The following is a 56,757-nucleotide window of genomic DNA, read 5'->3' on the forward strand; positions in this document are numbered from 1 at the left end:
GGGCAGCACCGAGATGGGCGATCTGATGTCGCTGGAGCAGACCGGCGTCCTCGGCTGGAGCGACGGTCTGACCGGCTCGATGGAGATCACCTACACCGGTGGTTCGATGGCCCGGTCCATGCAGGCGTCCGGCGTGAGCGGCCCGATGCAGGCGCGGTACTTCAAGGACGGCTACGCGGTGAACATGGGGGAGGCGGCCGCCCGCCGGCTCGCCGGCAAGAGCTGGATCAGCTACTCGTACGACGACCTGGCGAAGCTGGCGGGCCCGGCCGGCAGCGTGCTGAAGGACCAGCTCCAGAACAGCACCCCGCAGCAGGCGGTCAAGGCGCTGCTCGCCTCGGGAGATGTGCGGAAGGTCGGCCAGGAGAAGATACGCGGCGTCCAGGCCACGCACTACTCGGGCACGGTGGACGTGGCCGAGCTGTCCGCGGCCAACAGCAAGCTGGACGCGGCCCAGCTGGAGGCGTTCAGGAAGCAGCTCGACGCCGCCGGGATCACCGCCCAGCAGGTCGACGTCTGGATCGACAAGGACAGCCTTCCGGTGAAGAAGGTGGAGAGCGGCGAGATGAAGAACGGCCGCTTCGACAGCACGGTCTACTACAGCGACTACGGGGCGAAGGTCTCGGCGGAGCGGCCGCCGGCGTCACAGACGGTGGACTTCCGGGAGCTGGCGGGCCGCGCCGGCTCCTGACCGCGCCGGATGCGACGGATGCTATCGGCGCAAGGAGGGCGGCGGGGACGGCACGGGCGTCCCTGTGCCGTCCCGGTCCCGGTCCCGGACTCTCGGATCCTGAACTCGCCATACTGCTGCACCCGGTGCGTCCACGGGCCGCCCGCCCGGCCCTGGGTACGGTGGTGGGCGCGGCCGGTCGGGTCCACGGCCGGCAGGTCGATCCGGTCGCCGGGTCAGGGGCCCTGGGTCCGCGCGCGTTCCGGGGTGCCGTGCTGCTCGGGCGGGTCGAGGCGGTCGGCGCAGCGCTGGGCCGTGCTCAGGCCCCAGCGGCCGGTGGTCGCGATGCCCACCAGCAGGATCACCAGACCGGCGCCCGCGATGATCCACCATGCCTCGCGGCTGGCGTCCACGAAGGCCGCCGCGTAGCCGGGGCCGTGCGCGCCGATGGTGACGCCCGCCGCGAGGACCGTGCCGATCACGGCGACGCCCAGGGTCTGGCCGATCTGGCGGCTGGTGGAGGCGACGGCCGCCGCCACTCCGGCCTGGGCGCGGGGCATGCCGGAGACCGCCGTATTGGTGATCGGGGTGTTCACCAGGCCGAAGCCGATCCCGAAGAGCACATAGCCGAGGAAGAGCAGTGGATCGGAGGTCTCCGCCTCGAACGCGGCGAAGAGCACCCCGCACGCGCCCATCGTCACCCCGGCGATCACCAGGGGCAGCCGGGGCCCCCGACTGCCCACCAGCCGGCCCGAGAGCGGTGAGCAGACCAGGGTGAGGCCGGCCATGGGGAGCATGTAGAGCCCGGCGTGCAGGGCCGAGTAGCCCCGGACGTCCTGGAGGTAGAGGGTGTTGAGGAAGAGGAACCCGGCCAGTGACGCGAAGGCGCAGATCGCGGTGATGGTGGCGCCGCTGAACGGAGCGCTGCGGAAGAAGCGCAGGTCGATCAGGGGCTCGCGGCGCCGGGGCTCGTACAGGAGCACCCCCGCCAGGGCCAGCGCCGCGACGACGGCGAAGACCGGGTCCGTCTCGATGATCGCGTAGGTGAGGGAGCCCAGCAGGACGATGATCAGCAGCTGTCCCACGGGGTCCGCGCGCCGGGGCCTGGGGGCGCGGGACTCGGGCACGTACCGCAGGGTCAGCAGCAGCGCCGCGATGCCCACCGGCAGATTGACCCAGAAGATGGAGCGCCAGCCGACGGTGTCCACGAGGAGACCGCCGACCAGCGGTCCCGCGGCCATGGAGATGCCCACGACACCGCCCCAGACGCCGATGGCGCGGGCGCGCTCGGCCGGGTCCGTGAAGGTGTTGGTGATGATCGACATGGCGACGGGGTTGAGCATCGAGCCGCCCACCGCCTGGATCATGCGGAAGACGACCAGGGACTCCAGGGTGGGGGCGAGGGAGCAGAGCAGCGAGCCGAGGGTGAAGAGGACGAGACCGGCGGTGAAGACCTTGCGGCGGCCGATCCGGTCGGCGGTCGACCCGGCGAGCATCAGCAGCGAGGCGAGGACCAGGGTGTAGGCGTCGATCGTCCACTGGAGGCCGGAGACCGAGGCGCCCAGCTCCCTGCCGATCGAGGGGAGCGCCACATTGAGGATGGTGTTGTCGAGGCTGACGATCAGCAGGCTCATGCAGCAGATCGCCAGGACCAGCAGCCTCCGTCGCGGAGTCAGCTCCTGCATGTCATGGATAGTACGGCTAACTAATCAACCGTGCGCCGTGGTGATGCGCCATACGGGACAATGGACGGATGACCACGCTCGCCCCCGTCCCGCCGCCCGTCCCGCAGGCCGGTGCGCCGACCGCTCCGCAGCAGGCCGACCCGGCCGCCGGGGCGGCCGCTCCGGCGCTGGCCATCGGGCCGCACGTCGTCCAGCCCCCGGTGGTGCTCGCGCCCATGGCCGGGATCACCAACGCGCCCTTCAGGACCCTGTGCCGGGAGTTCGCGGAGGGCGTCCGGGGCTTCGGCGACCGTGCGGACCGTGCGGACCGGGCCCCGGCGACTTCGACGGACGCGGTGGGCGCGGCGGGGACGTTCAGCAAGGGCCTGTTCGTCAGCGAGATGATCACCACGCGCGCCCTGGTCGAGCGCAACGAGAAGACCATGCAGCTGATCCACTTCGACGCGGGCGAGACGCCCCGGTCGATCCAGCTGTACGGGGTCGACCCGGTCACCGTCGGCAAGGCGGTCCGGATGATCGTGGACGAGGGCCTGGCCGACCACATCGATCTGAACTTCGGCTGCCCGGTCCCCAAGGTCACCCGCAAGGGCGGCGGCTCCGCCCTGCCCTACAAGCGGCCGCTGCTGCGGGCGATCCTCCACGAGGCCGTCTCCAACGCCGGCGCGCTGCCGGTCACGATGAAGATGCGCAAGGGCATCGACGACGACCACCTCACCTATCTCGACGCGGGCCGGATCGCCGTGGACGAGGGCGTCACCGCGATCGCCCTGCACGGGCGCACCGCGGCCCAGCACTACGGCGGCACGGCGGACTGGGAGGCGATCGCCCGGCTGAAGGAGCACGTCCCCGAGATCCCCGTCCTGGGCAACGGCGACATCTGGTCCGCCGGGGACGCCCTGCGGATGATGCGCGAGACGGGCTGCGACGGCGTGGTCGTCGGGCGCGGCTGCCTGGGGCGGCCCTGGCTGTTCAGCGATCTGGTGGCGGCTTTCGAGGGCGGGGGTGAGGGCGAGGGAGAAGGCGGCGGCGCGGCGGCCGCCCCGGGCCTCGCGGAGGTCGCCGCCGTGATGCGGCGCCACGCGGAGCTGCTGGGGGAGTGGATCGGCGACGAGACGCGCGGAGTGATCGACTTCCGTAAGCACGTGGCCTGGTATCTGAAGGGCTTCTCGGTCGGCTCCGAGATGCGCAAGCGGCTGGCGATCACCTCGTCCCTCGCCGAGCTGGACGAGCAGCTGGCCCTGCTCGATCTGGACCAGCCCTGGCCGCTGGGGGCGGACGGCCCGCGCGGCCGGACCTCCGGCAACAACCGGGTGGTCCTGCCGGACGGCTGGCTGAAGGACCCCTACGACTGCTCGGCCGTCAGCGCCGACGCGGAGCTGGACACCTCGGGCGGCTGAGGTACGGCCGGAGCCGGTCCCCGCGGTCTCCGGCAGGCGTGATTCTCGCCACCCTTGATAGGGGTGCCGCTCAGATGAGCGATTCTTTGGCGACTGCATCTTTCGGAAGAGTGGCACTGGGTGCCACTCTTCTTGGCTTCACCCCTCCGCCCAACCGGCACTCTGTGTCAGCTCTACGCGGGCGGTGGGTCGCCTTCCGTATGGATGCCTTCAAGGCTTGAAGACAGGCCCCCGGCCTTCTTGATCCGAGGGTGACTTTCGATCCCCTGGCGGACGAGTGGTTACGGCCGTATGACGACCAAGTGGACGTACCAAGGCGCCTTCGATCTGGGTATGTTCCTCGCCGTCAGGGCAGCCACCGAGCCTCGAAAGGTCGAGAGCCGTGTCGGAAAGCACAGAACACTCGGGTCAGAAGTTCGTTTATGACTTCACCGAAGGCAACCGGGACCTGAAGGACCTGCTCGGCGGCAAGGGCGCCAACCTCGCCGAGATGACCAACCTCCGGCTGCCCGTACCGCCGGGCTTCACCATCACCACGGAGGCGTGCAGGGTCTATCTCGACAGCGGCTCCGAGCCCCCCGCCCTCCGCGACGAGGTGAGTGCGCACCTCGACGCCCTGGAGCGGCACATGGGCAAGAAGCTGGGCCAGGCGGACGACCCCCTCCTCGTCTCCGTCCGCTCCGGCGCCAAGTTCTCCATGCCCGGCATGATGGACACCGTCCTCAACATCGGCCTCTCCGACGCCTCGGTCGCCGGCCTCGCCCAGCAGGCGGGCGACGAGCGCTTCGCCTGGGACTCGTACCGCCGGCTCGTCCAGATGTTCGGCAAGACCGTCCTCGGCGTCGACGGCGAACTCTTTGAAGAGGCCCTGGACGAGGCGAAGGCCGCCAAGGGCGTCACCGACGACACCGATCTGGACGCCGGTGATCTGCGCGCGCTGGTCAAGGCGTTCAAGGGGATCGTCACGGAGCGGACCGGCCGGGAGTTCCCGCAGGACCCCCGCGAGCAGATGGACCTCGCGGTCCGTGCCGTCTTCGACTCCTGGAACGGCGACCGCGCCCGGCTCTACCGCCGCCAGGAACGCATCCCGGGCGACCTCGGCACCGCCGTCAACATCTGCTCCATGGTCTTCGGCAACCTCGGCCCCGACTCCGGCACCGGCGTCGCCTTCACCCGCGACCCGGCCAGCGGCCAGCAGGGCGTCTACGGCGACTACCTCCAGAACGCGCAGGGCGAGGACGTCGTCGCGGGCATCCGCAACACCGTCCCCCTCGCCGATCTGGAGACCATCGACAAGGCGTCCTACGACCGCCTGATGGAGATCATGGAGACGCTGGAGAACCACTACAAGGACCTCTGCGACATCGAGTTCACCATCGAGCGCGGCCGGCTGTGGATGCTCCAGACCCGGGTCGGCAAGCGGACCGCGGGCGCGGCCTTCCGCATCGCCACCCAACTCGTCGACCAGGGCCTGATCGACGAGGCCGAGGCGCTGAAGCGGGTCAACGGCGCCCAGCTCGCGCAGCTGATGTTCCCCCGCTTCGACGAGAACGCGACCGTCGAACTCCTGGGCCGGGGCATCGCCGCGTCCCCGGGCGCGGCCGTCGGCAAGGCCGTCTTCGACTCGTACACCGCCGTCAAGTGGTCCCGCTCCGGTGAGCGGGTGATCCTGATCCGCCGCGAGACCAACCCCGACGACCTGGACGGGATGATCGCCGCCGAGGGCATCCTCACCTCGCGCGGCGGCAAGACCTCGCACGCCGCCGTCGTCGCCCGGGGCATGGGCAAGACCTGTGTCTGCGGCGCGGAGGACCTGGACGTCGACACCAAGCGGCGCCGGATGACCGTGGGCGGCACGGTCGTGGAGGAGGGCGACGTCGTCTCCGTCGACGGTTCCACCGGCAAGGTCTACCTCGGTGAGGTGCCCGTCGTCCCGTCCCCGGTGGTCGAGTACTTCGAGGGCCGGATGCACGCCGGCGCCGACGACGCCGACGAACTCGTCGTCGCCGTCCACCGGATGATGGCGTACGCGGACCGGGTGCGCCGGCTGCGGGTGCGGGCCAACGCCGACAACGCCGAGGACGCCCTGCGCGCCCGGCGCTTCGGGGCCCAGGGCATCGGCCTGTGCCGCACCGAGCACATGTTCCTCGGCGAGCGCCGCGAGATGGTGGAGCGGCTGATCCTCGCGGACACCGACGAGGAGCGCACCACGGCCCTGGAGCAGCTGCTCCCGCTCCAGCGGCAGGACTTCGTGGAGCTGTTCGAGGCGATGGACGGCCTGCCGGTGACGGTGCGGCTGCTCGACCCGCCGCTGCACGAGTTCCTGCCGGACATCACCGAACTGTCGGTACGGGTGGCCCTGGCCGAGGCCCGCGAGGACCACAACGAGAACGATCTGCGGCTGCTCCAGGCGGTGCACCGGCTGCACGAGCAGAACCCGATGCTGGGGCTGCGCGGGGTACGGCTGGGACTGGTCATCCCCGGGCTCTTCACCATGCAGGTGCGGGCCATCGCCGAGGCGGCGGCCGCCCGGAAGAACGCCAAGGGCGACCCCCGCGCCGAGATCATGATCCCGCTGGTGGGCACCGTCCAGGAGCTGGAGATCGTCCGGGACGAGGCCGAGCAGGTCATGGCGGAGGTGGCGGCCGCCACCGGGGTGGCGCTGCGGCTGGCCCTGGGCACGATGATCGAGCTGCCGCGCGCCGCGCTGACGGCGGGGCAGATCGCGGAGGCCGCCGAGTTCTTCAGCTTCGGCACCAACGACCTCACCCAGACGGTGTGGGGCTTCTCCCGGGACGACGTCGAGGCCAGCTTCTTCACCGCGTACCTGGAGAAGGGGATCTTCGGGGTCTCGCCGTTCGAGACGATCGACCGGGACGGGGTGGGGGCGCTGGTGCGCAGCGCGGCGGCGGCCGGGCGGGCCACCCGGCCCGATCTCAAGCTGGGCGTGTGCGGGGAGCACGGCGGGGACCCGGAGTCGGTCCACTTCTTCCACGGGGTGGGCCTGGACTACGTCTCCTGCTCACCGTTCCGGATCCCGGTGGCACGGCTGGAGGCGGGCCGGGCGGCGGTGCTCTCCCGGCACGGGGCCGACTCCGGGCGCTGAGACGGAGACCGCCCGCCGGGGGTCCATCGTGGTCGCCGCCGTGGTCGCCGCCGGGGGTCGCCGACGGGTCCGACGGGGTCCGACGGTGTCCGACGGGGTCTGCCGGTGCGGGCCCCGGGGCCGGTGGTTCCCCGGGACGTACGGGACGGGCGGGACGCACAGAACACACGGGGGAATTGAGGTTCCCCGGGGCACTTCCTGTAAAGGGTCTGTCGATTTATCGGCTTCCCCGGATGTGGTGCCGTTGTCGTCCCGTTGTGTTGTCGTCCCGATGTCGGGAAGTCGTCCGGGCGATGTGATACCGAACACATCCCGGGCCCGGCGCGGATCATGAGTAACCCAATTCCCGCCGCCGGACGGTGGGAAAACAGGGCGGTGCGCGGCCGCGGATCCCCATCCACGGCCGCGCTCCATTACCCCAGCCGGACAGGGAGCCGCACCCTCTGTCACCCGCCGCCGGATGTGCGAAGCCCCCCACGGTCTTCGTGCATCCATCGGAGACAGAAGGAACCTGCCCGACGCCGTACAGCCTTTCGGTTCGCACCCGACCCGGGCGAGACATTTCAACTCTGGCTGAAACCCCGTGGTAACCGGCTGTGATGGCGTGCATACTCAGTGATCGGGGGCAATTGCGGGTGCAACAGTGGGGGTTCGGTGCTTCGTATCCATTTCACCGGCGACGACCTTGCCCAGGTGCGAATGGCCGTCAAGCCTGACGCGTTGTGGGAAACGATTCTCAGTTTTCATCGATTGAGAGAGCGGCGGCGCGCTCAGATGTTCGGCGAATGGCGATCGGAAGCGCGGTCACGGTTGAATGGTGAAACAAGCCTGCTGTCCGCTCTGGTCCCGCCCCGGGGCTATTTCCCGGACTTTCTCACTCCGCCCGACTGCGGGGGCGGTCTCGACGCCGGACTGGAGGCGATCCGCGCCACCGCGCCGGAGCGGCTGCATGGTGAACTGACCCTGGTTTCGGCCGGCCGGGGGCCGCAGGAGAAGTCCCCCGAGCGCTCCGGCGACCGGGGCGCGGAGCGGGCCGCCGAGCGCGCCGGCCGCCTCGCCGGGCTCGGCGAGGGCCGCCCGGGCGCGCTGAACCGGCTGATCTCCGTCCTGCGCGGCTACCACCGCGCGGCCATCGAGCCGTACTGGGGCCACATCCGGGCCCGGGTGGAGGCCGACCGCGCCATCCGGGGCCGGGCGCTCCTCGACGGCGGCGCCGCCGAACTGCTGGCCACCCTCCCGCCGGTGCTCCGCTGGCGCGCCCCCGTCCTGGAGGCCGACTACCCCGTCGACCGCGAACTCCACCTGGACGGCCGGGGGCTGCTGCTCCAGCCCTCGCTCTTCTGCCGGGGCACCCCGGTCGTCTACCGGGACGCCACCCTGCCGCCGGTCCTGGTCTACCCGGTCGCCCACACCCCGGACCCGGCCTTCGGCGACTGCGCGGGCGCCCTCGGGCCCTCGCTGGGACGGCTCGTGGGCCACACCCGCTCCGCCGTCCTCCAGGCCATCCGCTACGGCTGCACCACCAGCGAACTCGCCCGCAGGGCCGGGGTCTCCCTCGCCTCGGCCAGCCAGCACGCGGCCGTGCTCCGGGACGCCGGCCTGGTGCTGACGCTGCGCCACGGCAACTCGGTCCTGCACACCCTGACCCCGCTGGGCGCCGCCCTGCTGCGGGGCGGCGCACCGGCGGAGGCGGCAGGCTGACCGGCCCGACCGGTCAGCCGCGCGCGGACGGACTCAGTGCCGGAAGGGGCCCGTCACCTCGTAGGTGATCCCGCCCGACGACGAACCGCTCGTCCCGCGCTGGCTGGAGAAGTAGAGCCGGGACCCGTCCGGGGAGAAGGCCGGTCCGGTGATCTCCGACGACGACTGGCCCTGGAGCCGCAGGAAGGGCGCCACCTCGCCCTCCGGGGTGATCACACAGATGTCCATGGAGCCGCCGTCCTCCGCGACGAACAGATCACCCGACGCGCTCCCCGTCACGTTGTCGACCCCGGTCAGCGGCGCGCCGGAGTCGATCAGGGAGTCGTCGTAGGCGAGTTCGTAGGTGCTCGGACCCAGATTCAGCCGCCACACCCGGTTGTCACCCTTGGTCGTGAACCACACCGTGTCGTCGGCGTAGTGGCAGCCCTCGCCGCCGCTGAACCGCTTCGCGCCCGCGACCTGGGAGCGGGTCGCCGTCGGCGAGCCGTCCGGGTCCGGTACGTCCGCCCAGGCGAAGGAGCCCGAGGTGCCGCTGCCCGCCGTCAGGACCTGGAGCCGCCCGGCGGAGAGGTCCCCCCACGTGGTCGGCAGGAAGCGGTACAGGCAGCCGTTGGACTCGTCCTCCGTCAGATAGACCGCCTGCCGCACCGGGTCGGCGGCCGCCGCCTCGTGCTTGAAGCGGCCCAGGGCGTCCCGCCGTACGGCCGCCCTGATCCCGTACGGGTCCGTCTCGTACACGTACCCCCGGCCGACCTCCTCGCAGGAGAGCCAGGTGTGCCAGGGCGTCGCGCCGCCCGCGCAGTTCTGCCGGGTCCCCGACAGGATCCGGTAGGCGCCCGTGACCGTGCCCGAGGAGTCGAAACGGACGGCTCCGGCGCCGCCCGACGGGTCGATCTCCGAGTTGGAGACGTAGATCCAGCCGCCGCCGTCGGGGAAGCACGCCCCGCCGTCCGGCGCGTGGTGCCAGGTGTACGAGGAGTTCGGGACCCGCTGTCCGGAGCGGGCGACCACCCGGCCGGTGAAGCCGCGCGGCAGCGAGAGACCGTCCGCGTCGGCCGGGCCGAGCGCGCCGTAGGGGCCGGGGCCCGGCCGGGCGGGTCCGGCGTGGGCCGCGCCGCGCCAGAGGGAGCCGCCGAACGCGGCGGCCGACGCGCCGATGACGGCCGTACGGAGAAGTCCGCGCCGGCCGGGGCCGGGGCGCTGAAGGGGATCCATGCGTCGCTCCAGGGGAACTGGTGACCGCTCGCGCCGCCGGGCGGCGGCACGAGGTCGCGCGACGAGGGAACCTAGAACCGGAAGCTTGACGGAGCGTCAACAACGGGTGACGTCCGCCGGTCGGTCCCGGGGAGGTTCCGGGGTGCCCCAGGCCGGTGCGGGGCCGTCGGATCAGCTCCGGGGCGGCCGGGGGATCGACGCGCCCCCAGTATCGGCCCCGGACCGGCCCGGAGTGGAACCGGAACTTCCGGAACCGGCCCCCGGACGGCCGGTGTCACCCGCCCGGGCCCCGGACGCCCCCGGCCGGCCGGCGCCGCCTTCGAACGCCCCCGCACCCGGCCCCCGCCGGAGCTGCGGCCCCCGCCCGGACTGTGCCTCCGGCGCCCGCCGGGAATGCGCCTGCGGCCCCAGCCGGAACCGCAGCCGGCAGATCGCCGCCTGCGTGTCCCGGCGCACCGCGTGCGCCAGCACCGCCCCCCGCTGGTTCTGGAGCAGCCGCTGCCACAGCCGGTCCGGCTCCACCTCCGGGATCAGCACCGTCACCCGGGTGTTGGGGTGGTACCGGTAGATCCGGCGGACGTACTCCGACACCGGCCGCCCTATCGTCCGGTGCTCCGAACTCAGCTCCACCCCCGGACTCCACCGCTCCCAGTCCCGGCGCAGCTCCCGCGACGCCTCCTGGTCCTCCGGGTCCTGCCGGTGGGTGACGGTCACCGCCCGCACCTCGTCCCCCATCGACACGGCGGCGTTCAGCGCCTCGCTCGTCAGCCGCGACAGATGCGACACGGGCACGATGACCAGGGAGCGCTCCCGGTGCGGCGCCTCCGGCAGCCGGCCCAGGGCGATCCGCTCGTCGATGTGCCCGTACGCCCGGTGCACCCGCTCGAAGAGCACCACCAGCGCGGGCAGCGCCAGCACGATCAGCCACGCCCCCTCCGTGAACTTGGTCGCGGTCACCACGATCGTGCTCACCCCCGTCAGCAGCGCGCCGAAACCGCTCAGGAACGCCCGCGTCCGCCACCCGGGCGACCGCCGGGACCGCCAGTGGACCACCATGCCCGCCTGGCAGATGGTGAAGCCGACGAACACGCCGATCGCGAAGAGCGGCACCAGCGTGTTGGTGTCGCCCCCGGAGAACAGCAGCAGCAGCGTCGCGACCCCGGCCAGCGCCAGCACCCCGTGCCGGTGCACCTCGCGGTCCGCCTTCAGCCGGAAGACGTGCGGCAGGAAGTTGTCCCGGGCCAGCAGGGACATCAGCACCGGCAGCCCGCCGAAGGACGTGTTCGCGGCGAGCGCCAGCAGCACGACCGTGGCGAACTGGACCACGTAGAAACCCCAGCCGTGCCCCAGCGACGCGTCCGCCAGCTGCGCGAGGACCGTGACCCCCTCCACCGGCTGGATCCTGAAGCGCGCGATCAGGATCGACAGACCGATCAGCATCACCCCGAGCAGCGCCCCGAGCGCGACCTCCGTCCGCTGCGCCCGCCGCGCGGCCGGGGCCTTGAACGACGGTACGGCGTTGGCGACCGCCTCCACCCCGGTCAGCGCCGAACAGCCGGACGCGAACGCCTTGATCAGCAGCAGCGCCCCGACCGTGGTGGCGTTCTCCGCGAGCACCGGGGCATGGCCCGCCGCCGTCTCGGTGGACACCGGCCCGTCCCGGAAGAGCCCCACGGCGATCAGGGTCAGGATCGACCCCACGAAGACCGCCGTGGGCACGATGAACGCCCGCGCCGAGTCGACGATCCCGCGCAGGTTCACCACCGTCACCAGCGCCAGCACCCCCAGGCACAGCCAGAGCCGGTCCGGGTAGAGGGAGGGGAAGGCGGAGGTGAGCGCGGCCACGCCCGCCGTCACCGACACGGCCACATTGAGGACGTAGTCCAGGACCAGGGACGCGGCGGCGGTCAGCCCGGCCCGCCGCCCCAGATGGGCGCGCGCGACCGCGTACGCCCCGCCGCCGTCCGGGAAGGCGGCGATGACCTGCCGGTACGAGGCCACCAGCACGGCCAGCAGGACCGCGATGGCGAGCGTGACCGGCAGGGTGTAGCCGAGGCCGACCCCGCCCGCCGTGGCGAGGACGAGAACGATGGCCTCGGGGCCGTACGCCACGGACGCCATCGCGTCGAGGGAGAGCGCGGCGAGACCCTGGAGCGAGGTGAGCCGGTGCCGCTCGCCCGGACGGACCGGGGAAGCCGGGTCTGACGGCACCGGGGCCACCGGGTGACCGGAGGGGCCGGAAGGAAGAGAGCGAAGGGTCATCGTGCGCGTGGCCTCCGGTGGTGAAACCCCCGGGAACGCGGCACGGCGCTCCCGGGGCGGGCAGCCCCAGCGTGCGGGCGCGCCTCCCGGTCGGCGGGCTCTCTTGTCGGGTCCCTTGCACCCAGGGGGCCCGTCTTCACACGACGTTGACGCGGGGTGGAGAAATCCCGTCAGTAACCGCCGGTGTCGCGGACAGCGCGGGGGCCGGGGGCCTACCGTTCCCGCCTATGGAGAGCGAGAGAAGAGACAGCGGCGGCGAGCGGGGACACGGGCGGGACGGGTCGGGGCACGGGCCCGGACACCCGCCGGCGGGCGGCGGCGGGCCGGTGCTCGCCGAGGACCGGCGCTGGGTCCACGACCTGTGGGCCGCCGCGTTCTGCGCACTGAACCTCTTCGTCCTCCTCCATGTCGTCGACCTCTGCGCGGGCGATCTCGGAGCGGCGCGCTCCGCGCTGTGGACCGCGCTCGCGCTGCTCCTGTTCGTGGTCCTCTTCCCGCCCCGGGTGACGGCCGGCCGGCACTGGCTCTCGGTCCGGGGGCTGCTGCGCGAACACCGCGTCAGCACCGACCAGCTCACCCAGGTGGCCCGCCGCGACGGGGTCGCCCAGCGGATCGTGCTCCGGGACGCGCGGGGCGGACGGGTCGAGGTGGACCCGGCCACCCTCACCGGCAATCCGCTGCTCTGGCACGAACTCGACCTCGGGGCCCGCAGGGCGCGCGAGAACGGACTGCTCACCACCGGGTCGGCGGTGCTCCAGCGGCTCGCGGACCGGATCGCCCGGATGGAATCGGACACCGCCCGCGCGCTGTTCGAGGCGTCGGACCTGCGCTGAGCGGGGGCCCGGTCCGGTGGTTCCGTACCTGGCTAGGAGGCCCGTACGACGGCGTACGCGCGGGAACGGCCGGACGGTACGCGCGAGAACCGGCCAGGTACCAGGGGCCCGCCCGGCGTGGTCCCGCGGCCGCCCCCGGAAGCCGCCGGTAGGGTGTCCGCCCGCGCCCCTGGGCCGCCCGGGAAGGGGGTACGCCCCGCCGTGGCGGGCCGGGCCCGGAGCGTCCTTCGGTCCCTCCGGAAGGTCCCCCATGTCCCTCCCGCCCCGCCGTGCCGTCGTCACGGCCCTCCGCGCCGCCGGCTGTGTCTTCGCCGAGGAGGAGGCCCAACTGCTGCTCGCGGCGGCCGGCCCCGCCGCACCCGCCCACCTCGCCGCGCTCCTCCACCGGCGGATCTCCGGCGAGCCGCTGGAACACGTCCTCGGCTGGGCCGAGTTCCGGGGCGTGCGGTACGCGGTCGACCGGGGCGTCTTCGTCCCCCGCCGCCGTACCGCCTTCCTGGTGGAGCGCGCCGCGGCCCTCGCGCCCCCGGCCGGCCCGGCCGCCCCGGTCGTGGTCGACCTCTGCTGCGGTACGGGAGCACTGGGCGCGGCGCTCACGGCGGAGCTGGGCGGCGCCGAACTCCACTGCGTGGACATCGACCCGGCGGCCGTCGGCTGCGCCCGCCGCAATGTGCGGCCGGTCGGCGGGACGGCCCACGAGGGCGATCTGTACGGTCCGCTGCCGGCGCGGCTGCGCGGCCGGGTCCAGCTGCTCCTGGCCAATGTGCCCTATGTGCCCACCGGCGAGATCGCGCTGCTGCCCGCCGAGGCCCGGCTGCACGAGGCCCGTATCGCGCTCGACGGCGGCCCGGACGGCTTCGACGTCCTGCGGCGGGTGGCGGCCGGCGCGGGGGAGTGGCTGCGGCCCGGCGGCTCCCTGCTCTTCGAGACGAGCGAACGGCAGTCGGCGGGGGCGGTACGGATCACGGAGCGGGCCGGCCTGCTGCCCGGGGTCGCCCGGTCGGGGGAGCTGCACGCGACGGTGGTGACCGGGACCCGGCGGGTGTGACCGGAACCCGGCGGGTGTGACCCGGCGCTGTGATCCGGCGGCTGTGATCCGTACCCCCTTGGAGATCGTTGGACGGCCCGACCTCTTGATCCTTAGGGTCACCAGGTGCCCGACATATCGCTGACCACACTGTTTCTGCTCGCCGTCGCCGCCGCGGCGGCCGGCTGGATCGACGCCGTGGTGGGCGGCGGAGGACTGCTGTTCCTGCCCGCGCTGCTCCTCGGACTGCCCCAGGCCCCGGCCGCCCAGGTGCTCGGCACCAACAAGGCGGTGGCCATCGTCGGGACGACGGGGGCGGCCGTCACCTATCTGCGCGCGACCCCGGTCCCGGTGCGCACGGCCGTCCGGATCGGGCTGGCGGCGCTCGCCGGATCCATGGCCGGCGCCTTCTTCGCGGCCGGGATCAGCAGCGCGGTGCTCCGGCCCGTGATCATGGTGGTACTGCTCGCCGTGGCCGCGTTCGTGCTGCTGCGCCCCCGGTTCGGCACGGTCCCCGAGGAGCGGCGGCGGGAGGTGACCCGGGCCCGGACGGTCGCCGCGATCGTCCTGGTCGGCGGCGGTATCGGCTTCTACGACGGGCTGTTCGGGCCGGGCACCGGCACCTTCCTGGTGCTGGCGCTGACCGCCGTGCTCCAGCTGGACCTGGTGACGGCCTCGGCCACCGCGAAGATCGTCAACGTCTGCACCAACGCCGGGGCGCTGGCGATGTTCGCCTGGCAGGGGGCGGTGCTGTGGCAGCTCGCCCTGGTGCTGGCGGTCTTCAACCTGCTGGGCGCGATGGCCGGCGCGCGGATGGCGCTGCGGAAGGGGACCGGTTTCGTGCGGGGGGTGCTGCTCACGGTGGTGCTCGCGCTGGTGGCCAAGCTCGCCTTCGACCAGTGGATGGCCTGACCCGCCCTCGTACCGGCGGCGCCGAAGTGAAGTCACTGAAAGGCCAGGACGGCGACACCTCTTGGCACGGGCCGTGCCCATCTGCTACCGGCGGGACCCGATGAGGTGCGCGTAGGCGACCACGTTGCCCCGGTAGCCGGTCTTCCGGCTGAAGCCGCCGCCGCAGGTGATGAGGCGCAGCTCGGCGCGGCCCCGGGAGCCGTACACGCGGGCGTCGGGGAAGTCGTCCGCCGGATGGACCTCGACGGCGTCCACGGCGAACACGGCGGTGGTGCCGTCCGCGCGGGAGACCTCGATCCGGTTCCCCTTGCGCAGCACGCCGAGGCCGTGGAAGACGGCGGGTCCGCGGGCGTTGTCGACATGACCGGCGACGACGGCGGTGCCCAGGGCGCCGGGGGCCGCGCCGCCCCGGTACCAGCCGGCCAGGTCGCGCCGGTCGGCGGGCGGCACCTCCAGAGCGCCGTCCCGGTCCAGGCCGAGGCCCATGAGCGGGGTGTCGACGTCGATGTACGGGATGCGCAGCCGGTGCGGCGGGGAGGCGGGAAGCGGGTCCGCGCTGACGCCGCTCCAGGCGTGCGGGCCCGAGGCGAGGGCCTGGGCGGCGGACGGGGCCGGCGGGGTGTGGTCCCGCGAGCCGTCCCGTACCAGCCAGAGGCCGGTGCAGACGGCGACGGCGACGCACCAGGCGGTCACCTTGTCGCTCATCGCCTCTCGCTCCTCGGTCGGCTGCCGGTCGTGGGCGGTACCGCGTTCTCCGTACGGTGGGCCCTCGCGCGGAGGTCCCCCGTTCCCCGGCGGTCTGGATCCCGCGGGGAACGGGGGACGGGCGGGCACGGAGGCGCGGCCCTGGGGCCGCGTCCGTCAGCCGCTCTGCGGGCCGCTCGCCCGGCGCCGCAGCAGCAGGGTCCCGCCGGCGGCGGCAGCGGCCAGAACGGCCACCCCCGCCGCGACCTGACCGGTGTCGGGGCCGACACTGCCCCCGACGCCGGTCCGTACATGGCCGCTGGGCTGCTGGTAGTGCTGCTGCCCCTGGCCCTGGCTCTCGCCCTGGCCCTCACGCCCCGAGCCCTCGCCCTCGCCCTCGCTGTGACGGGTGCCCGAGTCGGTCTCGTTCTTGTTGCTGTACGGGTCCGGGACATCCCTGAACTGTCCCGGCGCCACGGCCGTATGCGCCCCCGGGGCTGCCTGTGCTCCGGGGGCACCGAGTCCTATGGCGGCGACCGCCAATACGGCCGAGGACAGTAGGCGGACGGTGGTGCGCATGTGCATCCCTCCGGAGACACGGTGGTGGTCACGACTCCTCAGAGGTAAGGCGCACCGCACCACCCACGCCTGCTGATGCCCCATCAGTTTTCGCCCCCTTGATCGGCGTGTCGCGCTGGACGCTTGCTGTCGTCGCAGGTCAGACCGGGTGACGGGGAATCAGGCGCGGTCCGCCCCGATCGGGTGACCCGATCCGCCGATCAGCGCCGACGCCCGGGCCCCCAGCCGGCCCGGCCGGTGAGGGTTGACCTCCACCATGGTTGAGGTAGGAGCCTCGTGGACATGGACCTCCATGCGCGGGAGAACCCGCAGCCGAAGACCCCCGCCTCCCCCCTCGGGCTCGTGGTGATCATCGCCAGCAACCGCGAGGGGAGACTCGCCCCCGTCATCGCGGACTGGTTCCTCGAACACGCCCGTGCCCACGGCGGCTACGACGTGGACGTGGTCGACCTGGCCCACGCCGACCTCCCCGTCGCCCTCAGCAACGACCCGGGACCGGCCGGCACCGAGGCACTGGAACGGGTCACGCCCCGGCTCGCCGCGGCCGACGCCTTCGTCGTGGTGACCCCCGAGTACAACCACTCCTTCCCCGCCGGCCTCAAGAACCTCATCGACTGGCACTTCACCGAGTGGCGGGCCAAGCCCGTCGCCTTTGTGGCGTACGGCGGGATGTCCAGCGGACTGCGGGCCGTCGAACAGCTGCGGCAGGTCTTCGCCGAAATGCACGCGGTGACCATCCGGGACACCGTCGCCTTCCACAACGTCCACACCCGGTTCGACGAGGAGGGGCGGCCCAGGGACCCGGCCGGGTCCGACACCGCGGCGAAGGCCATGCTCGACCAGCTGGCCTGGTGGGGGGAGACCCTGCGGGAGGCCAAGGCGGTCCGCCCGTACGACGGGTGAGACGGCGGGCCAGGGAAGGCGCGGGCCAGGGACGGCGGCGGCCCGGCAAGGCGCGGGTCCGGCAAGGCGCGGGTCCGGGAAGGCGGCGGTGCGCGCGCCGGCCGTCGCCCCGTACCGTGGCCCTGCCCACCGACCACCCAGACGGAGGAACCGACGTGGCCCCCAGCCCCGAACCGGCCGCACACCCCGACCACAGCACCGGCACCACGGCCGCGCTGACCGTCCTGACCACCACCGACAGCCCCGAGGGCGCCCAGGAACTGGCCCGGGCCGCGGTGGCGGCACGACTGGCCGCCTGCGCCCAGATCAGCGCCCCCGTCACCTCCGTCTACCGCTGGCGCGGCGAGATCCGGACCGACGAGGAATGGCAGATCCTCTTCAAGACCACCCACGAGCGCTACCCGGAACTGGAATCCCTGCTGCTCGCCGAGCACCCCTACGCCACCCCCGAGATCATCGCCACCGACGTGGTCCGCGGCAGCGCCGCCTACCTGGACTGGATCGTCGCCGAGACCCGCGAGACCCGCGAGACCCCCGGCGACCAGGAGCCCGACACCCCATGAACAACCCCGCCGAGCTGCCCTTCTTCGTCTACGGCACCCTCCGCCCCGGCGAGATCAACCACACCCGCCGACTGCGCGGCCGCACCGCCGCCGAGGAACCCGCGCACTGGGCGCACGCGCTGCTGTACGAAGGACCCGGCTACCCCTACGCCGTGGAAGGCACCCCGGACGAGCCCGGCCCGGGCGTCACCGGCGCGCTGATCACCGCCGCCCCCGGGAACTACCGCGCCCTCCTCGCCGACCTCGACGAGCTGGAGGAGTACACCGCCCCCGGCCACCCGGGCAACCTCTACGAACGGGTCCCCCGCGAGATCACCCGCGCCGACGGGACCCCGGTCCGCGCCTGGGTGTACCTCACCCCGCCCGGCCCCGCCGCCGCGCTCCGCCGCGAGGGCATACCGATACCCGGCGGCGACTGGTGCGCCCACCCGGTCGCCTGACCCTCCCCGGACTCAGGCCCGGCGACCCAGCAGCGCCAGCAGCCGGGCCTGGTGACTGTCCCCGCTCGGCGGCTCCACCGGCGGGGCGAACAGCCCGGTCCCCGACAGCCCCGCCGCATACGGAGTGACCTCCTCCAGCGCGAACGCGACCAGCGCGTCCGGCAGCCGCTCCTGCGCGCCGATCGCCCGCGACAGATCCCACGCGTGCACCACCGCGTCCATCGTCATCTGCGCGCAGTAGGCCACGGCCGGGGTCTGCCCGTACGACAGCCACACCGTCCGCTCCAGCGCACCCGGCGCCGCGAACGCCTTCCGCGCGGCACGGGCGGCGGCGTCCCACACGGTCCGGGGCCGCGAGCCGAGGACATCGCCGTCATAGGCGTCACCGACCTCCGCGACGGTGGAGCCCTCCGTCACCAGATCCGGCACCCACAGCTGCTCGGCCGTGAGGTGATTGACGAGATCGCGCACCGACCACTCCGTGCAGGGCGTGGGCTCGTCCCACTGATCGGCCCGTACGGCGTGCACGCGCTCGCCGAAGAGAGCGAGGGCCTCGGTGTGGCGGGCGAGCAGGTCGTTGTTTCCCATCCCTCCACTCTGTCCCGTAGCGGTGCCGTGTGCACGATGACGGCCTTGCGCAGTCCGCCGGCGTGGGTACGTGTGCGGGGCGCTCGCCCTCCCCCGCCTGGGGTTCCGGTGGCGCGCCCGTGTCGGTACGGGGTCCCGTACGTGGACGGGTCCGGCCTTGCGCAGTCCGCCGGCGTGGGTACGTGTGCGGGGCGCTCGCCCTCCCCCGCCCGGGGTCCCGGTGGCCCGCCCGTGTCGGTACGGGGTCCCGCACCCTTCTTTTCCCCCGGCTCGGGGTACCGGTCGCCTTGGCTGGCTTCGTGGGTGGGGGGTGCAGGGTCGCCCCCGCAGGGGATCGGCGGTAAGTCCTGCTTGCGCTGACGGTAGGCCTTCGGTCCGCCGACCCCGAGGAGGTGAGCCCGGAGGCCACCACCAACCCGCACCACACGGTGCGCCGGGACCACCCGAACAAATCCAGCCTGGCGGGGGGTGGGGGGGGGGGGGCGGGGGGGGGGGCCCCCCCACGACGACCCGAGCAAATCCAGCCGGTCCGGCGATTGAGGACGGACCAGCACCCTGCCCCGCCGCACAGGCGAAACTGCGGCCTCTCGTCGGGGACCAGTCCCCGAACCCCTGCGCCTCAATCGCCGGCGGGGCTGATTTTTGCCGGGTGATCGTCGGCGCGGCTGGATTTTGTGCGGGCTCATCGCGGGCCAGGCTGTTTTTTCTGGTTGCCGCAGGGGCGGACAGGCCCCCGGGCACACGGTGTGTGCGGGCCACTGTTGAGGGCCAGCCCCCGAGCCCCCGCGCCTCAATCTCCCCCAGACTCCGTCCGGGGGGACCCCCAAGAGGCTGGTTTTTGCTCGGGTCGACGGCGAGGCGGGATTTGTGCGGGTCGACGGCGAGGCGGGTTGTGTGCGGGTCAACGTTGACGGGGCGGGTTTGTGCGGCCTGTCCCGGGCCCGGGTAGTGGTGCGGGTTGGCGGGGGCCTCCGGGCTCACCTCCTCGGGGTCGGCGAGCCCACTCACCAGGTCCGGTGCGGGTCGGCCTCCGCCGATCCCCTGCGGGGGCGACCCTGCACCCCCGCCCACGGACCACGCGAAGGTGGCCGGTACCCCCGCCGGGGGGAAGAAGGGTGCGGGACCCCGTACCGACGCGGGCCGGGCGGCCCGGGCCCCGGACGAGCGCACCGCACACGTACCGACGCGGGTCGGACAGCGCGGGCCCCAGGACGAGCACACCCCACTCGCATCGACGCGGGCCCCGCAGCGCGAGGCCGGTATCGCGGGTCGTAGGGCGCGGGCCCTACCGCAGGCGCGCGCCGTCGGGGGACAGGGCCTCCGATACGCCGCGCTCGCGTTCGCCGAGGTAGCGCGGATCCGGCCGCACCACCGCGTCCAGCACCGCCTTCCCCGCCGCCCCCAGCTCCCGCACCCCGCCGTAGACCCAGGTCGAGTCGAACGGCTCGTCGACCCCGACCCCGTACGCCTCGATCCCCGCGGACCGGCAGAGCGCGATCGCCCGCCGGATATGGAACCCCTGGCTCACCAGGACCGCCCGGTCCACGCCGAAGATCTTCTTGGCCCGGACGCAGGAGTCCCAGCTGTCGAAGCCCGCGTAGTCGCTGACGATCCGCCGGTCGGGCACCCCCCGCTCGGTGAGGTAGGCCCGCATGGCGTCCGGTTCGTCGTACTCCTCGCGGCTGTTGTCCCCGGTCACCAGGATGGCCCGGACCTTGCCCCGCCGGAACAGGTCCACGGCGGTGTCGAGCCGGTGTGCCAGATAGGGCGTGGGTCTGCCGTCCCACAGTCCCGCGCCGAAGACCAGGGCGATGTCCTGCGCGGGCACCTCGGCCGCCGTGTGGACGTGCCGGTCGGCGACCCGGTGGGTCCAGGTCGCGGGGAGCAGGGCCAGGACACAGACGAACATGACCCCCCGTACCAGCCACCGCCGCCCGCGCGGGGTGCGCGGCAGCCGGGGCCGGGGGAAGGGGCGGCGGGCCGAAGCGGGAGGTTTCATACCTGGTCAGACGCACGGTGGCGGGGTTTTGGTTCGCCGGGGGCGGCCCATCGCACCCGTCGGCCGGTTACGGTCGGAGCATGTCAGGCACCACCGGTACCACCCAGGACCCCTCCCGCCCCGGCGGAAACACCGGCGACCCGCACGACCCGTACGACTCGCACGCCACCGACCGCTGGGCCCCCGAGCCCGACAAACGCCCCGGCCGCACCGCGTTCCAGCGGGACCGCGCCCGGGTGCTGCACTCGTCGGCGCTGCGCCGCCTCGCGGGGAAGACGCAGGTCGTGACCCCCGGCACCCGCCACCCCGCGTGGGATGCCAGCCCGCGCACCCGGCTCACCCACTCCCTGGAGTGCGCCCAGGTGGGCCGGGAGCTGGGCGCGGCCCTCGGCTGCGACCCCGATCTGGTCGAGGCCGCGTGTCTCTCCCACGACATGGGCCATCCGCCCTTCGGCCACAACGGTGAGACGGTCCTCGACGAGGTGGCGCGGGACATCGGGGGCTTCGAGGGCAACGCGCAGTCGCTGCGGCTGCTCACCCGGATCGAGCCCAAGAGCTTTCTGACCACCCCCGAGGGCGACACCGTCAGCGTCGGACTCAATCTCACGCGTGCCGCGCTGGACGCGGCCACCAAATACCCGTGGCCGCGCGGCGGCAATCCCGCCGACGGCGTCGCCGGACCGGCCAAATTCGGGGTGTACGAGGACGACCTGCCGGTGTTCGCCTGGGTCCGCGAGGGCGCCCCGGCCCACCGCACCTGTTTCGAGGCGCAGGTCATGGACTGGTCCGACGACGTCGCCTACTCGGTCCACGACCTGGAGGACGCGCTGCACGCGGGGCACGTCGATCCCCGGCTGCTGCTCGCGGAGCCCGAGCGCGCCGCGATCGCCCAGGTGGCGATCGGCCGCTACGTCCCCGCCGGCACCGACCCGCAGGAGCTGTCCGAGGCCCTGGACCGGCTGCTCGCCCAGGAGTGGTGGCCGCACCACTACGACGGCTCCGCGCTGGCGCAGGCCCGGCTGAAGGACGCCACCAGCCAGCTCATCGGACGGTTCTGTCTCGCCGCCGAGCACGCCACCCGGCAGGCGTACGGGACGGGGCGGCTCACCCGGTACGCGGCCGAGCTGGTCGTCCCCCGCGCCGCCCGGCACGAGTGCGCGGTCCTCAAGGCGGTCGCCGACCTGTATGTGATGCGCCGCGCCGACCAGGAGGCCCTGCGTGCCGATCAGCGGGTGATCCTCACCGAGCTGGCGGACGCGCTGGCCGCCCGTGCCCCGCACGGCCTCGAACCCCAGTTCCGCGCCCTGTTCACGGCCGCGGGCGACGACCGCGCGCGCGGCCGGGTGATCGTGGATCAGCTGGCCGCGCTCACCGACGCCTCGGCCCGTACCCTGCACGCCCAGCTCACGGCCCGGCGCTGAGGGGCGCGCGCACCCCGGCGCGGGGGCGCCCGTGAGACACGCCGGACGACTCCCTCTTCCGCCATCCCCCCGGGTGCGGGACGCTCGCTGGGAGGCCGATCAGCACAGCAGTCACAACGAGGAGGCATCAAGTGGTCGACGGACACCGGACCTTCGTCATCGTGGGCGGGGGTCTCGCCGGGGCCAAGGCCGCCGAGACCCTCCGCGCCGAGGGGTTCACCGGGCGGGTGATCCTCATCGGTGACGAACGCGACCATCCGTACGAGCGACCGCCCCTGTCCAAGGGCTATCTCCTCGGTAAGGAGGAACGGGACAACGCGCTGGTCCACGAGCCCGGCTGGTACGCCCAGGCCGATGTGGAGCTGCATCTCGGCCAGGCCGCCGTGGCCGTCGACCGCGCGGAGAAGACGGTCCGCCTCGGCGACGGCACCGTCCTCCACTACGACAAGCTGCTGCTGGCCACCGGCGCCGAGCCGCGCCGGCTCGACATCCCCGGCACCGGCCTGGCCGGGGTCCACCATCTGCGCCGCTTCCCGCACGCCGAACGCCTCCGCCAGGTGCTGCGCACCCTCGGCCGGGACAACGGCCATCTGGTGATCGCGGGCGCCGGGTGGATCGGTCTGGAGGTCGCGGCGGCCGCCCGGACCTACGGCGCGGAGGTGACGGTCGTCGAGCCGGAGTCCACCCCGCTGCACCAGGTCATCGGCCCCGAGCTGGGCCAGCTCTTCACCGATCTGCACGCGGAGCACGGCGTCCGCTTCCACTTCGGCGCCCGGCTCACCGAGATCACCGGGCAGGACGGCATGGTGCTGGGCGTGCGGACCGACGACGGCGAGGAGCACCCCGCCCACGATGTCCTGGCCGCGATCGGGGCCGCCCCGCGCACCTCCCTCGCCGAGGCCGCCGGGCTGGCCGTCGTGGACCGCGCCGACGGCGGCGGCATCGTCGTGGACGCCTCGCTGCGCACCTCGGACCCCGACATCTACGCGGCGGGCGACGTGGCCGCCGCCGAGCATCCGCTGCTGGGCGCCCGGCTGCGGGTCGAGCACTGGGCGAACGCCCTCAACGGCGGACCGGCCGCCGCGCGGGCCATGCTCGGCCGGGAGGTGTCGTACGACCGGGTGCCCTACTTCTTCTCCGACCAGTACGACGTGGGCCTGGAGTACTCGGGCTTCGCCCCGGCCGGCTCCTACGACCAGGTGGTGGTGCGCGGGGACACGGGGAAGCGGGAGTTCATCGCGTTCTGGCTGCGGGAGGGCCGGGTGCTGGCCGGGATGAATGTGAATGTGTGGGACGTCACCGCGCCGATCCAGGAGCTGATCCGTTCGCACGCCGAGGTCGACGCGGGGGCGCTGGCGGACACCTCCACGCCCCTGACCTCCCTTGTCCCGCCGGCCGGGGCGGGTCCCGAGGGCGGCTGACCCCGTCCGGGGCCGCCGGCGGACGGGTGCCGCCGGCGGCCGGGCCGGGGATGTCGGCGGGCCACCGTAGAATTCACGCGTGGCAGGCAGGATCAACGATGACGACATCAAGGCGGTCCGGGACGCGGTCCCGATCGACGCCGTCGTGTCCGAGTATCTCCAGCTGCGCAATGCCGGAGGCGGCAATCTGAAGGGGCTGTGCCCCTTCCACGACGAGAAGTCGCCCTCCTTCCAGGTCAGTCCGGGCAAGGGGCTCTTCCACTGCTTCGGGTGCCAGGAGGGCGGCGACACGATCGCCTTCGTGATGAAGATCGACCACCTGACCTTCTCGGAGGCGGTCGAGCGGCTGGCGGCCGGCGCCGGCATCACCCTGCGGTACGAGGAGGGCGGGTACAACCCCAGCCATCAGCGGGGCGAGCGGATCCGCCTGGTCGAGGCCCACAAGGCCGCCGCCCAGTACTACGTCGAGCAGCTGGAGAGCGCCCCCGACGCCCAGACCGCCCGCGCCTTCCTCGCGGACCGTGGCTTCGACCAGGGGGCCGCCCAGCACTTCGGCGTCGGCTACAGCCCCCAGGGCTGGGACCACCTCACCCGCCATCTGCGCGGCAAGGGCTTCAGCGACAAGGAGCTGGTCCTCTCCGGCCTCTCCCAGGAGGGCCGCCGGGGCCCCATCGACCGCTTCCGGGGCCGGCTGATGTGGCCGATCCGCGACATCTCCGGCGATGTCGTCGGCTTCGGCGCCCGCAAGCTCCACGACAGCGACAACGGCCCCAAGTACCTCAACACCCCCGAGACCGGCATCTACAAGAAGTCCCAGGTGCTCTACGGGATCGACCTCGCGAAGAAGGAGATCGCCCGGACCAGCCGGGCCGTCGTGGTCGAGGGATACACGGATGTGATGGCCTGCCATCTGGCCGGCGTCACCACCGCCATCGCCACCTGCGGCACGGCCTTCGGCGGCGACCACATCAAGATCCTCCGCCGGCTCCTCATGGACCACGCCACCGCCGAGGTGATCTTCACCTTCGACGGTGACGCCGCCGGGCAGAAGGCCGCGCTGCGGGCCTTCGAGGACGACCAGAAGTTCGCGGCCGAGACCTCGATCGCGATCACCCCCGGCGGGATGGACCCGTGCGACCTGCGGATCTCCGAGGGCGACGACGCGGTGCGGGAGCTGGTCACCAGCCGGACGCCGCTCTTCGAGTTCGCCATCCGCCAGCTGGTCAAGCGGCACAATCTGGAGACCCCCGCCGGGCGGGCCGCCGCGCTGGACGAGGCGGCCCCCATCGTCGCCGCGATCAAGAACGTGGCGATCCAGCACGAGTCGGCCGTCCAACTCGCCGGGATGGTCGGCATCCTCGACACCCAGTTCGTCGTCAAGCGGGTCGCCCAGCTCGCCCGCTGGGCGAGGGACCGGGGCGGCCGGGGCCCCGCGCCCACCGGCCGGCAGCAGCGGCAGCAGAGCGACGGCGGGGCCGCCGCCCCCCGGACCGCCGCCCCGGGAGGGCCCGCGCTCCATCTGCGCAGCCCCGTCCACCGCACCGAGCGCGAGCTGCTGAAGCTGGCCCTCCAGCGCCCCGAGCTGGTCTCCCCGGCCTTCGACGCCTACGGGATGGACGAGTTCACCGCCCCGCCCTACGCCGCCGTCCGGCAGATCGTCGCCGACGCGGGCGGCGCCGAGCAGGGCATGACCGACGCCCCCGGCTATCTGGCCCGGGTGCGGGACGCCGCGCCCAACGACACCCTCCGGGCGCTCGTCACCGAGCTGGCCGTCGAGGCGATCCACTGCCGGACCGTGGACGAGGTCTACGCGGGGACGCAGCTCGTCCAGGTCCGGCTGCGGGCCGTCGACCGCCGGGTGGCGGAGGTCCAGGGCACCCTGGCCCGCCTCGGCGCGAGCGCCGACCCCGAGCGGCTCTCCGCCGTACAGAACGAGCTGTGGGTGCTCCAGCAGTACGCCCAGTCCCTCCGCACCCACGGCGCCGCCGCCCTCTGACGGCCGCCGCCCCGGCCGACGACCGGCGGCCGTCGCGCCCGTTCACCTCCCCTCCACCCGGAATCGGCCGGTCGGTAACCGGCCGGTCACAGCCAGGACTCAAAAAGTCACCGCACGCCCCTCGTGGCGGCTGTGTGTCGTACCCCACACTGGGAACGGTGCCTGAGCCTCGGAGCGCGGCCGGTCCACCCCTGGTGGGCCTCGCACCCCCGTGGATCCGTCTCATCCTGTACGGGACGGGCGGCCCGGCCGCTCCGTCCCGCTGCCGCACGCCCCCGACCCGGCAGCGATTCACCCTGGAGGTCGCCCCCGTGCAGACCCGGACCCCGACCGAGACCCTGGCGGAACGTTCGGCCCGGCCGGAGCCGCTCGCGGCCGTCCCGGCGCAGAGCCTGCCGCCGCAGCACCCCGACGCATGGCCCGGGGCCGCCCCCGAGGGCGAGGGGAGCACCCGGCGGCGGCCGTCCCGTGCCACCCGGACCGAGACCGGCGGCCCCTCCTCCGACCTCTTCCGGCAGTATCTGCGGGAGATCGGCAGGATTCCCCTCCTCACCGCCGCCGAAGAGGTCGACCTCGCCCGCCGGGTCGAGGCCGGGCTCTTCGCCGAGGAGAAGCTGGGCACCACCCCCGACCTCAACAGCTCCCGCCTCGCCGTCGACCTCGACCGGCTCGTCGTCATGGGCCGCATGGCCAAGCGCCGGCTGATCGAAGCCAATCTGCGGCTCGTGGTCTCCGTCGCCAAACGCTATGTCGGGCGCGGGCTGACCATGCTGGACCTCGTCCAGGAGGGCAATCTCGGACTGATCCGCGCGGTCGAGAAGTTCGACTACACCCGCGGCTACAAGTTCTCCACGTACGCCACCTGGTGGATCCGCCAGGCCATGTCCCGCGCCCTCGCCGACCAGGCGCGCACCATCCGGGTCCCGGTCCATGTGGTGGAGCTGATCAACCGGGTGGTCCGGGTGCAGCGCCGGATGCTCCAGGAGCACGGCAGCGAACCCACCCCCGAGGAGGTCGCCGTCCAGCTCGACCTGCCCCCGGAGCGGGTCAGCGAGGTCCTGCGGCTCGCCCAGGAGCCCGTCTCCCTGCACGCCCCGGTCGGCGAGGAGGACGACGTCGCCCTCGGTGATCTCATCGAGGACGGCGATGCCGCCTCACCCGTCGAGTCCGCCGCCTTCCTGCTGCTGCGCGAGCATCTGGAAGCCGTGCTCTCCACCCTCGGCGAGCGCGAGCGCAAGGTGGTGCAGCTGCGCTACGGGCTGGTCGACGGCAGGCCGCGCACCCTGGAGGAGATAGGACGGATCTTCGGCGTGACCCGTGAACGGATCCGCCAGATCGAGTCCAAGACCCTCAACAAGCTGCGCGACCACGCCTTCGCCGACCAGCTGCGCGGCTATCTCGACTAGGACTTCTCCGTACCGGAGGCTCAGTCGACCTCCGCCACCGCGTCCGCGAACTGGGCCGAGTACAGCCGGGCATAGGCCCCCCGGGCGGCCAGCAACTCGTCATGCGTGCCCTGCTCCACGATCGCGCCGTCCTCCATCACCAGGATCACGTCCGCGTCCCGGATGGTGGAGAGCCGGTGGGCGATCACAAAGCTGGTACGCCCGTGGGCGAGCCGCGCCATGGCCTTCTGGATCAGCACCTCGGTACGGGTGTCCACCGAGCTGGTCGCCTCGTCGAGCACCAGGATCACCGGGTCGGACAGGAACGCCCGCGCGATCGTGATCAGCTGCTTCTCGCCCGCGCTGACCCCGGAGCCCTCGGCTCCGTCGTCGCTGATCACTGTGTCGTACCCGCTGGGCAGGGTCCGGATGAACCGGTCCGCGTGCGCGGCCCGCGCCGCCTCCTCGACCTCGGCCCGGGTGACCTCCCGGCTCCCCGCCGCGCCGTAGGCGATGTTCTCCGCGATCGTGCCGCCGAAGAGCCAGGTGTCCTGGAGGACCATGCCGATCGACGAACGCAGCTCGTCCCGCGAGAGCTTCGCGATGTCGGTGCCGTCCAGGCTGATCCGGCCGCCGGTGATCTCGTAGAACCGCATCAGCAGATTCACCAGCGTGGTCTTGCCCGCGCCCGTCGGCCCCACGATCGCGACCGTCTGCCCCGGCTCCACCCGCAGCGACAGATCCTCGATCAGGGGCTTGTCCAGGTCGTACCGGAAGGAGACCCCCTCCAGCGACACCTGCCCGGCGGGCCGCCCGGAGCGCTCCACCGGCTCCCCGTCGGCCTCCTGCTCCTCGGCGTCCAGCAGCTCGAAGACCCGCTCGGCCGAGGCCACGCCCGACTGCACCAGATTGGCCATCGACGCCACCTGGGTCAGCGGCATGGAGAACTGCCGGGAGTACTGGATGAACGCCTGCACCTCGCCGATCGTCAGCGACCCCGAGGCCACCCGGAGCCCGCCGACCACCGCGACCAGCACATAGTTCAGATTGGAGATGAAGAACATCAGCGGCTGCATGACCCCGCTGTGGAACTGGGCCCGGAAACCGGCCTCGTACAGCGCCTCGTTCTGCTCGGCGAACTCCCGCGCCGACTCCTGCTGCCGGCCGAAGACCTTCACCAGCGAATGGCCCGTGTACATCTCCTCGACATGCGCGTTGACCTTGCCGGTCGCCCGCTGCTGCTGCACGAAGTGCGGCTGGGAACGCTTGCCGACCCGGGCCGCCACCACCACCGACAACGGCACCGTGACCAGTGCCACCAGCGCCAGCAGCGGGGAGAGCCAGAACATCATCCCCAGCACGCCCACGATCGTCAGCAGCGAGTTGACCAGCTGGCCCATGGTCTGCTGAAGGGTCTGCGAGACATTGTCGATGTCGTTGGTGACCCGGCTCAGCACCTCGCCGCGCTTGGAGCGGTCGAAGTAGGACAGCGGCAGCCGGGAGAGCTTGGCCTGCACCTCCCCGCGCATCCGGTGCATACCCCGGTTGATCACCTTGATCGACAGCCGGGAGGTGACCAGCGCCAGCAGCCCCGAGGCCACGAAGAGCGCCAGCGCCAGCAGCAGCACCTCGGCCACGGCACCGAAGTCGATGCCCCGGCCGGGGACGAAGTCCACCCCCGAGAGCATGTCGGCGAGACCGTCGTCGCCGTCGGCGCGCAGCCCCTCGACCGTCTCCTCCTTGGTGGTGCCGTCGGGCAGGTCCCGGCCGACGACCCCGGCGAAGACCCGGTCCGTCGCCCAGCCCAGCACCATCGGCCCGGCCACCGAGAGACCGACGCTGATCACCGCCGCCGCGAGTCCCACCCACAGCAGCGCCCGGTCCGGGGCGAACTGCCGCAGCAGCCGTTTCCCGGACACCTTGAAATCCATGGACCGCTCGGCCGAGCCGCCCATCATCATGCGCGGCCCGCTCATGCGGCCTCAGCCTCCGTCAGCTGCGAGAGCACGATCTCGCGGTAGGTCCCGTTCCCGGCCATCAGCTCGCGGTGGGTGCCGGCGCCGACGACCCGCCCCTCGTCCAGCACCACGATGCGGTCCGCCTCCCGGATGGTCGACACCCGCTGCGCCACGATCACCACGGTCGCCTCGGCGGTCTCTGCCGCCAGCGCACCCCGCAGCGCCGCGTCCGTCGCGTAGTCCAGCGCCGAGAACGAGTCGTCGAAGAGATAGATCTCGGGCCGCTGCACCAGCGTCCGCGCGATCGCGAGACGCTGGCGCTGACCGCCGGAGACATTCGTCCCGCCCTGCGCGATCGGCGCCTGGAGGCCGTGCTCAAGCTCCCGGACGAAGTCCGCAGCCTGCGCCACCTCCAGCGCCTGCCACAGCTCCTCGTCGGTGGCGTCCGGCCGGCCGTACCGCAGGTTCGAGGCCACCGTGCCGGAGAAGAGGAACGGCTTCTGCGGTACGAGACCCACGGTCCGCGCCAGCAGCGCCGGATCGAGGTCGCGCACATCGACTCCGTCGACCAGCACCGCGCCGCCGGTGGCGTCGTACAGCCGGGCCACCAGACCCAGCAGCGTCGACTTCCCGCTGCCGGTGGAACCGATGATCGCCGTGGTCTCCCCGGGGCGGGCCGTCAGCGCGATGTCGCGCAGCACCGGCTCCTCGGCGCCGGGATAGCTGAACGCGGCCGCCCGGATCTCCAGATGCCCGTGCCGGGACAGCTCCCGCACCGGCGACACCGGCGGCACCACGCTGGAGGAGGTGCCGAGCACCTCCTCGATCCGCTCGGCGCAGACCTCGGCCCGCGGCACCATCATGAACATGAAGGTGGCCATCATCACGGCCATCACGATCTGCATCAGATAGGCGAGGAACGCGGTCAGCTGGCCGATCTCGATCGCGCCGGTGTCCACGCGGTGCGCCCCGAACCAGACCACGGCCACGGAGGAGATGTTGACCACCGTCAGCACGACGGGGAACATCAGCGCCGTGAGCCGCCCGGTGCCGAGGGCCACCTCGGTCAGGCCGGTGTTGGCCTCGCCGAAGCGCCGCTGCTCGTAACCGTCGCGGACGAAGGCCCGGATCACCCGGTTGCCGGTGATCTGCTCCCGCAGGACCCGGTTCACCGTGTCGAGACGTTCCTGCATGCTCCGGAAGAGCGGGCGCATCTTCACCACGATCACCGACACCGAGATGCCCAGGACCGGCACCACGGCCAGCAGCACGGTGGACAGGGCCACGTCCTGCCCGAGCGCCATCACGATGCCGCCCACGCACATGATCGGCGCGGAGACCATCAGGGTGAACGCCATCAGCACCAGCATCTGCACCTGGAGCACGTCATTGGTGCTCCGGGTGATCAGCGACGGGGCACCGAAGCGGCCCAGCTCCCGGGCGGAGAAGCTCTGCACCCGGTCGAAGACGGCGGCCCGCACGTCCCGGCCGAGGGCGGCCGCGGTACGGGCGCCGTAGTGGACGGCACCGATGTTGCACACCACCTGCACCAGGCTGATGGCGAGCATGACCCCGCCCAGCCGGACTATCTCGCCCGTGTCGCCCCGGACCACGCCCTTGTCGATGATGTCGGCGTTGAGGTTGGGGAGGTAGAGGGTCGCACTGGTCTGGAGCAGTTGGAGGATCACCAACAGGGTGATCGGTCGTTTGTACGGCGACAGATGCCGCCGCAGGAGTTGTATCAGCACACGCGGTCTCTCGGGCTCGGCGAAGTGGGGGGTGTGTGAGTCGGGGGACACCCCATCTTGCGTCACCCGGGGCCGAGATCCCCATGGTTTTGTTACAAGCGCTGGTCAAGACGCCCCGGGGCCCGGGACCGGCGGTTTCGGGTACCGGGGTCCGGGGCCGGCGCTTTCGGGGAGACCGGCGTTTTCGGGGAGGCCGGCGGGATCAGTGGCCGAAGGCGTTCGGGTGCAGCTGGTCCCGGGTCGCCGTGTACTGCTGGCGCACCGCCTGCCCCACGGCCGGCTCGTCCCCGGGCTCCAGCACCTGGACCACCGGCTCCGGCCACAGCGGCGGCGCCGCGAGCGAGTGCGTGCCCTGCGCGACCCCGAGCGCCCACGCCGCCTGGCGGGCCGCGCCGAGCGCCGCGTAGTCGGCGGGCTGCGGCACCACGACCCGTACCCCGAAGATCCCGGGGGCGGCGGCCTGCACGGCGGGCAGCCCGGCGCTCGCGCCCAGCAGGAAGACCCGCTCCACCTCGACCCCGCGCCCGCGCATCACGTCCAGCGCGTCCGCGAGCGAGCAGAGCATCCCCTCGACGGCGGCGCGCGCCAGGTGCTCCGGCTTCATCGACTCCCGGCGCAGCCCGCTGAGCGTGCCCGCCGTGTGCGGCAGCCGGGGGGTGCGCTCGCCCTCCAGATACGGCAGCAGCACCAGCCCCGAGGCGCCCGGGGTGGACTTCATCGCCAGGTCGGAGAGGGCGTCGAGATCGTCCAGGCCGAGCATCTCGGCGGTGCCGCGCAGCACCCGTACGGCGTTGAGCGTGTGCACCACCGGCAGATGCAGCCCGGTGGCGTCGGCGTACGAGGTGATCAGACCGCTGGGGTCGGCCAGGGCCTCGTGGTGGACGGCCATCGCGGAGCCGGAGGCCCCGAGCGAGATCACCGCGTCCCCGGGCCGCATGCCGAGCCCCAGGGCCGCCGCCATCGTCTCGCCGGTCCCGGCGGAGATCAGCAGCCCCTCGGGGGTGGTGCCCGCGGCGTCGGCGGGCCCCAGCACGTCCGGCAGCGCGCACGGGTGGCCGAGGGCCAGCTCGACCAGATCGGACCGGTACATTCCGCTCCCCGCCGACCAGTAGCCGGTGGCGGAGGCGCTGCCGCGGTCCGTGGTCATCCGGGCGGGCCGGCCCAGCAGCTGCCACACCAGCCAGTCGTGCGGCTGGAGCACGGCCGCGATCCGCTGGGCCGCCTGCGGCTCGGTCCGGGCGAGCCAGCGCAGCTTGGCCACCGGATGGCCGGCCTGCGGCACCGAGCCCACGGCCTGCGCCCACGCCTCGCGCCCGCCCAGCGACTCGATCAGATCGGCGGCGGCGGCCTGCGCCCGCCGGTCGTTGCCGACCAGCGCGTCCCGGACCGGCGTGCCCTGCTGATCCAGCGCGACCAGCCCGTGCTGCTGCGCGGCGACCCCGATGGCCTGCACTCCTTCGAGGAGCCCCCCGGTGGCGGCGTCGCCCAGCGACAGCAGCCACGCCTGCGGGTCCGCATCGGCGGCCTTCGGGTCGACGGGGTGCGGGGCATAGCCCTGCCGCAGTACGGCGCCCGTATCGGCGTCACAGACGACGATCTGGGTGTACGCAGATGAACTGTCCAAGCCGGCGACTATCCCCATGGACGGAGATTCTGCCCCACGGCGGGGCCTTTGGTGTCAGGTGTTGCTGGTTCCCCAGTCGTCCTCGCCGTTCGCGGCCCGCTCCCGCAGCGAACGGACCCGCTCCGCGACGGACTCCGGCACCCGGTCCCCCACCCGCTCGCTCACCGCGTGGTAGGCCCGGCCCGCGAGCTGCCTGCCCCCCAGCGCGGCGGACTCGGCCGCGTTGCGCACCGCCGGGTTCTGCGAGAACTCCCGGACGCTCTTCCTCAGCTGCTCGTACCGTTCCCGTCCGGCCCGTGTCCCGAGCACGTACCCCAGGGCGAGTCCGGCGACGAACGAGAGCCTGTACCGCATGGCACTGCCACCCTTCGGTTGCGTCAGCGGGTGCCCGCCCGCCTGTCCCGGACGGCCCGTGATCGTCCAGGACCCTACCGATTGGCGGAGCACCCCCCTGCTTGCGCTAATGTATGTGTCGCAGCGAGCGCACGCCCTCCGGGAGCATCCCAGGGAGGTACGTTCGATGCACGCGAGGCAATCCCCTGTAGCTCAATTGGCAGAGCAGCCGGCTGTTAACCGGCAGGTTACTGGTTCGAGTCCAGTCGGGGGAGCGCGATCCCCTGTAGCTCAATTGGCAGAGCATTCGGCTGTTAACCGGAGGGTTGCTGGTTCGAGTCCAGCCGGGGGAGCGATACGGAGAGGACCCCTAGTGGGTCCTTTTTCGTATGTTCTGCACGAGTTCGGGAACCGGGCGGACCTCCGCGCGGTCTACCCAGGTGAGCGTTGCCGACCATCCGGAGCAGGAGATCGTATGAGCGGCTATGCTGCGGCAGACGGCGCGCACACATGTGCGCGACGCGCCGTTAGGGGCGGTAGCTCAGCCGGTTAGAGCAGCGGACTCATAATCCGTCGGCCGTGGGTTCGAGTCCCACCCGCCCCACCTGTGCGCCCCGTGTGCGGAATCGTTCTGAGCAGGAACGGTGGTTCCGCCCGGGGCGCTCGTGCGTCCTGGCTCCCGCCGTGGTCCCGCCGCGCGGCACGGCTCCGCCGCCGGCCCCGGGCCACAGTGATCACAGCACGCCCGCCGAAGATCCGCACACGGACACGCGCGGCCGGGGCGGGGAAGTCGCCGGGATGGACGATCGGTGGCGGGCCGCTCCCGGAGGGGGGCCGAGCGGAGCCCGCCACCCGGTCCCGTCACGGCCTGCCGCGGCTCGGCGGACTGTGCCGGGACCTCTGGGGTCCGGAGCGGACGGGGGACGCACGGCGCTCGGGAGTCCGGCGCGCGGGGGAGCGCGGGGTGTCGGACCGGGTGGCCGCCACGGTCCCACGGGCCGCCGCCCGGGTCCCCACGGGCTCGCCCGCCGGTTCGCCGCCCCGGGGCGGCGACGGCCACGGGACGACGGGACTGTGCCGCCCGATGACGGCCCGGGAGCCCCAGCCGGGCGGCTGGGCGGCGTGTTCGACGCGGGCGCTGACCCAGGTCGCGTACGTGCCCGGACGGACGGGCGCGGGGGCCGTGAACGGTCCGCAGGTCGTGATCCCGTCGTCGCGGGTGGGGGCGAGCCGGCAGTGCCGCAGCCCCGCCGCCCCGGCGGGCGCGTCGTCGTCCATGCGCATCAGCCAGATCCAGACCGTCGCCCCGCCGGGGATGCCGTCGGCCGTCATGGGCCGGACCCGCGCGGAGAGCGCCAGCCCGCCGGACCGCCGCTCGATGCAGGGCAGGACGTACAGCGACGCGGCCGTCATCCGCTTCCACCGGTTCTTGCACTGGGCACCGGACCCGGCGGCGGGTGGCAGCAGCAGCGGCGCCGACGGCTGTTCCGGGCCGGGGGCGAGGGGCTGGTCGCGGAGGGTGGAGAGCCAGCCGGCGACCGAGGTCACGATCAGGAGCAGGGCCGCGGGGACGACCTTGACCAGGGACCAGCGGCGGGCGCGGCCCGGCGGGCGGGGCTCCGTGGCGGGCCGGCCGACGAGGACGGCGGGGGCGTCGGGGCCGGTGGGCGGCGGCGCGTTCTCCGTCGTGTCCGGTACGGGCGCTTCGGACGCAGGGTGGCTCCCGGTGCTTCCGGTGCTTCCGGTGTTGCGGCGTTTCGCGGCCGAGGCCGCGGCCGCCCTGCTCAGGGCCAGGGCCGGGGCCAGTTCCTCCGGGGGCGCGCCCAGCCGGTCGTGGAGGAGTTCGATCACATGCGGCGGCGCGGTCGACGCGTGGCGGGGATTCAGATACCGGGACAGGGTCGCCTGGTCGCAGGCGATCCGTAACGCCAGCGCCTGCTGCGTCGGTTTGCCGCGGTCGCTTCGACCGGCCCGCTCCCACCACCACCGCAGGAGCTTCGCGAGCGCCACGTCCGGTGGCTCCCCGTCCTGACCGGCCTGTCTCTCCCGTCTCTCCTGCCCGTCCCGCGGCCTGCCCACCTCGTGCGCCCCCTCGTTCATTCCTCTGCATAGCAGCAGGTCACAGCCGTGCATAGGCAGCCGTGCATTGCTGCATCAACCAACGTTCCGCAGATGCTAGTTGACCCGGCGGATCTTCGGGCACGGTTGGCGAAGCGGTCGGCGGGAACGCCCCGCGACCCACTTCCCCCACCCCTTCCGGGACACCTGCGCGCTCGGGTTGTGCGCCGACGTGCACCGGCCGGAAGGCGGGGGGAGACGATCACGAACAGGAGCCTCACGTGTTTCCCACCCTCACTCGTCACCGTCCGGGCGCCGGACGGCTGGTGGCCGCGGCCCTCACCGTGGCCACGCTCGCCGGAGGCGGCCTGGCCGCCGGTTCCCCGGCCACCGCGGCCGACCCGGCCTCCCCGCAGGCCGCCCCCGCCGCCCGTGCGGAAGCCGCCGCCGTCGCCTGGCCGGTCCTGCGGGCCGGCGCCCGGGGCACTCAGGTCACCGCGCTCCAGCACCTGCTGGTGGCCCGGGGGCAGGCCATCGCGGTGGACGGGGTCTTCGGCCGCGCCACCACCGGCGCGGTGAAGGCGTTCCAGCGGGCGCAGCGGCTCACCGCCGACGGCGTCGTCGGCCCGGCCACCTGGGGGAAGCTCGCCCCCACCCTGCGCCAGGGCGCACGCGGCCCGGCGGTCAGGGCGGCCCAGACCCTGCTGCGGGCCCGCGGCCAGTCGGTGCCCGTCGACGGCGTCTGGGCGGCGGCGATGACCACGAAGGTCAAGGCGTTCCAGCGGGCCCAGCGGCTCACCGCCGACGGCGTCATCGGCCCCCGCACCTGGGCCGCGCTCCTGGGCGCCAAGCCCGCTCCGGCGGGCGACCGGGCCGCGCTCGCCCGCGCGATCCTGAACACGAGCGGGATCACGCTGGCGACCGTCCACCCGGGCGGCCGCCACCCCGGATCCACCGCCAAGCAGAACATCATCGACACCGCGAACGGCCGGGGCGCTCTCACCAGCCCCTGGAGCGACGTCCCGAACCGCCGGGTCCCCCTGGACACCCGGATGCTCAACGGCCTGCTGAAGCTGCGCACCCAGCACGGCTACCGCATCGCCGTCTCCGAACTCGTCGGCGGCGACCACGGTTCGACCTCCCGGCACTACAAGGGCCTCGCCATCGACATCAACTACATCAACGGCCGCCACGTCGGCGACCGGGGCGCCCCGCACCGGGCGGTGATGTCGGCCTGCCGCGGCCTCGGCGCGACCGAGGTCCTGGGCCCGGGGGACCGCGGCCACAGCCGCCACGTCCACTGCGCCTGGCCCCGCTGATCCCCCAATCCGCCGTCGGGCCGCCGGTGATCCGCTGACGGCCTGACGGTACGGGGGCGATGGCTGCCCCGTCCCCGCACACGGGGGCGGGGACGGGGTGGCCGGAGGGGTCGCCGGGGCGGTCTTCGAAGAGGTGCCGCCCCACCGCCTGAGATTTACTCGATACTGAGTCGATATCCCGGGAGGTCGTATGAGTCGCACGGTGATCGACCTTGACGATGAGCTGCTGGCCGCCGTGGCGCGGACCCTGGGCACCAGTACCAAGACGGAGACGGTCAACACCGCCCTGCGGGACCACGTCGCGCCGAGCGGGCGGCTGGAGGCGGCCCGGAAGCTCGCGGCCCGGGGTGCCAGGGGTGAGTTCGACGCGGCCGCCGCCGCGCACCAGGCCGCCAGGCGGGCCCGCCGCGCGGGAGCCGGCCGCGAATGAGCGGACGGACCGCCGGGAGCGGGCGTTCAGCCGCCGTGATCGGTTGCAGATTGCACACGTTCACGTGACTCACGTGCCGCGAGTACCGTTCGGTGGAGGCTGCATTCCACGGGACAGGACGTTGCGACCATGCCGTACGAACTGGAAGAGCAAGAGGCCATCGGCCGTCGGATCAAGCGCCGGCGGCTCGCCCTGGGGATGCCCCAGGCCGATCTGGGGGCCGCGGTCGGCAAGACGCAGGGCTGGGTGTCCAAGGTCGAGAAGGGCCGGATCGAGCTGGACCGGGCCGCGCTGATCAACAGCATCGCCGCCGCTCTGCACTGCCACCCGAACGACCTGATCGACCGCCCGTACGTCGGCACCGTCCCGGAGAACCAGTGGCGGATGGCCGCCGCGTCCATCCTGCGGGAGCTGCGGCGTTACGACCTGACGCCGGTCTTCGACGGTACCCCCCGCCCGTCCGGCGCCCTGTGGCAGGACATGAGGCGGCTGCACCGGCTGCGGGACGCGGCGGCGAACGTGGCGATCCTGCGGAGCCTTCCCGACCTGCTGCGGGAGGCGCACGCCCTGGCCGAGGTGTCGACCGGGCACGAGCGGGAGGAGGCGTTCGGGATCTACGCGGTGTGCTGCAAGTTCGCCCACACGGCCGCGCACGCCCTGGGGCATCCGGAGCTGATCGCCACGGCCTGCGAGCGGGCCGTCTGGGCGTCCCGGCTCTCCGGTGATCCGGTGCTGCCGGCGGTGGCGGACTGGATGCGGATGTGGGACATGTGGGCCACGGCGGACTGGGCCGACGCCCTCACGCTCGCGGACAAGGCCCTCAACGGCATCGAGTCCGCGTACGAACACGGTGACGTCATCGCGGTGCGTGCCTGGGGCAGTCTCCAGCTCCGGGCGGCGGTCTCCGCCGCCCGTGCCGGCAACGCCGCCGAGGCCGACCACCGCCTCGGCCTGGCGCGACAGGCCACCACACGTACGGGCGGCCCGGGGAGCGAGCCCGTCGAGGACCGGCACTCCCTGACTTTCTCAGCGGGCAACGTCACCATCCACGGCATCGGCGTGGCGCTGGAGCTGAGCGACCAGACCACCGCGCTGCGGCTGAACGAACAGGCCAGCCTTGCGGAGATCGCCGCACTTCCCCAGTCCCGCCAGGGACACCACCACATGGACCTGGCCCGAGCCTGGCTCTGGGACGGCGACCGCCACAAGGCCCTGGGGCAGCTGCGCCGGGCCGAGGAGCTGGCACCGCAGCTGGTGCGCAACCACCCCATCGCCAGGGCGACCCTCCGCAGGATCGTCTGTGCGGAACGCGCTTCGACGCGCGAGGAGTTGCGGGGGATGTCGAGCCGTTTCCACCTGGATGACCAGGGCCTATTCTCCTGATTCATATTCACCGGTAGCCGAGCCCTTACCGTCCGTCACATGACGGACGTCACCACCGAACCCGCCTGGGAACCCCGGCGCGGAGACCTCGTCCACGACACCGGCACGGGCCGGACCGGTGTCGTGGTCGCCCTCCCGGAAGACACGGGAACGGCCACCTACCAGCTCAGCCCCGAGGGCGGCGGAAACGGCTGGACCGCCCCCGCGTCCCGGCTGACGCTGTACGCCGAGGATGGCCCCGGCAGCTCCGGCCCCGGTCTGCCGGCCGTGCGCGACCCTGGCGGCAAAAGCGTGCCCCCACCTCAGGCGCCGCCACGTGGCCCTCCGCGTCCAGTCCTGGACCCCGACGGGAGTCCACGGCGCCCTCTACCGACCCAGCCACACCCCCGAACCGGTCGACGCCACCGGCATTCCCTTCGACAGCCCCGCCATCCACTGGACCATCGCCGGCCAACTCATCGTCCGCCTCGACCGATTCACCCTCGTCGGCCCAGCCGAAGAATGAGCGAGAACCCTCTCTGACAGCGGTTCAAAGCGCTTCCCCCTGCTCGCCGCTCGCCGGAACCGTGGCGCGCCCGGTGAGCGTGAAGATGCTTCTGGGCGCCTGGCCGGGGGACCCTTGTCGGCCGCCCGTCTCAGCAGAGTCCGCCCCGTGAACGACCACGAGCACGAAACGAAGATGGCCCACTCCGGACGAGCGAGGGCAGGGGGAGGGCGACCTCAGCCGAAGGCGACCTCGCGGAACAGGCGGCGGCCCGCTCCCAGGACCGGCTGGCCGCGGCCCGGGGTCGTGTTGGCGACGACCGCGACCGCCGTGCCTGCGTCCGGGCTGAAGGCCGCGTACGAGGTGAAGCCGCCGGTGCCGCCCGTGTGCCAGAGGAGGGTGCGGCCGCGGACCTCGCGCAGGTCCCAGCCGAGGGTCTTGTGGTCCGGGGGGCGCGGGCCCGGGTGGCGGCGGAGGCGGACCGAGGTCAGGGCGTCGGCCAGGGGGGGTGGTGCGGTGGCCGGGTCGAGGAGGGCGGTCAGGTAGAGCTGGAGGTCGGTGGCCGACGAGTAGAGGGCGCCGGCGCCCGCGAGCGCGTCGAAGCGCCAGTGGGGGACGGGGCGGCCGCGGCGGTGGCCGGTGGCCGTGCGGGTGGTGAGGTCGGCGTCGTCGGGGACCGTCGTCCCGGTCAGCCCCAGGGGGGCGAGGACCCGGGTGGTGAGCAGCTGGTGCCAGGGGGCGTCGGCCGCGTTGGCGAGGAGCTGGCCGAGGAGCCCGACGCCGAAGGTCGAGTACCGCACCGGTCTCGGGGCCGGGCGCTGCCGCAGGCGGGCGGTCGCCCGGTAGAGGTCGGCGGGGCCGTAGCCGGCGTAGGGGTCGCCGAAGAAGCGGGGCAGGGCCCTGGGGTAGAGGTTGAGCGGCAGCCGGGGCAGCCCTCCGCTGTGGGTCGCGAGGTCGGCGAGGGTGATGGGGGAGGGCCCCGGGCGGGGGCCCGCTCCGGGTGGCAGATAGGTCTCGATGGGGTCGTCGTACGCGACCAGCCCGGCGCCCGCCATCTCCGCCAGCAGCAGCGCGGTGAAGGTCTTGGTGAGCGACCCCAGGGCGAAGAGCGTGCCGGGCCCGGCGGGCGGCGCCCCGCCGCCGGGCCGGCCGTGGTGGCCGAAGGCCGCCGCCGCCCGGTCCGGGCCGCGGATCACCGTGCCGGCCGCCGCCGTGGCGGTGCCGTCCTCGACGAGCCGCCGGACATGGCCGGTGAGCAGTGCCCCGGCCGTGCCGGGACTCATGCGCTGCCCGCTCCCGCCGTGGTGAGCGTGAGGGTGCGGGAGATGGTCAGGGTGCCGGCGACGGCGGCCACGATGGTCGGGTGGTGGTGGTTGAGCCAGGCCAGGCGGGGGTCCGCCGGGGGTACGGTCAGCCCGTTGGGCATCATGCCGTCGTCCTGCTGGGCGCGGGCGACCTGCTTCCACACCTCGGGGAAGAACAGCGGCCGCTTCAGACAGGTCCCCACGATGAGGAATTCGAGCAGCAGGTCCCAGAAGCGGGTCTCCGCGAAGACCTCCACCCACACCGGCAGCCACAGCTGGAGATAGTCCTGGAGCGGTTCGGGCAGCCCGTCGGGGTCGTTGCCGTAGTCCGTGAGGTGGAAGACGGTGTGGGTGACCCCGTAGGCGTTGTTGGCGTCCATCATCCAGGGCTCGGGGGTGCCGCCCAGCCAGGTCTGGTCGGTGAGCGCCTTCAGGTCGTCCTGGACGGGGACGCCGATCCTGCGGGCCGACGCGGCGACCGCGAGCCGGCGGTTGGGCACATGCTCGGTGGAGCGGGCGGCCCGCAGCCCCATCAGATGCGCCGACAGGTCGTCCATGCGCTGGTGGCGCAGGCCGACGGCGGCGAACAGGCCGTAGATCTCCATCGGGTGGGTGGCCGCGGGGGTGTAGACCTGGAGCCGGTAGAGCAGCTCCCCCTTGTCGAACTGTCTCCAGGCGTAGTCGAGCAGGGATTCGGCGGTCGCCGCGCACTGTCTTCCGGCGACGGCTTCCCGGTGGACCGTGGCCACCCCCAGGGTCAGTTCGCTCAACGCCTTGAGCTGGTCCGCGTCGATCTCGTAGTCGGGTACGTCGCGACCGAGCACGAAGGCGCCGCGCATCCGCCCCAGCCACTCCACCGCGCCCTCGCTGACCTGCCGGGCCAGGCGTACCGCTTCGGCGTCCATGACCTCTCCTTCGTGATCTGTCAGCACGCTGTACGCGCCATCAGGCGGCGGGCTACGGCCACTTCGAGCAGTACCCGGGGATCGTCGGCGCCGAGCACCGCCAGATGCTCCAGCGCGGGGGCGACCAGCTCCGGCGCGGCGGCGGGGGTGGTCGCGTCGAGTACGAGCCAGCGCGCCATCCGGGCCGCGCTGAGCAGGTCGCGCCGCAGCAGCGCGCGGACCAGGCCGCGGCTGAGGTCGAGGCGCCGGCCGGCGAGCTGGGAGCGGAGCACCGCGTCGGTGAAGGGGTGCGCGGCCGAGGCCAGCGGCACCAGGATCGCGGTCAGGGACATCCAGTCGGGGGCCAGTCCGCCGGAGGACGGCGGGGCGGGGGCCAGGCCCTCCCAGCCGGCGGCCCCGTCCACCCCCAGGGCGGCGAGCGCGCGCACGAGCGCCGCGTCCCGCGCCCCCCACAGTGCCGCTTCCAGCGGCTGATGCCGCGGTGCGGGGTGTGCCCGCACCGCGGTCCGCACCAGCGCCGCGTCCTCGGCCGGCAGAGGACGTCCAGTGAGGACGAACGGGGTGAGCACATCCGCGCCCAGTACGCGTACGGCGGCCAGGCCGCCCGTACGGTCACCCCAGGCGTCGAGGGAACGACGGACCCCGAAGGTGTCGCCGTCCTCCTGGAGCGCCCGGGTGAGCGCGCCCGCCAGTACACACGTGGCCGTCTCGACCGAACTCGGCGACGGCTGATGCGGAGTCGTCATCGACCATGCCCTCAGAACGCCGCCGCGCAGGCCAGGTTCTGGACCGAGCCGCCGAAGGCGTCTTCGATCGGCTCGTTGCGGCGCGGGTTGGCCGACAGGAGCAGGGCGAGAAGGAGCAGCCCGGCGCCCTTGACGGTCTCGCCGCCGAAGCTGTCGACCTCGCCCTCCGCCGCGATCAGGGCCCGGACCTCGTGCGAGACCGCCATCTCAGCAGTCATATTTTCCACAGACATGATAATTCCTTTCTGTCGTGGAATTGCTCTGGACGAAGGGGCTATTCCATATCCGCTATGGCGTGAAACAGATCCGTCCCGAGAAGGTGCGCAAGGTGACGAGTGGGAAAGGAACGCGCGCCTGTGGGTGTCCTGGCGCGCAAGTTTTCTAGCGTATGCGGTTCTCTGGGGGGCCTGGGGTGATGGACCCCGTGTGTTGCGGGTGGTGCCGCCGCCGGAGTGAACCGTACCGCTGCCGGGGGCGCCCTCGTACCCCGCTGAACAGCGCCGGAGCCCCTGGCCCACGGGTGGGAATCCATGTCGCCACCGCCTCCGTGGAATTACTGTAGGGCTCCATTCGGTGGAGGGAATTACCCCGCCCGGACTCCCTCCGGTTGCGCCGGAAAAGGAATCCGTGCAGGAGGTCTGCGGGGCCGTTCGGCGGCTCATCGGTGGTGCTGCGGATCGCCGTTCGCCGGGGGTGGTGAGGAGTGACCGGAGTGTTCTGCGAGGGCTTTGCGGAGGGATTCCCGGCCGTACGGAGTTCACTCGACCGGAGGAATGGGGAACGGGTGTACGGGTACGGGGGTGGGCCGTTCGGGGAGGGGCGGGTGAGCCGGACGCGGGGCCCGGGGCGGAAGGGCCGCACCGCGACAGCTCAGGGTCTTACCTGCGGCTGATGAAGGGGGAAATGCCTTGCATCTGCGGGTTCCGGGCGCCTAATCTGGCGCACATGCCGTCGTACACCATCGGTCGGGCCGCTCAGCTGCTCGGCGTCAGCCCCGACACCGCGCGCCGCTGGGCCGACGCCGGACGGATCGCGACGCACCGCGACGAGAGCGGCCGCCGGGTCGTCGACGGACGCGACCTGGCCGCCTTCTCCGTCGAGCTGGCCCAGGGCACCGGCGGGGACGACGACACCCCCTACACCTCCGCGCGCAACGCGTTCCCCGGCATCGTCACCGCCGTGAAGCTCGGCGACGTCGCCGCCCAGGTGGAGATCCAGGCCGGACCGCACCGGCTGGTCTCCCTGCTCACCCGGGAGGCCGTCGAGGAACTGGGCCTCGAAGTCGGCATGCTCGCCACCGCCCGGGTCAAGTCGACCAATGTCCACATCGATCGGGTCTGACCCCCCGACCCCTCGACCTCGACCCCTCGACCTCGACCCCGCCCCCCGACTCCGGCCGCCGACAGGAGCACCCCATGAGGACCGCCGCCATCCGCCGCCGTACCGCGGCCGCCGCCCTGACCACCGCCCTCGTGGCCACCCTGGCCGCCTGCGGGGACGGCGACGGAGACAATGACGGGGACGGGGACGGCGGCGCCAAGGGCGCCCGTACCGGACTGACCGTCCTCGCCGCCTCCTCCCTCACCGACGTCTTCCGCACCGCCGGGGCCGCCTACGAGAAGGACCACCCCGGCACCAAGATCACCTTCTCCTTCGCCGGATCCCAGGAGCTGGCCGCCCAGGTCCGCCAGGGAGCCCCCGCCGACGCCCTGGTCACCGCCGACACGAAGACCATGGACTCCCTGGCCGCCGACACCGGCGAGCCCACCGTCATCGCCCGCAACCGGCTCGTCATCGCCGTCGGCGAGGGCAACCCCCACAAGGTCGGCGCCCTGCGCGACCTCGCCGACCCCAAGCTGAAGGTGGTGCTCGCCGCGCCCGAGGTGCCCATCGGCCGCTACAGCCGGCAGGTCCTCGACGCCCAGCGCCTCACGGTCGCGCCCGTCTCCCTGGAGCCCAACGTCCGGGCCGTCCTCGCCAAGGTCGAACTCGGCGAGGCCGACGCCGGTCTCGTCTACCGCACCGACGCCGCGTCCGCCGCCGACAAGGTCGACGCCGTCACCGTCCCGGACGCGCAGAACGCCATCGCCGGCTACCCCGCCGCCACCCTGAAGGAGTCCCCGAACCCCGAAGCGGCCGCCGCCTTCGTCTCCTGGCTCAGCGGCCCCCGGGCGCAGCGCATCCTCCAGGACGCGGGCTTCCTGAAGCCGTGACCCCGCACGGGACCACCCCATGAGACGCCCCATGAGACACCCCAACCCATGAAACGCCCCGCCCCCACCCGGGCACCCCTGCTGCTCACCGTGCCCGCCCTGCTCGCGATCGCCTTTCTGCTGCTGCCGCTCGCCGGGATCCTGCTCCGCACCGACTGGGCCCGGCTCGGCGGCGATCTCACCGACCCGGCGGTCGTCCAGGCCCTGCGGCTGTCCCTGTACGTCTCCTGCTGGGCGCTCGGCCTCTCCCTGGTGCTCGGGATCCCGCTGGCCTGGCTGCTCGCCCGCGTACCGTTCCGGGGCAAGGCCCTCGTCCGCTCCCTGGTGCTCCTGCCCATGGTGCTGCCGCCCACCGTCGGCGGCGTCGCCCTGCTGCTGGGCCTCGGCCGCCGGGGCGTCGCCGGCCCCTGGCTGGAGGAGACCTTCGGGATCGTCCTCCCCTTCCACACCTCCGGCGCGGTCGTCGCCGCCACCTTCGTCGCGATGCCGTTCCTCGTCATCAGCCTCGAAGGCGCGCTGCGCGGGCTGCGCCCCCGGTACGAGGAGACCGCCGCGTCGCTGGGGGCGTCACCGGTACGGGTCTTCCTGACCGTCACCCTGCCCATGGTCGCCCCCGGGCTGATCGCCGGGGCCGCCCTCACCTGGGCCCGCGCGCTGGGCGAGTTCGGGGCGACGATCACCTTCGCCGGGAATCTGCCCGGGGCCACGCAGACCCTGCCGCTCCAGGTCTACCTCCTGCTCCAGGAGGACCCGGAGGCCGCCACCGCCGTCTCCCTGCTGCTGCTCGTCATCGCCATGGCGGTCCTCGTCGCCCTGCGCGGACGGTGGACGCCCCGCGGCGGGGAGCCCCGGCCCCGCCGCGACCCCGCCCCGGAACCAGCAGCTCAAGAGCCAGCAGCTCAAGAGCCGGCAGCTCCGGAACCGACCGCTCCGGAAACCCTCGTACCGACCCTCACCGCACCCACCTCCCTCCACGCCGACCTCACCGGCTTCACCCGGCTCACCCTCACCGCCGACCCGGGCACCACCCTCGCCGTCGTCGGCCCCAACGGCGCCGGGAAGACCACCCTCCTGCGCGCCCTGCTCGGCCTCACCCCCCGCGCCCACGCCCGGCTGCGCCTCGGCGACGACCCGGTCACCCACCTCCCCCCGCACCGCCGCGGTGTCGCCTGGGTCCCCCAGGACGGCGCGCTCTTCCCGCATCTGACCGCCCTCGGCAACACCGCGTACGGGCCGCGCGCCCAGGGCGTCCCGCGCGCCGAGGCCCGCCGCCGCGCCCAGGAGTGGCTGGACCGGCTCGGGGTCGGCACGCTCGCCCACCGGCGCCCGGCCCAGCTCTCCGGGGGCCAGGCCCAGCGGGTCGCGCTCGCCCGCGCGCTCGCCGCCCGCCCCCGGCTGCTGCTGCTGGACGAGCCGCTGGCCGCGCTCGACCAGACCACCCGCGCCCGGGTCCGGCACACCCTGCGCGCCCATCTCGCGGACTTCGCCGGGGTCTGTCTGATCGTCACCCACGACCCCGTGGAGGCGCTGTCCCTCGCCGACCGGGTGCTCGTCCTCGACGGCGGCCGGGTGCTCCAGGACGCCCCGCCCGCCGAGGTCACCCGCCACCCCCGTTCGCCGTGGGTGGCGCGGATGCTGGGCCGCAACGCCTGGGCGGGCACGGCGACCGGCGCCGGGCTGCTGCTGCCCGGCGGCGGGGCGCTGACCGCCGCCGAACCGCTGCCCCTGCCGGAGGGGACACCGGCCCTCGCGGTGATCCCGCCCGAAGCCGTCTCCGTCCACCGCGAACGGCCCGGCGGCAGCCCGCGCAACGTCTGGCGGGGGACCGTACGGGAGATCACCGCGAGCGGCAGCCGGATGCGGGTGCTGATCACCTCGCCCCGGATCCCCGACCTCGTCGCCGAGACGACCCCGCAGGCCGTCGCCGAACTCGGGCTCACCGACGGCGCCGAGGTCTGGACCGCCGTCAAGGCGACCGAGGTCTCCCTGACCCCCCTGTGACCACCGGCATCACCACAGGCAGCACCGGAGGCGGTCAGTCGAACGACGGCATCCCGCCCTCCGTGTCGGCCGTGTCGACCACGGTGAACACCGCGCCCTGCGGGTCCATCAGCGGCGCGAACTTCCCGAACGGGCTGGGCATCGGCCCGTACAGGAGCCTGCCCCCGAGCCGTACGGCGGTGGCGACCGCGTTCTCGACCCCGGTGACACCGAAGTACACATTGATGAACGGGTCCGCGTCGGCGGGGAAGTTCTCCGACATCCTCAGCCGCCCGGCGACCGGCTCACCGCCCACCTTCCAGACGTGGTAGTCCACCCGGTCGCTCTCCATCCGCCGCACCTCGAACGGGAAGACCAGCGGGAAGAAGGCGTCCGCCCGGCGCGCGTCGCGGGTGCACGCGTCCGCCCAGACGAACGCGCCCGGCTCCCCCGTACGCCCGAAGCCCTCGTGGCTCCCCGCCTGCCAGGCGCTGAACGGCACCCCGCTCGGGTCGGTCGCCCGGACCATCGTGCCGAACGGGCCGACCGGCATCGGCTCCATCGTCACCGTGCCGCCGTGCTCCCGGACCCGCTCCGCCGTCGCCCGGGCGTCCGGCGTGGCGAAGTACAGGTTCCACGCGGGTATCCCGCCGTCGCCCGGCGGCCGCGGATGGATCGCCGCCACCGGCTCGCCGCCCACCGTGGCCTCCGTGTAGTGCCCGTACTCGGCGGCGCTCTCGCCGAACTCCCAGCCCAGCAACCCGCCGTAGAAGTCCTTGGCCGCCGCGAGATCCGTGACCATCGCGTCGGCCCAGCAGGGGGTGCCCTCCGGTCGTACGGCCATGGCGCCACCGCCTTCTCGTCCTCGCGCGTTCCGGGGTACGGGAAACGCATCCCGCACCATCACGCTAGGCGCCCCCTCCCGGCCGCGCGCGCCGAAGAGGCATCACCGCAGGTGGGGTGGGGTACGAGAGCCCCGGCGCCGGGGCCCGGCCAGGCGCCGGGGACGGTCCGGCGGCAGGGTCACGGTCCCGGCGCCAGGATGAGGAGTCAGGGCGCGGGGGCCGTCAGCGCCCGCTTCATGACCTTGCCCATGTCGTTACGGGGCAGCTCCGGCAGGAACCGGACGTCGCGGGGCCGCTTGTGCGGTGCCAGCTGGTCCGCCACATGGTCCGACAGCTCCCGCGCCGACGGCCGGTCCGCGCCCTCCGCCGCGACGACCCAGGCCACCACCCGCTCCCCGAGATCGTCGTCGGGCTCGCCGGTGACGGCGGCCTCCCGCACCCCGGGGTGGTTCAGCAGCGCGTTCTCGATCTCCCCCGCCCCGATCTTGTACCCGCCGCTCTTGATCAGGTCGGTGGCCCGGCGGCCGACGATCCGCACCGAGCCGTCCGCGTACCGCACCGCCATGTCGCCGGTACGGAACCAGTCGCCGTCCAGCGCGGCGGCGGTCGCGTCGGGCCGGTTCAGATAGCCCCGGAACAACTGCTCGCCCCGGACCTGCACTTCGCCGATGGTCTCCCCGTCGGCCGCGTCGAGGACCGTGCCGTCGTCGTCCACCAGCCGCAGCCCGACACCGCTCAGCGGCGGCCCGACCGAGCCCGGCCGCGCGTCCCCGTCCGGCCGCACACTCGTGGTGATCAGCGTCTCGGTCATGCCGTACCGCTCGATCACCCGGCGGCCCGTCGCCGCTTTGATTCGCCTGTGGTCGCGCAGGGGCAGCGCCGCCGAGCCGGAGACCAGCAGCCGGGCGCCCGCCAGCGCCCGCCGCAGCGCCGGATCGTCGTCGACGACCTCCGCCAGCCGGTGGTACATGGTCGGCACGCCGAACAGCATCGTGCCGCCGTCCGCCAGCTCCCGTGCCACGCCCGCCGCCGAGAACCGGCCCAGGTGGCGCAGCTCGCCGCCCCGGCGCAGCGGCCCCAGGACGCCCAGGACCAGCCCGTGCACATGGAACAGCGGCAGCGCGTGCACCAGGACGTCGTCGCCGGTCCACGCCCATGCCTCGGCGAGCGCGTCGAGATTCGCGGCGATCGCCCGCCGGGGCAGGACCGCGCCCTTGGGCGGGCCGGTGGTGCCCGAGGTGTAGACGACCAGCGCGGGGGAGAGCGGGTCGTGCTCCCGGGCCCTTCCCGCCGCCGGCCCGTCGCTCACCTCGCTGCTCACCCCGTCGCTCACCCCGTCGCTCACGCCGGTGCTCACCTCGATGGTGAACAGCGCGCCGAGCAGGGGCGGCAGGGGCACGCCGGGGCAGACCAGCACCACCGACGGCGCGCTGTCCGCGACGATGTGCGCCAGTTCGCGTTCCCCCGTACGCGGGTTCAGCGGCACCACCGGTACGCCGGCGAGCAGCCCGGCGACCACGCCCACGACCGCCTCCGGGGTGGGGGTGGCCCAGAGCGCGACCCGGTCGGCCCCGGCGATCCGGGCCGCCAGGGCGGTGGCGGCCCGGGCCAGCCGCCCGTAGGTCAGCCGCCGTCCGTCGAAGCGGAGCGCGGGCCGTTCGGGCGCGGTGTACAGGGCGGGGAAGAGATCGCTCACTCGCTGTTCTCCCTCTCCGGGGCCGTGGAGGTCTCCGTGGAGACGATCCGGATCATGTCCTCGCGCCCGCAGCCTAGGTCCTTCGGACGGTGCGGAGACGGTCAGTACGGGAACTCGCGGGCGACCGTCGTGCCCCGGTCCCCGGACCCGCCGCGCAGGCCGTCGTCCGTCACCGTCAGCCGCACCCCCGGCCGCCCGTCGCCCGGCCGGGTCGTCGCGTCGACCTCCACCGTCACGGACGACACCTCCGCCCGCTCCCGTACCGCCGCGAGCGCCTCCCGCAGCGCCGTCAGCAGCCGCCGCCCGGCGGCCTCGGGCACGAGGGTGTCCACGGCGCCCACGAACCGCACCGACGGCCGGAGGCCGAGGACCGCCGCCGCGCCCGACGTCTCCCGCAGCACCAGGCCGCGCAGGCCCGCCGGGGCGTCGGCGGGCGGCTGCTGGAGCGCGACGATCGCCGTCCGCACCTCCTGGATGGTCGAGTCCAGCTCGTCCACGGCCCGGCCCAGCAGCTCGTCGGCGGCGGGGTCCTCGCCGGCCGCCCGCCGCCGGGTCGACTCCAGCATCATCTCGGTCGCGAACAGCCGCTGCACCACCAGGTCGTGCAGATCCCGGGCGATCCGGTCGCGGTCCTCGTACACCGCGAGCCTGGCCCGGTCCTGCTGGGCGTCCGCGAGCACCAGGGCCAGTGCCGCCTGGGAGGCGAACTGCGAGGCCAGCAGCCGTTCCACGGCGGTGTACGGACGCCCCTGCCGGGACCGGGGCAGCGCGAGCGTGCCGATCAGCCGCCCCCCGCTCTGGAGCGGCAGCATCATCGAGGGGCCGAAGCGGGACCGTACCGAGGTGGTCATCCGGGGGTCGGACGCCGAGTCGTCGACGAAGACGGGCTCACCGCCGAGGAGCTGGACGAGGACGGGGGAGCCCGGGGCGATGGTGACGCCGACGAGACCGTCCGTGCCGTCCCTCCCGTCCTCGTCCGCTGCGTCCGGGGTGCTCGCGACGACGATCTCCATCCCGCCGTCGCCGGTGGGCTGGAGCACCACGCCGGCCGCCGCGTCCGCGAGCATCCTGGCTTGTTCGGCGACGGTCCGCAGGGCGTCCTCGGGGCTCACCCCGGTCAGCAGCGCGGTGGTGACGGCCGCCGCGCCCTCGATCCAGCGCTCGCGCTGCCGGGCCGTCCCGTACAGCCGGGCGTTGCCGATCGCGATCCCCGCCTGCGAGCCGAGGACCCGCAGGACGGCCATGTCCTCCCCGGTGAAGGCGCCCTCGTGCTTCCCGGAGAGGTAGAGATTGCCGAAGACCTCGGACTCGACCCGGATCGGCACCCCGATCAGATCGTTCATCGGGGGGTGGCCCTCGGGGACGCCGGAGGAGCGGGGGTCGGCCGACAGGTCGTGGATCAGGAGCGGCCGGGGCTCCCGCAGCAGCAGTCCGACCAGGCCCGAGCCGCCGCCGGGGAGCGCGCCGATCCGGTCCCGCTCCTCCTCGGTCAGGCCCGAGGTGTACAGCGCGCTGAGGGTGTCGCGTTCGGCGTCGATCACGCCGAGGGCGCCGTAGCGGGCGCCGGTCAGCTCGGTCGCGGTGTCCACCAGGCGCTGGAGCGTCTCGGCGAGGCCGAGGTCGGTGCCGACGCCGAGGACGGCTTCGAGGAGCCGGGGCAGCCGGGGCCCGTTGCCGTCCCCATTCCCATTCCCATTCCCATTCCCGTTGCCGTCCCCCGTGCCCGGTCCTTCGGGCCCGCCCGGCCGGTCCGGTCCGCTCACCCCGCCCCAGCCGTCCCGGGGCTCACTCCTCCACCTCCGGCAGCGTACTGAGCGCCAGTGGCTGGATCCTGCCCTCCAGCATCGCCCCGAGACCGAGCACGGCGCAGACGTCCGGCCGGTCCGCGATCTGTACCGGCATCCCGGTGGCGTCCCGCAGCATCTGGTCGAAGCCGGGCAGCAGGGCGCTCCCGCCGACCATCGTGATCCCCCGGTCGGCGAGGTCGGCGACCAGGTCGGGCGGGCAGTCCCGCAGCACCTTGCCGATGCCGTCGATGACCGACGTCAGCGGGGTGTGGATGGCGTTCCGTACGGCGGCGGTGTCGACCTGGACGGAGCGGGCGAGGCCGGTGGCGACGTCCCGGCCGTGGATCTCGGTGGACTCCGGCCCGTGCGAGTGGAGCCCGTTGCCGTGCAACGCGACCTGGAGCGGGCGTACGGACTGGCTCGGCAGCATCAGCTCGTGCTGGGTCCGCAGATGCTGGATCACCGCGTTGTCGATGACGTTGCCGCCGACCGGGATCCGCTCGGCGGTGACGATGGACCCCAGCGAGAGGACCGCGATCTGGGTGGTGGCCGCCCCGCACACCATGATCATGGTGGCGGTGGGCTGCTCCACCGGGAGCCCGCAGCCGACGGCGGCGGCGATCAGGGTGTCCACCAGCTCCACCCGGCGTGCGCCCAGTCCGACCAGGGTCTCCACGGAGGCCCGCTGGGCGAGCGGGTCGCTCAGATGGGGGGTGCAGGCGGCGGCCCGCAGCCGGGGCTTGCGGCGCAGCTGGCGGCGGAGCTTCTCGCCGAGGAGGTGGCGGATCATCCGCTGGGCCATCTCGATGTCCACGACGGTGCCGCCGGAGATCGGGCGCACCACGCGGATGTAGTCGGGGGTGCGGCCGGTCATCTTCTCGGCGAGCGCGCCGACGGCGATGAGCGCGCCGTTGCGGGTGTTCACGGCGGCGACGCTCGGCTCGTCCACGACGAGTCCGACGCCCTTGACGAAGACCCTGGTGCGGGCCGCGCCCAGATCGACGGCGATGTGGCAGCGGCGCAGCTGGTCAAGACTGACGGTCACGACGGATCCTTCCCCGGTGCGGTCCCTGAAGGCATCGTCCGGCGGGGGGTGCGGCGGCGCGCGCTGAGTGGGCCGGTCGGGGGGTACGGCGCTGACATTCCGCCAGATGACGGTGTGTCCGCTTGACCGGGTACGGGGGAGGGCTCCGCGCCGCGGCCCCCTCGGGAGCGGGGTCCGGGGGTGGTCCGGGGGTGGTCCGGGGGCGGTCCGGGGGTCAGGCGAGGCGCTGGAGGAGGCCCCAGGTGAACTCGGCCACCGCCCGCTCCCCGCCCGGCAGGGTCAGCGCGAGCCGCCACCGGGTGGGCGCCGACCCCTCCAGCGGGGCCGCCGGGCCGAACGCGCGCGCCACCTCGTCCACCACGCAGGACCACGGGGTCAGATCGGCGGCGGTGCGCAGGGCGGGGGCGGGTGCCCCCGGGGCCCGTACCAGCCACTCGTTCCACACCGCCGCGGACCGGGCGTCGGCCAGCACCTCGAAGCGCAGCGAGGGCCACAGGGGCACCGGCCAGCGCAGCGCCTCGCACTCCAGGTCGCCGATCCGGCGCCGCTCCCGGTGCTCCGGCGGGCCGAGCACCGACCGGTAGCGGCCGAGCGCGCCCCGGCCCCGGGGCGCGTGGACGAGCGCCTGCCAGCGGCGGTTGGCCTCGCGCATCCGTGCGGTGGAGACGTCCAGCTCGCGGCGGGCTTCCTCGACCAGCTCCGGCTGGAAGTCGGCCATCCGGCGGAGCAGGACGAGCTGGAAGTCGAGCGGCCCGAGGGGCGAGGCGGTCGTCATGCCCGCCATCCTGCCGTCCCGCCATCCTGCCGTCCCGCCATCCTGCCGTCCCGCCATCCTGCCGTCCCGGCGGGAGGGCGGGACGGGTCAGTGGCCGCCGGTGCCGGTGCCCGATGCCTCCGGTGTCTGTGGTGTCTCCTGTGTCCCCGGGCCGCGGTCGCCCGGTTCCTCGCCCAGCATCCGCAGCAGCAGATCCCGCAGGGTCCGCCGCTCCTCCTCGGAGAGCCGGCCCAGCGGCTCCCGCGCGAAGTCCAGGGATTCGCGGAGCCTGCCGACCGTGCCCACGCCCTCCTCGGTCGCGGCGGCGACCTTGACCCGGCGGTCGTGCGGATCGGGCCGCCGCTCCACCAGACCGCGCAGTTCCAGCCGGTCCACGATCCCCGTGACGTTCGAGGGCTCGCACTTCAGCCGCTGGGCGATCCGGCGCATCGGCAGGGGCTCCAGGGAGAGCAGCCCCAGCACCTTCGCCTGGGAGCCGGTCAGCGCGTACTGCGCGGCGGCGTGGTCGTACTCCGCCGTATAGCGGGCCACGACCGTGCCGATGAGGTCGATGACGTCGAGGGTGAGCGGATCCGGACGTGAGCTGCTGGCCATGACACCCAGCCTACTCCGATACTTGACAACATGAAATATGAAGGAGCATGGTTGTTTCACAACCTGAAATAAATACCCGCAGCACAGAGAACGCAGGAGGCCACCCAGCCATGTCCGCACTCCCCGCGACCGGTCGTGAATGGCATCTCGTCGCCCGCCCGCACGGCTGGCCCAAGGAGGAGGACGTCGCCCTGCGCGAGGTCCCCGTGACCGAGCCCGCCCAGGGCACGATCCTGGTGCGCAACAGCCACTTCTCGGTCGACCCGTACATGCGCGGCCGGATGAACGACGTGAAGTCGTACATGCCCCCCTTCCAGCTCGACCACCCCATGGAGGGCGCCGCGGTCGGTGAGGTCGTCGCCTCGGCGGCCGAGGGCTTCGCCGTCGGCGACCACGTGCTGCACTTCCTCGGCTGGCGCGAGTACGCCGAGGTCCCGGCCGGGCAGGCCACCAAGGTCGACCCGGGCCTCGCCCCGCTCTCCGCCTACCTCGGCGTCCTCGGCATGCCCGGACTCACCGCGTACGCGGGCCTCTTCGAGGTCGCCGGCTTCAAGGAGGGCGACTCCGTCTTCGTCTCCGGCGCCGCCGGCGCGGTCGGCAGCCTGGTCGGCCAGCTGGCGCGGATCAAGGGCGCCTCGCGGGTGATCGGCTCCGCCGGCTCCGCCGAGAAGGTCGCGCTGCTGACGGAGAAGTACGGCTTCGACGCCGCGTTCAACTACAAGGACGCCCCGGTCGCGGAGCAGCTGCCGAAGGCCGCCCCCGACGGCATCGACGTCTACTTCGACAACGTCGGCGGCGACCACCTGGAAGCGGCCCTCACCTCGCTCAACGTCCACGGCCGCGTCGCCATCTGCGGCATGATCTCGGTCTACAACGAGACCGAGGCCGCGCCCGGACCGCGCAACCTGCCGCTGATCATCATGAAGCGGCTGCGCCTGGAGGGCCTGCTCGTCAACGACCACCGCAACCTCCAGCCCCAGTTCGTCAAGGACGTGGCCGGCTGGCTGGCCTCCGGGGAGCTGACGTACGACGAGACCGTCGTCGAGGGCATCGAGAACGGCTACGAGGCGTTCATCGGCATGATGCGCGGCCGGAACACGGGCAAGATGGTCGTCTCCATCTGACCCCTTGGCCCGGACCGTCGGCCCCTCCGCCCGCCACGGACCATGCCTGAGGGCCGTGCCCCCCGTCACCACGGGGAGCACGGCCCTCAGGCGTTCACCAGCAGGTCAGTGGTTCAGCAGAGCCCGTCCCACCTGCGCGAACGTACCCTTCGGGTGACTGCGGAAGAGCGGTTCCGTACCGAACAGCGTCACCGGCACCCCGCTTGCCGACGTCCCGCTGACGACCGACGGCTTCCCCGCCGCGTCCGCCGGACCGCCCGTCCCATCGGCGGTCGCCCGCCAGTGGCCCGACAGCAGCGGATTGCCGCCGCCGTACGCCTGGTCCACCCGGACGCCCTTGCCGAGGCCCGTGAACCAGACCGGCTCGTAGACGAACGCGTGCGGCTGCGTGCCACCCGTGATCGTGCCGCCCTTGTTGACCACCCGGACCACGCCGTTCGCGTCCCCGTTGCCCGCCACCGCCGTGGCGTCGAGCAGCCCCGCCGCACCGGTGAAGGCCGCGCCGCCGGTGCCGACACCGACCACGCCGACCCCGCTCCGCGTGAACGCGTCCCGCGCCGCCGGCGTCAGAGCGGCGTGGCTCAGACCCGTCGAGACGATCAGCGAGTCCACGCCCTTCCAGTCGAAGCCCGCGTTCAGGACGGACGTCGACACGGGCACCACGTCGAAGCCCATCTCCCGCAGCGCGAACAGCTCGCCCGCCGTCACCGACGCCGCCACCCGGGTCCGCTCCAGCGCGGTCGTGCCCCGCTCCCGCGCCGCCGTGAAACGCACACCGAGCCGCTCGGCGAGCCGCTCCGCCTTCGTGCGCGCCGACGCCGCCACGATCGCCGCGCCGTCCCCCGTACGCCGGACCGCGACGCCCTGCGCCAGCAGCGCGTTCACCGCCTCCAGCTCCTTGGGGTCGGACAGCTCCAGCCGCAGGTCGCCCCGGTGCGCGACCGAACCGGTGGGCGCCGCCTCCCGGACCGTACGGCTCAGCAGCCGCAGCTCCCCCCGCTCGGCCCGGTGCACGGTCGCGCCCCACAGCCGGCCGAGGCTCCACCCCGAGATGTCGTACATCGCCGCCACGTCGGCGCTGATGTCCCGGCCGTCCGCGAGCATCACATTGGCGATGCCGCGCTTGGGCTGGCGCATGTCGACCACGTACGAACCGGCCGCGTGGACCGTCCCGTCCAGCCGGAACGGCAGCACCGCCCGCTCCACGCGGACATCGTTGGCGACCAGATGGTCCACCAGCCGGGCCGCCGCCACCGCGCTGCGCTGGCCGCGCCCCGCCGGGATGACGTACGCGCGGGGGAAGGTCGCCGTGTAGACGTCCTCCGGGCCGATACCGGGCACGCCCGGCACGGTCTCCGGCGAGATCGTCCGCTGCGCCTCACCCGCCGCGCCCCGCCGGAAGGTCTCGATCTGGTCGGCGATCAGCGAACCGCGGTGGGTACGGGTGTACTCCAGCGTCGCCCGCATGGCCGCGCCCGCGATGTCGGTGTTGATCGCGGACCGCCGGCGCAGCTCCGCCACCGGCAGGGCGTCGTAGTCCCGGTTGTTGACCCGCATCGGGAACTCGATGGTGTGCGAGGCCACCGCCCCCTGGAAGGGCATGTACTGCGGGGTGAAGATCGGCGGCCAGTCGTCCCAGCCCTCCGCCCAGTCCCGGAAGGGGATCTCGGCCGGCCGGACACCGTCCTTCGCCTCCGTGTAGCCGAGTGCGTTGACGGCCTTCTCCATGCCCAGCGCGTTGGCGTAGGAGTTCTTCAGGAAGAGGTCGTACTCGTAGTTCTCGCCGTGCGGCGGGGTCGTCGGCTCGATCAGCGTGCCGTTGACATAGCCGTGCAGATCGAGCATCACGGCGGGCTGCTTCTCGATGGCGATCTTCCGGATGGCCCGGGTCTCGGGCTGGGTGGCGGTGATGAAGTCCCGGTTCAGGTCGAAGCCCTGGGCGTTGGCCCGGGTCCCGGCGACCCGGCCGTCCGGGTTGGCGCTCACATTGAGATGGATCCGGTTCTTCGCCAGCAGCTCCCGGGTCTTCGCGTCGTTGGCCTTCGCCAGCTCCTCGATGAGCTTCAGGGCCGCGTCGGTGCCCTCCCACTCGTTCCCGTGGATGTTGTTGTTGAAGAAGACGGGCGTCTTGTACGTGGCGGCGATCCGCCGGTCGCGCGCCGCCGACGCCGGGGAGTTCTCGATCCGCTCCCGCATCCGCTCCTGGTCGCGGACCTGGGCGGCGCTCTCCGGCGCGGTGACGGTGACGAGATAGAGATCGCGCCCGGTGGCGGACTTCCCGGCCAGCTCCACGCTCACCCGGTCGCCGAGCTTCTGGAGTTCGTTGAGGCGGGGAGCGAGGGAGTGGTACGGGGCGAGGCCCAGCTTGATGGACTTGTCCGCCGCGTTGACCGGCGGGACCGTCAGCACCGTGCGCCGGGGGTAGGCGGTGCCGGTCTGGTGGCTCCGCGCGGCCGGGGCCTCCGCGGCGGCGGCCGCACGCGGCAGTTTCGTGAAGACCGGGTCGGCGTTGCCCCGGTCGCGGACGGGGTGCGTGCCCTCCGGCTGGGGCGGCTGGCCGGGGACGGCGGTCGCGGGGACCGGGGCCAGCAGGACGACGCCGGTGAGCGCGGCGGTGGCGGCCAGAACAGGTCTGGATATGCCCATGCGTGGTACCTCCGTGGGTCGGGGGCGGACCACCGTGGACCGTCGCCGGACCGCGGTTGCCGCTGACGGAGGGTTTACCGCCAGGTCACGGCAACAATCAAGGGCTTGATTTTTCGTGTCACCACCCTGTCACCACCAAGAAACACCCCCGGGGCGGGTGCGGTGGCGCCCGATAAGGTGGCCCCATGCGCGATCTTGGGGTGGGTTTCGGCTATCTGATCAAGGGCCAGCGCTGGGTCGGCAGCCGAGGCCGCCGGCTCGGCATCGGACTGCTGCCCGGCCTGGTGACACTTCTCCTGTACGCGGCCGCGTTCGCCGCGCTCGCCTGGGGCGGCAGCGACCTGATCGGCTGGGCCACGCCGTTCGCCGACGACTGGTCCTCGCCCTGGCTCGGCCTCTTCCGGGGCTTTCTGACCGCCCTGCTCTGGGTGCTCGGACTCTTCCTCGCGGTGATCACGTTCACGGCCGTCACCCTGCTGGTCGGGCAGCCGTTCTACGAATCGCTCTCCGAGGACGTGGACCGCGGCGAGGGCGGGCACGTCCCCGAGTCGGGACTGCCGCTCTGGCGCGACCTGTGGATCTCCGGCCGCGACTCGCTGCGGATCCTGATCCGGGTGGGGCTGTACGGGGTGCTGCTCTTCGCCGCCGGATTCATCCCGGTCGTCGGGCAGACCGTCGTCCCCGTCCTCGGGTTCTGCGTCACCGGCTACTTCCTCACGGAGGAGCTGGCGGCGGTCGCCCTCCAGCGGCGCGGCGTCGAACTGAAGGAACGGCTGCGGCTGTTGCGGGAGCGGCGGATGATGACGCTGGGCTTCGGGGTGCCGCTGGCCCTGGCCTTCCTGGTGCCGTTCGTGGCGGTGTTCCTGATGCCGGGCGCGGTGGCGGGAGCGACCCTGATGGTGCGCGAGCTGCGGCCGGACGCCCCCGGGGACGGCGACGCCGTGGACGCGGGCCCGGACCGGGCCGCCCCGGA

General features: G+C 73.3%; 46 protein-coding genes and 3 tRNA genes (2 of these 49 cut by a window edge). 26 read left to right on the plus strand and 23 right to left on the minus strand.

Annotated elements, in window-relative coordinates; translation table 11 throughout:
• A protein-coding gene (locus SYYSPA8_RS06010; protein WP_323445889.1) for a hypothetical protein crosses the window boundary here: on the plus strand, positions 1-691 show its 3' portion. Its footprint begins 200 nt before the window's first position; the window shows 691 of its 891 coding nt (coding positions 201-891); its start codon lies off the left edge, out of view; its stop codon occupies positions 689-691.
• Positions 692-906: 215 nt separating this feature from the next.
• Here SYYSPA8_RS06010 and SYYSPA8_RS06015 read toward each other — a convergent pair whose 3' ends face one another.
• On the minus strand, positions 907-2,355 hold the full coding sequence (locus tag SYYSPA8_RS06015; protein WP_323445890.1) for an MFS transporter: 1,449 nt from the start codon (positions 2,353-2,355) through the stop codon (positions 907-909).
• Between the two features lie 68 nt (positions 2,356-2,423).
• On the opposite strand from SYYSPA8_RS06015, the gene dusB reads away from it, so the two are divergent.
• The 3 genes from dusB (at position 2,424) to SYYSPA8_RS06030 (ending at position 8,559) form a co-directional block, all read left to right on the plus strand.
• Positions 2,424-3,752: a tRNA dihydrouridine synthase DusB gene (dusB, locus tag SYYSPA8_RS06020; protein WP_323445891.1), complete on the plus strand. Its 1,329-nt coding sequence runs from the start codon at positions 2,424-2,426 to the stop codon at positions 3,750-3,752.
• 382 nt (positions 3,753-4,134) lie between these two features.
• A complete protein-coding gene (ppdK, locus tag SYYSPA8_RS06025) occupies positions 4,135-6,858 on the plus strand; it encodes a pyruvate, phosphate dikinase (protein WP_323445892.1) in 2,724 nt (907 codons plus the stop codon).
• A gap of 654 nt (positions 6,859-7,512) precedes the next feature.
• Positions 7,513-8,559: an ArsR/SmtB family transcription factor gene (locus SYYSPA8_RS06030; protein ID WP_323445893.1), complete on the plus strand. Its 1,047-nt coding sequence runs from the start codon at positions 7,513-7,515 to the stop codon at positions 8,557-8,559.
• Between the two features lie 33 nt (positions 8,560-8,592).
• Here the strand turns inward: SYYSPA8_RS06030 and SYYSPA8_RS06035 are convergent, their stop codons facing one another.
• Both SYYSPA8_RS06035 and SYYSPA8_RS06040 read right to left on the minus strand, forming a co-directional pair.
• Positions 8,593-9,774: an alkaline phosphatase PhoX gene (locus SYYSPA8_RS06035; RefSeq protein ID WP_323445894.1), complete on the minus strand. Its 1,182-nt coding sequence runs from the start codon at positions 9,772-9,774 to the stop codon at positions 8,593-8,595.
• A 171-nt stretch (positions 9,775-9,945) separates the two neighbouring features.
• Positions 9,946-12,036: an APC family permease gene (locus SYYSPA8_RS06040; protein ID WP_323445895.1), complete on the minus strand. Its 2,091-nt coding sequence runs from the start codon at positions 12,034-12,036 to the stop codon at positions 9,946-9,948.
• A gap of 227 nt (positions 12,037-12,263) precedes the next feature.
• Between SYYSPA8_RS06040 and SYYSPA8_RS06045 the strand changes: the two genes are divergently transcribed.
• From SYYSPA8_RS06045 to SYYSPA8_RS06055, 3 genes are all read left to right on the plus strand, one after another.
• Entirely contained in the window at positions 12,264-12,869 is a 606-nt protein-coding gene (locus tag SYYSPA8_RS06045) for a hypothetical protein (RefSeq protein WP_323445896.1), read from the plus strand.
• A 250-nt stretch (positions 12,870-13,119) separates the two neighbouring features.
• Positions 13,120-13,917, plus strand: a complete 798-nt coding sequence (locus tag SYYSPA8_RS06050; protein ID WP_323445897.1) for a putative protein N(5)-glutamine methyltransferase — start codon at positions 13,120-13,122, stop codon at positions 13,915-13,917.
• A 105-nt stretch (positions 13,918-14,022) separates the two neighbouring features.
• Complete coding sequence (locus tag SYYSPA8_RS06055) at positions 14,023-14,808, plus strand: sulfite exporter TauE/SafE family protein (protein WP_323445898.1); 786 nt, start codon at positions 14,023-14,025, stop codon at positions 14,806-14,808.
• Between the two features lie 84 nt (positions 14,809-14,892).
• Here SYYSPA8_RS06055 and SYYSPA8_RS06060 read toward each other — a convergent pair whose 3' ends face one another.
• Positions 14,893-15,513, minus strand: coding sequence for a class F sortase (locus SYYSPA8_RS06060; RefSeq protein ID WP_323445899.1), 621 nt, complete (start codon positions 15,511-15,513; stop codon positions 14,893-14,895).
• A gap of 156 nt (positions 15,514-15,669) precedes the next feature.
• On the minus strand, positions 15,670-16,071 hold the full coding sequence (locus tag SYYSPA8_RS06065) for a hypothetical protein (protein WP_323445900.1): 402 nt from the start codon (positions 16,069-16,071) through the stop codon (positions 15,670-15,672).
• A gap of 282 nt (positions 16,072-16,353) precedes the next feature.
• Between SYYSPA8_RS06065 and SYYSPA8_RS06070 the strand changes: the two genes are divergently transcribed.
• The 3 genes from SYYSPA8_RS06070 (at position 16,354) to SYYSPA8_RS06080 (ending at position 17,977) form a co-directional block, all read left to right on the plus strand.
• Positions 16,354-16,974, plus strand: a complete 621-nt coding sequence (locus tag SYYSPA8_RS06070; protein WP_323445901.1) for an NADPH-dependent FMN reductase — start codon at positions 16,354-16,356, stop codon at positions 16,972-16,974.
• A 155-nt stretch (positions 16,975-17,129) separates the two neighbouring features.
• Positions 17,130-17,537, plus strand: coding sequence for a divalent-cation tolerance protein CutA (gene cutA / locus SYYSPA8_RS06075; RefSeq protein ID WP_323445902.1), 408 nt, complete (start codon positions 17,130-17,132; stop codon positions 17,535-17,537).
• Positions 17,534-17,977 carry a gamma-glutamylcyclotransferase family protein gene (locus SYYSPA8_RS06080; protein WP_323445903.1) on the plus strand — a complete coding sequence of 148 codons (444 nt, stop codon included), beginning with the start codon at positions 17,534-17,536 and terminating at the stop codon, positions 17,975-17,977. Before cutA ends, SYYSPA8_RS06080 begins: the two co-directional genes overlap by 4 nt.
• 12 nt (positions 17,978-17,989) lie before the next feature.
• On the opposite strand, the gene SYYSPA8_RS06085 is transcribed toward SYYSPA8_RS06080, so the two are convergent.
• Positions 17,990-18,565 carry a TIGR03086 family metal-binding protein gene (locus SYYSPA8_RS06085; RefSeq protein ID WP_323445904.1) on the minus strand — a complete coding sequence of 192 codons (576 nt, stop codon included), beginning with the start codon at positions 18,563-18,565 and terminating at the stop codon, positions 17,990-17,992.
• A gap of 1,285 nt (positions 18,566-19,850) precedes the next feature.
• Positions 19,851-20,564, minus strand: coding sequence for a SanA/YdcF family protein (locus SYYSPA8_RS06090; RefSeq protein ID WP_323445905.1), 714 nt, complete (start codon positions 20,562-20,564; stop codon positions 19,851-19,853).
• Positions 20,565-20,644: 80 nt separating this feature from the next.
• Here SYYSPA8_RS06090 and SYYSPA8_RS06095 point away from each other — a divergent pair, with 80 nt between their 5' ends.
• The 4 genes from SYYSPA8_RS06095 (at position 20,645) to SYYSPA8_RS06110 (ending at position 26,808) form a co-directional block, all read left to right on the plus strand.
• Positions 20,645-21,985 (plus strand): deoxyguanosinetriphosphate triphosphohydrolase, encoded by a 1,341-nt coding sequence (locus SYYSPA8_RS06095; protein WP_323445906.1) that lies wholly within the window; start codon positions 20,645-20,647, stop codon positions 21,983-21,985.
• Positions 21,986-22,116: 131 nt separating this feature from the next.
• Entirely contained in the window at positions 22,117-23,406 is a 1,290-nt protein-coding gene (locus SYYSPA8_RS06100; RefSeq protein WP_323445907.1) for an NAD(P)/FAD-dependent oxidoreductase, read from the plus strand.
• 79 nt (positions 23,407-23,485) lie between these two features.
• The gene (gene dnaG / locus SYYSPA8_RS06105) at positions 23,486-25,402 is read left to right on the plus strand and encodes a DNA primase (protein WP_323445908.1); all 1,917 of its coding nucleotides are present in this window, start codon (positions 23,486-23,488) and stop codon (positions 25,400-25,402) included.
• A gap of 311 nt (positions 25,403-25,713) precedes the next feature.
• Positions 25,714-26,808 (plus strand): RNA polymerase sigma factor, encoded by a 1,095-nt coding sequence (locus SYYSPA8_RS06110; RefSeq protein ID WP_407705936.1) that lies wholly within the window; start codon positions 25,714-25,716, stop codon positions 26,806-26,808.
• A 20-nt stretch (positions 26,809-26,828) separates the two neighbouring features.
• On the opposite strand, the gene SYYSPA8_RS06115 is transcribed toward SYYSPA8_RS06110, so the two are convergent.
• The 4 genes from SYYSPA8_RS06115 to SYYSPA8_RS06130 all read right to left on the minus strand — a co-directional run bounded on the left by SYYSPA8_RS06115 (position 26,829) and on the right by SYYSPA8_RS06130 (position 32,471).
• Complete coding sequence (locus SYYSPA8_RS06115; protein ID WP_323445910.1) at positions 26,829-28,763, minus strand: ABC transporter ATP-binding protein; 1,935 nt, start codon at positions 28,761-28,763, stop codon at positions 26,829-26,831.
• Entirely contained in the window at positions 28,760-30,493 is a 1,734-nt protein-coding gene (locus tag SYYSPA8_RS06120) for an ABC transporter ATP-binding protein (protein WP_323445911.1), read from the minus strand. Before SYYSPA8_RS06120 ends, SYYSPA8_RS06115 begins: the two co-directional genes overlap by 4 nt.
• A 202-nt stretch (positions 30,494-30,695) precedes the next feature.
• The gene (locus SYYSPA8_RS06125; protein ID WP_323445912.1) at positions 30,696-32,135 is read right to left on the minus strand and encodes an FGGY family carbohydrate kinase; all 1,440 of its coding nucleotides are present in this window, start codon (positions 32,133-32,135) and stop codon (positions 30,696-30,698) included.
• A gap of 36 nt (positions 32,136-32,171) precedes the next feature.
• Complete coding sequence (locus SYYSPA8_RS06130) at positions 32,172-32,471, minus strand: YtxH domain-containing protein (protein ID WP_323445913.1); 300 nt, start codon at positions 32,469-32,471, stop codon at positions 32,172-32,174.
• Positions 32,472-32,652: 181 nt separating this feature from the next.
• Between SYYSPA8_RS06130 and SYYSPA8_RS06135 the strand changes: the two genes are divergently transcribed.
• From SYYSPA8_RS06135 to SYYSPA8_RS06145, 3 genes are all read left to right on the plus strand, one after another.
• Positions 32,653-32,725 (plus strand) — tRNA-Asn (locus SYYSPA8_RS06135).
• 5 nt (positions 32,726-32,730) lie between these two features.
• A tRNA-Asn gene (locus SYYSPA8_RS06140) sits at positions 32,731-32,803 on the plus strand.
• Positions 32,804-32,980: 177 nt separating this feature from the next.
• Positions 32,981-33,054, plus strand: a tRNA-Ile gene (locus tag SYYSPA8_RS06145).
• Positions 33,055-33,311: 257 nt separating this feature from the next.
• Here the strand turns inward: SYYSPA8_RS06145 and SYYSPA8_RS06150 are convergent.
• Positions 33,312-34,460, minus strand: coding sequence for a hypothetical protein (locus SYYSPA8_RS06150; protein WP_323445914.1), 1,149 nt, complete (start codon positions 34,458-34,460; stop codon positions 33,312-33,314).
• 329 nt (positions 34,461-34,789) lie between these two features.
• Between SYYSPA8_RS06150 and SYYSPA8_RS06155 the strand changes: the two genes are divergently transcribed.
• The 4 genes from SYYSPA8_RS06155 (at position 34,790) to SYYSPA8_RS06170 (ending at position 38,145) form a co-directional block, all read left to right on the plus strand.
• Positions 34,790-35,827, plus strand: a complete 1,038-nt coding sequence (locus SYYSPA8_RS06155) for a peptidoglycan-binding domain-containing protein (RefSeq protein ID WP_323445915.1) — start codon at positions 34,790-34,792, stop codon at positions 35,825-35,827.
• Between the two features lie 190 nt (positions 35,828-36,017).
• Positions 36,018-36,257, plus strand: coding sequence for a type II toxin-antitoxin system VapB family antitoxin (locus tag SYYSPA8_RS06160; RefSeq protein ID WP_323445916.1), 240 nt, complete (start codon positions 36,018-36,020; stop codon positions 36,255-36,257).
• 129 nt (positions 36,258-36,386) lie between these two features.
• Positions 36,387-37,640, plus strand: coding sequence for a helix-turn-helix domain-containing protein (locus SYYSPA8_RS06165; protein WP_323445917.1), 1,254 nt, complete (start codon positions 36,387-36,389; stop codon positions 37,638-37,640).
• 316 nt (positions 37,641-37,956) lie between these two features.
• Positions 37,957-38,145, plus strand: coding sequence for a hypothetical protein (locus SYYSPA8_RS06170; RefSeq protein WP_323445918.1), 189 nt, complete (start codon positions 37,957-37,959; stop codon positions 38,143-38,145).
• 215 nt (positions 38,146-38,360) lie between these two features.
• Here SYYSPA8_RS06170 and SYYSPA8_RS06175 read toward each other — a convergent pair whose 3' ends face one another.
• Genes SYYSPA8_RS06175 through SYYSPA8_RS06190 form a run of 4 tightly spaced genes read right to left on the minus strand, consistent with a single transcriptional unit; the run spans position 38,361 to position 41,312 of the window.
• The gene (locus tag SYYSPA8_RS06175; RefSeq protein ID WP_323445919.1) at positions 38,361-39,407 is read right to left on the minus strand and encodes a serine hydrolase domain-containing protein; all 1,047 of its coding nucleotides are present in this window, start codon (positions 39,405-39,407) and stop codon (positions 38,361-38,363) included.
• On the minus strand, positions 39,404-40,333 hold the full coding sequence (locus SYYSPA8_RS06180; RefSeq protein ID WP_323445920.1) for a DUF6895 family protein: 930 nt from the start codon (positions 40,331-40,333) through the stop codon (positions 39,404-39,406). The genes SYYSPA8_RS06175 and SYYSPA8_RS06180 overlap by 4 nt, the downstream gene beginning before the upstream one ends.
• 20 nt (positions 40,334-40,353) lie before the next feature.
• Positions 40,354-41,079, minus strand: coding sequence for a hypothetical protein (locus SYYSPA8_RS06185; protein ID WP_323445921.1), 726 nt, complete (start codon positions 41,077-41,079; stop codon positions 40,354-40,356).
• Between the two features lie 11 nt (positions 41,080-41,090).
• A complete protein-coding gene (locus SYYSPA8_RS06190; protein WP_323445922.1) occupies positions 41,091-41,312 on the minus strand; it encodes a hypothetical protein in 222 nt (73 codons plus the stop codon).
• A gap of 712 nt (positions 41,313-42,024) precedes the next feature.
• On the opposite strand from SYYSPA8_RS06190, the gene SYYSPA8_RS06195 reads away from it, so the two are divergent.
• The 3 genes from SYYSPA8_RS06195 (at position 42,025) to SYYSPA8_RS06205 (ending at position 45,293) form a co-directional block, all read left to right on the plus strand.
• Positions 42,025-42,420 (plus strand): TOBE domain-containing protein, encoded by a 396-nt coding sequence (locus SYYSPA8_RS06195; RefSeq protein ID WP_323445923.1) that lies wholly within the window; start codon positions 42,025-42,027, stop codon positions 42,418-42,420.
• Between the two features lie 74 nt (positions 42,421-42,494).
• Positions 42,495-43,292, plus strand: coding sequence for a molybdate ABC transporter substrate-binding protein (modA, locus tag SYYSPA8_RS06200; protein WP_323445924.1), 798 nt, complete (start codon positions 42,495-42,497; stop codon positions 43,290-43,292).
• Between the two features lie 48 nt (positions 43,293-43,340).
• A complete protein-coding gene (locus SYYSPA8_RS06205) occupies positions 43,341-45,293 on the plus strand; it encodes an ABC transporter permease (protein WP_323445925.1) in 1,953 nt (650 codons plus the stop codon).
• Between the two features lie 34 nt (positions 45,294-45,327).
• Here SYYSPA8_RS06205 and SYYSPA8_RS06210 read toward each other — a convergent pair whose 3' ends face one another.
• From SYYSPA8_RS06210 to SYYSPA8_RS06235, 6 genes are all read right to left on the minus strand, one after another.
• A complete protein-coding gene (locus SYYSPA8_RS06210; RefSeq protein ID WP_323445926.1) occupies positions 45,328-46,116 on the minus strand; it encodes a VOC family protein in 789 nt (262 codons plus the stop codon).
• A gap of 206 nt (positions 46,117-46,322) precedes the next feature.
• Entirely contained in the window at positions 46,323-47,813 is a 1,491-nt protein-coding gene (locus SYYSPA8_RS06215) for an acyl-CoA synthetase (protein WP_323445927.1), read from the minus strand.
• A gap of 101 nt (positions 47,814-47,914) precedes the next feature.
• Positions 47,915-49,474, minus strand: a complete 1,560-nt coding sequence (locus tag SYYSPA8_RS06220) for a sensor histidine kinase (RefSeq protein WP_323446325.1) — start codon at positions 49,472-49,474, stop codon at positions 47,915-47,917.
• 124 nt (positions 49,475-49,598) lie between these two features.
• A complete protein-coding gene (locus SYYSPA8_RS06225; protein ID WP_323445928.1) occupies positions 49,599-50,645 on the minus strand; it encodes a rod shape-determining protein in 1,047 nt (348 codons plus the stop codon).
• A 214-nt stretch (positions 50,646-50,859) separates the two neighbouring features.
• The gene (locus SYYSPA8_RS06230) at positions 50,860-51,429 is read right to left on the minus strand and encodes a hypothetical protein (protein ID WP_323445929.1); all 570 of its coding nucleotides are present in this window, start codon (positions 51,427-51,429) and stop codon (positions 50,860-50,862) included.
• 78 nt (positions 51,430-51,507) lie between these two features.
• The gene (locus tag SYYSPA8_RS06235; RefSeq protein WP_323445930.1) at positions 51,508-52,014 is read right to left on the minus strand and encodes a MarR family winged helix-turn-helix transcriptional regulator; all 507 of its coding nucleotides are present in this window, start codon (positions 52,012-52,014) and stop codon (positions 51,508-51,510) included.
• Between the two features lie 110 nt (positions 52,015-52,124).
• Between SYYSPA8_RS06235 and SYYSPA8_RS06240 the strand changes: the two genes are divergently transcribed.
• Positions 52,125-53,138 (plus strand): NADP-dependent oxidoreductase, encoded by a 1,014-nt coding sequence (locus SYYSPA8_RS06240; protein WP_323445931.1) that lies wholly within the window; start codon positions 52,125-52,127, stop codon positions 53,136-53,138.
• A gap of 105 nt (positions 53,139-53,243) precedes the next feature.
• On the opposite strand, the gene SYYSPA8_RS06245 is transcribed toward SYYSPA8_RS06240, so the two are convergent.
• Positions 53,244-55,784 (minus strand): M14 family zinc carboxypeptidase, encoded by a 2,541-nt coding sequence (locus tag SYYSPA8_RS06245; RefSeq protein ID WP_323445932.1) that lies wholly within the window; start codon positions 55,782-55,784, stop codon positions 53,244-53,246.
• A gap of 185 nt (positions 55,785-55,969) precedes the next feature.
• Here SYYSPA8_RS06245 and SYYSPA8_RS06250 point away from each other — a divergent pair, with 185 nt between their 5' ends.
• A protein-coding gene (locus SYYSPA8_RS06250; protein ID WP_323445933.1) for an EI24 domain-containing protein crosses the window boundary here: on the plus strand, positions 55,970-56,757 show its 5' portion. It continues 103 nt past the right edge of the window; only the first 788 of its 891 coding nucleotides appear in the window; its start codon is at positions 55,970-55,972; its stop codon lies beyond the right edge, outside the window.

The sequence above is a fragment of the Streptomyces yaizuensis genome (assembly GCF_034961445.1).
GTDB lineage: Bacteria > Actinomycetota > Actinomycetes > Streptomycetales > Streptomycetaceae > Streptomyces > Streptomyces yaizuensis.

Excerpts from the sequence above, each read along its gene's own strand:
- SYYSPA8_RS06195 (WP_323445923.1), top strand. The coding sequence starts at position 42,025 with ATGCCGTCGTACACCATCGGTCGGGCCGCTCAGCTGCTCGGCGTCAGC.
- SYYSPA8_RS06130 (WP_323445913.1), bottom strand. The coding sequence starts at position 32,471 with ATGCGGTACAGGCTCTCGTTCGTCGCCGGACTCGCCCTGGGGTACGTG.
- SYYSPA8_RS06085 (WP_323445904.1), bottom strand. The coding sequence starts at position 18,565 with ATGGGAAACAACGACCTGCTCGCCCGCCACACCGAGGCCCTCGCTCTC.
- SYYSPA8_RS06165 (WP_323445917.1), top strand. The coding sequence starts at position 36,387 with ATGCCGTACGAACTGGAAGAGCAAGAGGCCATCGGCCGTCGGATCAAG.
- SYYSPA8_RS06180 (WP_323445920.1), bottom strand. The coding sequence starts at position 40,333 with ATGGACGCCGAAGCGGTACGCCTGGCCCGGCAGGTCAGCGAGGGCGCG.
- dusB (WP_323445891.1), top strand. The coding sequence starts at position 2,424 with ATGACCACGCTCGCCCCCGTCCCGCCGCCCGTCCCGCAGGCCGGTGCG.
- SYYSPA8_RS06050 (WP_323445897.1), top strand. The coding sequence starts at position 13,120 with ATGTCCCTCCCGCCCCGCCGTGCCGTCGTCACGGCCCTCCGCGCCGCC.
- SYYSPA8_RS06040 (WP_323445895.1), bottom strand. The coding sequence starts at position 12,036 with ATGACCCTTCGCTCTCTTCCTTCCGGCCCCTCCGGTCACCCGGTGGCC.
- SYYSPA8_RS06245 (WP_323445932.1), bottom strand. The coding sequence starts at position 55,784 with ATGGGCATATCCAGACCTGTTCTGGCCGCCACCGCCGCGCTCACCGGC.
- SYYSPA8_RS06205 (WP_323445925.1), top strand. The coding sequence starts at position 43,341 with ATGAAACGCCCCGCCCCCACCCGGGCACCCCTGCTGCTCACCGTGCCC.
- SYYSPA8_RS06160 (WP_323445916.1), top strand. The coding sequence starts at position 36,018 with ATGAGTCGCACGGTGATCGACCTTGACGATGAGCTGCTGGCCGCCGTG.
- SYYSPA8_RS06240 (WP_323445931.1), top strand. The coding sequence starts at position 52,125 with ATGTCCGCACTCCCCGCGACCGGTCGTGAATGGCATCTCGTCGCCCGC.
- modA (WP_323445924.1), top strand. The coding sequence starts at position 42,495 with ATGAGGACCGCCGCCATCCGCCGCCGTACCGCGGCCGCCGCCCTGACC.
- SYYSPA8_RS06070 (WP_323445901.1), top strand. The coding sequence starts at position 16,354 with ATGGACCTCCATGCGCGGGAGAACCCGCAGCCGAAGACCCCCGCCTCC.
- SYYSPA8_RS06080 (WP_323445903.1), top strand. The coding sequence starts at position 17,534 with ATGAACAACCCCGCCGAGCTGCCCTTCTTCGTCTACGGCACCCTCCGC.
- SYYSPA8_RS06095 (WP_323445906.1), top strand. The coding sequence starts at position 20,645 with ATGTCAGGCACCACCGGTACCACCCAGGACCCCTCCCGCCCCGGCGGA.
- SYYSPA8_RS06175 (WP_323445919.1), bottom strand. The coding sequence starts at position 39,407 with ATGAGTCCCGGCACGGCCGGGGCACTGCTCACCGGCCATGTCCGGCGG.
- SYYSPA8_RS06190 (WP_323445922.1), bottom strand. The coding sequence starts at position 41,312 with ATGTCTGTGGAAAATATGACTGCTGAGATGGCGGTCTCGCACGAGGTC.
- SYYSPA8_RS06235 (WP_323445930.1), bottom strand. The coding sequence starts at position 52,014 with ATGGCCAGCAGCTCACGTCCGGATCCGCTCACCCTCGACGTCATCGAC.
- SYYSPA8_RS06125 (WP_323445912.1), bottom strand. The coding sequence starts at position 32,135 with ATGGGGATAGTCGCCGGCTTGGACAGTTCATCTGCGTACACCCAGATC.
- SYYSPA8_RS06015 (WP_323445890.1), bottom strand. The coding sequence starts at position 2,355 with ATGCAGGAGCTGACTCCGCGACGGAGGCTGCTGGTCCTGGCGATCTGC.
- SYYSPA8_RS06210 (WP_323445926.1), bottom strand. The coding sequence starts at position 46,116 with ATGGCCGTACGACCGGAGGGCACCCCCTGCTGGGCCGACGCGATGGTC.
- SYYSPA8_RS06090 (WP_323445905.1), bottom strand. The coding sequence starts at position 20,564 with ATGAAACCTCCCGCTTCGGCCCGCCGCCCCTTCCCCCGGCCCCGGCTG.
- SYYSPA8_RS06185 (WP_323445921.1), bottom strand. The coding sequence starts at position 41,079 with ATGACGACTCCGCATCAGCCGTCGCCGAGTTCGGTCGAGACGGCCACG.
- SYYSPA8_RS06045 (WP_323445896.1), top strand. The coding sequence starts at position 12,264 with ATGGAGAGCGAGAGAAGAGACAGCGGCGGCGAGCGGGGACACGGGCGG.
- SYYSPA8_RS06115 (WP_323445910.1), bottom strand. The coding sequence starts at position 28,763 with ATGAGCGGGCCGCGCATGATGATGGGCGGCTCGGCCGAGCGGTCCATG.
- SYYSPA8_RS06065 (WP_323445900.1), bottom strand. The coding sequence starts at position 16,071 with ATGCGCACCACCGTCCGCCTACTGTCCTCGGCCGTATTGGCGGTCGCC.
- SYYSPA8_RS06035 (WP_323445894.1), bottom strand. The coding sequence starts at position 9,774 with ATGGATCCCCTTCAGCGCCCCGGCCCCGGCCGGCGCGGACTTCTCCGT.
- SYYSPA8_RS06230 (WP_323445929.1), bottom strand. The coding sequence starts at position 51,429 with ATGGCGGGCATGACGACCGCCTCGCCCCTCGGGCCGCTCGACTTCCAG.
- SYYSPA8_RS06060 (WP_323445899.1), bottom strand. The coding sequence starts at position 15,513 with ATGAGCGACAAGGTGACCGCCTGGTGCGTCGCCGTCGCCGTCTGCACC.